Annotated in this window: 59 protein-coding genes, 1 tRNA gene and 1 pseudogene (2 of these 61 cut by a window edge); 30 read left to right on the top strand and 31 right to left on the bottom strand. The window is 66.5% G+C overall.

Translation table 11 applies throughout. From position 1 onward, the window contains the following. Positions 1-33, top strand: partial view of a TRAFs-binding domain-containing protein gene (locus AC07U1_RS22240; RefSeq protein ID WP_495177494.1) — the end only. The gene continues 1752 nt to the left of window position 1, outside the view; 33 of the gene's 1785 nt are visible here — the last part of the coding sequence; the start codon falls outside the window, past its left edge; its stop codon occupies positions 31-33. Here AC07U1_RS22240 and AC07U1_RS22235 read toward each other — a convergent pair. Beyond that, complete coding sequence (locus AC07U1_RS22235) at positions 30-1322, bottom strand: RsmB/NOP family class I SAM-dependent RNA methyltransferase (RefSeq protein WP_187142231.1); 1293 nt, start codon at positions 1320-1322, stop codon at positions 30-32. The two genes, AC07U1_RS22240 and AC07U1_RS22235, sit on opposite strands and share 4 nt — an antisense overlap. A gap of 64 nt (positions 1323-1386) precedes the next feature. Between AC07U1_RS22235 and AC07U1_RS22230 the strand changes: the two genes are divergently transcribed. After that, positions 1387-1596 (top strand): DUF1674 domain-containing protein, encoded by a 210-nt coding sequence (locus AC07U1_RS22230; RefSeq protein ID WP_187142232.1) that lies wholly within the window; start codon positions 1387-1389, stop codon positions 1594-1596. Positions 1597-1613: 17 nt separating this feature from the next. Here AC07U1_RS22230 and AC07U1_RS22225 read toward each other — a convergent pair whose 3' ends face one another. The 3 genes from AC07U1_RS22225 to AC07U1_RS22215 form a co-directional block, all read right to left on the bottom strand. After that, positions 1614-2156: a cytochrome b gene (locus AC07U1_RS22225; RefSeq protein ID WP_187142233.1), complete on the bottom strand. Its 543-nt coding sequence runs from the start codon at positions 2154-2156 to the stop codon at positions 1614-1616. A gap of 13 nt (positions 2157-2169) precedes the next feature. Beyond that, positions 2170-2946, bottom strand: coding sequence for a SapC family protein (locus AC07U1_RS22220; RefSeq protein WP_495177495.1), 777 nt, complete (start codon positions 2944-2946; stop codon positions 2170-2172). A gap of 100 nt (positions 2947-3046) precedes the next feature. After that, positions 3047-4483, bottom strand: a complete 1437-nt coding sequence (locus AC07U1_RS22215; RefSeq protein WP_495197808.1) for an FAD-binding oxidoreductase — start codon at positions 4481-4483, stop codon at positions 3047-3049. Between the two features lie 207 nt (positions 4484-4690). On the opposite strand from AC07U1_RS22215, the gene AC07U1_RS22210 reads away from it, so the two are divergent. Together AC07U1_RS22210 and AC07U1_RS22205 are read left to right on the top strand one after the other, a co-directional pair. Further along, a complete protein-coding gene (locus tag AC07U1_RS22210; protein WP_495197807.1) occupies positions 4691-5191 on the top strand; it encodes a hypothetical protein in 501 nt (166 codons plus the stop codon). Between the two features lie 114 nt (positions 5192-5305). Further along, positions 5306-6712 carry a DEAD/DEAH box helicase gene (locus tag AC07U1_RS22205; protein ID WP_495177496.1) on the top strand — a complete coding sequence of 469 codons (1407 nt, stop codon included), beginning with the start codon at positions 5306-5308 and terminating at the stop codon, positions 6710-6712. 105 nt (positions 6713-6817) lie between these two features. On the opposite strand, the gene AC07U1_RS22200 is transcribed toward AC07U1_RS22205, so the two are convergent. After that, positions 6818-7834, bottom strand: coding sequence for an NADP-dependent oxidoreductase (locus AC07U1_RS22200; RefSeq protein WP_495178451.1), 1017 nt, complete (start codon positions 7832-7834; stop codon positions 6818-6820). An 87-nt stretch (positions 7835-7921) separates the two neighbouring features. On the opposite strand from AC07U1_RS22200, the gene AC07U1_RS22195 reads away from it, so the two are divergent. Continuing rightward, positions 7922-7997: transfer RNA gene (locus AC07U1_RS22195), tRNA-Ala, on the top strand. A 30-nt stretch (positions 7998-8027) separates the two neighbouring features. Here the strand turns inward: AC07U1_RS22195 and AC07U1_RS22190 are convergent. From AC07U1_RS22190 to AC07U1_RS22175, 4 genes are all read right to left on the bottom strand, one after another. Then, positions 8028-9191, bottom strand: coding sequence for an acyl-CoA dehydrogenase family protein (locus AC07U1_RS22190; protein WP_495178452.1), 1164 nt, complete (start codon positions 9189-9191; stop codon positions 8028-8030). 19 nt (positions 9192-9210) lie between these two features. After that, the gene (locus tag AC07U1_RS22185) at positions 9211-10260 is read right to left on the bottom strand and encodes an aspartyl/asparaginyl beta-hydroxylase domain-containing protein (RefSeq protein WP_495197806.1); all 1050 of its coding nucleotides are present in this window, start codon (positions 10258-10260) and stop codon (positions 9211-9213) included. A gap of 47 nt (positions 10261-10307) precedes the next feature. Continuing rightward, complete coding sequence (locus tag AC07U1_RS22180) at positions 10308-11204, bottom strand: DUF4349 domain-containing protein (RefSeq protein WP_495177498.1); 897 nt, start codon at positions 11202-11204, stop codon at positions 10308-10310. A gap of 76 nt (positions 11205-11280) precedes the next feature. After that, entirely contained in the window at positions 11281-13572 is a 2292-nt protein-coding gene (locus tag AC07U1_RS22175) for an ATP-dependent helicase (RefSeq protein ID WP_495178453.1), read from the bottom strand. A 314-nt stretch (positions 13573-13886) separates the two neighbouring features. On the opposite strand from AC07U1_RS22175, the gene AC07U1_RS22170 reads away from it, so the two are divergent. Together AC07U1_RS22170 and AC07U1_RS22165 are read left to right on the top strand one after the other, a co-directional pair. After that, positions 13887-14441, top strand: a complete 555-nt coding sequence (locus tag AC07U1_RS22170; RefSeq protein ID WP_495177499.1) for a septal ring lytic transglycosylase RlpA family protein — start codon at positions 13887-13889, stop codon at positions 14439-14441. 92 nt (positions 14442-14533) lie between these two features. Beyond that, complete coding sequence (locus AC07U1_RS22165; protein ID WP_187142471.1) at positions 14534-15799, top strand: MFS transporter; 1266 nt, start codon at positions 14534-14536, stop codon at positions 15797-15799. Positions 15800-15830: 31 nt separating this feature from the next. Here AC07U1_RS22165 and rsmD read toward each other — a convergent pair whose 3' ends face one another. Next, entirely contained in the window at positions 15831-16373 is a 543-nt protein-coding gene (rsmD, locus tag AC07U1_RS22160; RefSeq protein WP_187142472.1) for a 16S rRNA (guanine(966)-N(2))-methyltransferase RsmD, read from the bottom strand. Further along, the gene (locus tag AC07U1_RS22155; protein ID WP_492739738.1) at positions 16373-17245 is read right to left on the bottom strand and encodes a pseudouridine synthase; all 873 of its coding nucleotides are present in this window, start codon (positions 17243-17245) and stop codon (positions 16373-16375) included. Before AC07U1_RS22155 ends, rsmD begins: the two co-directional genes overlap by 1 nt. Before the next feature lie 154 nt (positions 17246-17399). On the opposite strand from AC07U1_RS22155, the gene AC07U1_RS22150 reads away from it, so the two are divergent. The 3 genes from AC07U1_RS22150 (at position 17400) to AC07U1_RS22140 (ending at position 20102) form a co-directional block, all read left to right on the top strand. After that, positions 17400-17840: a response regulator gene (locus AC07U1_RS22150; RefSeq protein ID WP_056351872.1), complete on the top strand. Its 441-nt coding sequence runs from the start codon at positions 17400-17402 to the stop codon at positions 17838-17840. A gap of 103 nt (positions 17841-17943) precedes the next feature. Further along, positions 17944-19356 carry an MFS transporter gene (locus AC07U1_RS22145; protein ID WP_082545253.1) on the top strand — a complete coding sequence of 471 codons (1413 nt, stop codon included), beginning with the start codon at positions 17944-17946 and terminating at the stop codon, positions 19354-19356. Between the two features lie 2 nt (positions 19357-19358). After that, the gene (locus AC07U1_RS22140; protein ID WP_187141447.1) at positions 19359-20102 is read left to right on the top strand and encodes a tetratricopeptide repeat protein; all 744 of its coding nucleotides are present in this window, start codon (positions 19359-19361) and stop codon (positions 20100-20102) included. 162 nt (positions 20103-20264) lie between these two features. Here the strand turns inward: AC07U1_RS22140 and AC07U1_RS22135 are convergent, their stop codons facing one another. The 9 genes and pseudogenes from AC07U1_RS22135 to purB form a co-directional block, all read right to left on the bottom strand. Next, the gene (locus tag AC07U1_RS22135) at positions 20265-21605 is read right to left on the bottom strand and encodes a bifunctional folylpolyglutamate synthase/dihydrofolate synthase (RefSeq protein ID WP_495177500.1); all 1341 of its coding nucleotides are present in this window, start codon (positions 21603-21605) and stop codon (positions 20265-20267) included. A 109-nt stretch (positions 21606-21714) separates the two neighbouring features. Further along, entirely contained in the window at positions 21715-22566 is an 852-nt protein-coding gene (gene accD, locus AC07U1_RS22130; protein WP_056351863.1) for an acetyl-CoA carboxylase, carboxyltransferase subunit beta, read from the bottom strand. Continuing rightward, entirely contained in the window at positions 22563-23354 is a 792-nt protein-coding gene (gene trpA / locus AC07U1_RS22125) for a tryptophan synthase subunit alpha (protein WP_495178454.1), read from the bottom strand. The genes accD and trpA overlap by 4 nt, the downstream gene beginning before the upstream one ends. Before the next feature lie 24 nt (positions 23355-23378). Then, positions 23379-23639 (bottom strand): annotated as a pseudogene (locus AC07U1_RS22120) (DUF2293 domain-containing protein); the annotation flags it as partial. A gap of 7 nt (positions 23640-23646) precedes the next feature. Beyond that, a complete protein-coding gene (trpB, locus tag AC07U1_RS22115) occupies positions 23647-24858 on the bottom strand; it encodes a tryptophan synthase subunit beta (RefSeq protein ID WP_187141444.1) in 1212 nt (403 codons plus the stop codon). Beyond that, positions 24855-25487: a phosphoribosylanthranilate isomerase gene (locus AC07U1_RS22110; protein WP_495177501.1), complete on the bottom strand. Its 633-nt coding sequence runs from the start codon at positions 25485-25487 to the stop codon at positions 24855-24857. The genes trpB and AC07U1_RS22110 overlap by 4 nt, the downstream gene beginning before the upstream one ends. Positions 25488-25602: 115 nt before the next feature. Further along, positions 25603-26277: an orotidine-5'-phosphate decarboxylase gene (gene pyrF / locus AC07U1_RS22105; RefSeq protein WP_495177502.1), complete on the bottom strand. Its 675-nt coding sequence runs from the start codon at positions 26275-26277 to the stop codon at positions 25603-25605. Then, the gene (locus AC07U1_RS22100) at positions 26274-26645 is read right to left on the bottom strand and encodes a lipopolysaccharide assembly protein LapA domain-containing protein (RefSeq protein ID WP_495177503.1); all 372 of its coding nucleotides are present in this window, start codon (positions 26643-26645) and stop codon (positions 26274-26276) included. Before AC07U1_RS22100 ends, pyrF begins: the two co-directional genes overlap by 4 nt. A gap of 234 nt (positions 26646-26879) precedes the next feature. Then, positions 26880-28193, bottom strand: a complete 1314-nt coding sequence (purB, locus tag AC07U1_RS22095) for an adenylosuccinate lyase (protein WP_495177504.1) — start codon at positions 28191-28193, stop codon at positions 26880-26882. Positions 28194-28388: 195 nt separating this feature from the next. On the opposite strand from purB, the gene AC07U1_RS22090 reads away from it, so the two are divergent. Beyond that, positions 28389-28922 (top strand): EF-hand domain-containing protein, encoded by a 534-nt coding sequence (locus AC07U1_RS22090; protein WP_495177505.1) that lies wholly within the window; start codon positions 28389-28391, stop codon positions 28920-28922. Between the two features lie 61 nt (positions 28923-28983). Here the strand turns inward: AC07U1_RS22090 and rnk are convergent, their stop codons facing one another. Together rnk and radC are read right to left on the bottom strand one after the other, a co-directional pair. Beyond that, complete coding sequence (rnk, locus tag AC07U1_RS22085; RefSeq protein ID WP_495177506.1) at positions 28984-29400, bottom strand: nucleoside diphosphate kinase regulator; 417 nt, start codon at positions 29398-29400, stop codon at positions 28984-28986. Between the two features lie 232 nt (positions 29401-29632). Further along, complete coding sequence (gene radC / locus AC07U1_RS22080; RefSeq protein WP_495177507.1) at positions 29633-30310, bottom strand: RadC family protein; 678 nt, start codon at positions 30308-30310, stop codon at positions 29633-29635. A gap of 156 nt (positions 30311-30466) precedes the next feature. On the opposite strand from radC, the gene AC07U1_RS22075 reads away from it, so the two are divergent. From AC07U1_RS22075 to AC07U1_RS22040, 8 genes are all read left to right on the top strand, one after another. Next, entirely contained in the window at positions 30467-33631 is a 3165-nt protein-coding gene (locus AC07U1_RS22075; protein WP_495177508.1) for an intermembrane phospholipid transport YdbH family protein, read from the top strand. Positions 33632-33717: 86 nt separating this feature from the next. Next, positions 33718-33843: a YnbE family lipoprotein gene (locus AC07U1_RS22070; protein ID WP_235535788.1), complete on the top strand. Its 126-nt coding sequence runs from the start codon at positions 33718-33720 to the stop codon at positions 33841-33843. 12 nt (positions 33844-33855) lie between these two features. Further along, entirely contained in the window at positions 33856-34254 is a 399-nt protein-coding gene (locus tag AC07U1_RS22065) for a YdbL family probable chaperone protein (protein ID WP_156377831.1), read from the top strand. A gap of 232 nt (positions 34255-34486) precedes the next feature. Beyond that, positions 34487-34816 carry an AtpZ/AtpI family protein gene (locus tag AC07U1_RS22060; RefSeq protein ID WP_056351833.1) on the top strand — a complete coding sequence of 110 codons (330 nt, stop codon included), beginning with the start codon at positions 34487-34489 and terminating at the stop codon, positions 34814-34816. A 61-nt stretch (positions 34817-34877) separates the two neighbouring features. Continuing rightward, positions 34878-35630: a F0F1 ATP synthase subunit A gene (locus AC07U1_RS22055; RefSeq protein ID WP_056351830.1), complete on the top strand. Its 753-nt coding sequence runs from the start codon at positions 34878-34880 to the stop codon at positions 35628-35630. A 44-nt stretch (positions 35631-35674) separates the two neighbouring features. Next, positions 35675-35905, top strand: a complete 231-nt coding sequence (locus AC07U1_RS22050) for a F0F1 ATP synthase subunit C (RefSeq protein ID WP_037515205.1) — start codon at positions 35675-35677, stop codon at positions 35903-35905. A gap of 71 nt (positions 35906-35976) precedes the next feature. Beyond that, the gene (locus AC07U1_RS22045; protein WP_056351828.1) at positions 35977-36474 is read left to right on the top strand and encodes a F0F1 ATP synthase subunit B family protein; all 498 of its coding nucleotides are present in this window, start codon (positions 35977-35979) and stop codon (positions 36472-36474) included. Beyond that, positions 36467-37012 carry a F0F1 ATP synthase subunit B family protein gene (locus tag AC07U1_RS22040; RefSeq protein WP_056351825.1) on the top strand — a complete coding sequence of 182 codons (546 nt, stop codon included), beginning with the start codon at positions 36467-36469 and terminating at the stop codon, positions 37010-37012. Before AC07U1_RS22045 ends, AC07U1_RS22040 begins: the two co-directional genes overlap by 8 nt. A gap of 64 nt (positions 37013-37076) precedes the next feature. Here AC07U1_RS22040 and AC07U1_RS22035 read toward each other — a convergent pair whose 3' ends face one another. Together AC07U1_RS22035 and AC07U1_RS22030 are read right to left on the bottom strand one after the other, a co-directional pair. Then, positions 37077-37721 (bottom strand): glutathione S-transferase family protein, encoded by a 645-nt coding sequence (locus AC07U1_RS22035; RefSeq protein WP_495177509.1) that lies wholly within the window; start codon positions 37719-37721, stop codon positions 37077-37079. Between the two features lie 11 nt (positions 37722-37732). Next, a complete protein-coding gene (locus AC07U1_RS22030; protein ID WP_495177510.1) occupies positions 37733-38452 on the bottom strand; it encodes an SDR family oxidoreductase in 720 nt (239 codons plus the stop codon). Between the two features lie 72 nt (positions 38453-38524). On the opposite strand from AC07U1_RS22030, the gene uvrC reads away from it, so the two are divergent. From uvrC to AC07U1_RS21990, 8 genes are all read left to right on the top strand, one after another. Next, positions 38525-40459 (top strand): excinuclease ABC subunit UvrC, encoded by a 1935-nt coding sequence (uvrC, locus tag AC07U1_RS22025; RefSeq protein WP_495177511.1) that lies wholly within the window; start codon positions 38525-38527, stop codon positions 40457-40459. A 13-nt stretch (positions 40460-40472) separates the two neighbouring features. Next, positions 40473-40865: a PaaI family thioesterase gene (locus AC07U1_RS22020; protein ID WP_495177512.1), complete on the top strand. Its 393-nt coding sequence runs from the start codon at positions 40473-40475 to the stop codon at positions 40863-40865. Further along, entirely contained in the window at positions 40853-41590 is a 738-nt protein-coding gene (recO, locus tag AC07U1_RS22015) for a DNA repair protein RecO (protein WP_187141433.1), read from the top strand. The genes AC07U1_RS22020 and recO overlap by 13 nt, the downstream gene beginning before the upstream one ends. A gap of 178 nt (positions 41591-41768) precedes the next feature. After that, complete coding sequence (leuB, locus tag AC07U1_RS22010; RefSeq protein ID WP_495177513.1) at positions 41769-42815, top strand: 3-isopropylmalate dehydrogenase; 1047 nt, start codon at positions 41769-41771, stop codon at positions 42813-42815. A 5-nt stretch (positions 42816-42820) separates the two neighbouring features. Continuing rightward, positions 42821-44026, top strand: coding sequence for a trans-sulfuration enzyme family protein (locus AC07U1_RS22005; protein ID WP_495177514.1), 1206 nt, complete (start codon positions 42821-42823; stop codon positions 44024-44026). A 20-nt stretch (positions 44027-44046) separates the two neighbouring features. Then, on the top strand, positions 44047-44448 hold the full coding sequence (apaG, locus tag AC07U1_RS22000; protein ID WP_495177515.1) for a Co2+/Mg2+ efflux facilitator ApaG/CorD: 402 nt from the start codon (positions 44047-44049) through the stop codon (positions 44446-44448). Continuing rightward, entirely contained in the window at positions 44445-45236 is a 792-nt protein-coding gene (locus tag AC07U1_RS21995) for a LysR family transcriptional regulator (protein ID WP_056351805.1), read from the top strand. The genes apaG and AC07U1_RS21995 overlap by 4 nt, the downstream gene beginning before the upstream one ends. Before the next feature lie 61 nt (positions 45237-45297). Then, on the top strand, positions 45298-45774 hold the full coding sequence (locus AC07U1_RS21990; protein WP_495177516.1) for a DUF417 family protein: 477 nt from the start codon (positions 45298-45300) through the stop codon (positions 45772-45774). Here AC07U1_RS21990 and AC07U1_RS21985 read toward each other — a convergent pair whose 3' ends face one another. The 4 genes from AC07U1_RS21985 to parE form a co-directional block, all read right to left on the bottom strand. Beyond that, positions 45775-47082 (bottom strand): serine hydrolase, encoded by a 1308-nt coding sequence (locus AC07U1_RS21985; RefSeq protein WP_495177517.1) that lies wholly within the window; start codon positions 47080-47082, stop codon positions 45775-45777. Next, positions 47079-47666, bottom strand: a complete 588-nt coding sequence (locus AC07U1_RS21980; RefSeq protein ID WP_495177518.1) for a hypothetical protein — start codon at positions 47664-47666, stop codon at positions 47079-47081. Before AC07U1_RS21980 ends, AC07U1_RS21985 begins: the two co-directional genes overlap by 4 nt. Next, complete coding sequence (locus tag AC07U1_RS21975; RefSeq protein WP_495177519.1) at positions 47663-48145, bottom strand: RNA polymerase sigma factor; 483 nt, start codon at positions 48143-48145, stop codon at positions 47663-47665. Before AC07U1_RS21975 ends, AC07U1_RS21980 begins: the two co-directional genes overlap by 4 nt. A gap of 122 nt (positions 48146-48267) precedes the next feature. Next, positions 48268-50247, bottom strand: coding sequence for a DNA topoisomerase IV subunit B (gene parE / locus AC07U1_RS21970; RefSeq protein WP_495177520.1), 1980 nt, complete (start codon positions 50245-50247; stop codon positions 48268-48270). Positions 50248-50415: 168 nt separating this feature from the next. Here parE and AC07U1_RS21965 point away from each other — a divergent pair, with 168 nt between their 5' ends. Then, positions 50416-51252 (top strand): outer membrane protein, encoded by an 837-nt coding sequence (locus AC07U1_RS21965; protein ID WP_056351783.1) that lies wholly within the window; start codon positions 50416-50418, stop codon positions 51250-51252. A 63-nt stretch (positions 51253-51315) separates the two neighbouring features. Here the strand turns inward: AC07U1_RS21965 and AC07U1_RS21960 are convergent, their stop codons facing one another. Continuing rightward, positions 51316-51717 carry a PaaI family thioesterase gene (locus AC07U1_RS21960; RefSeq protein WP_495177521.1) on the bottom strand — a complete coding sequence of 134 codons (402 nt, stop codon included), beginning with the start codon at positions 51715-51717 and terminating at the stop codon, positions 51316-51318. Between the two features lie 10 nt (positions 51718-51727). Continuing rightward, a complete protein-coding gene (locus tag AC07U1_RS21955; RefSeq protein WP_495177522.1) occupies positions 51728-52420 on the bottom strand; it encodes a GcrA family cell cycle regulator in 693 nt (230 codons plus the stop codon). 111 nt (positions 52421-52531) lie between these two features. Here AC07U1_RS21955 and AC07U1_RS21950 point away from each other — a divergent pair, with 111 nt between their 5' ends. Beyond that, positions 52532-53416 (top strand): ABC transporter permease, encoded by an 885-nt coding sequence (locus AC07U1_RS21950; protein ID WP_187141426.1) that lies wholly within the window; start codon positions 52532-52534, stop codon positions 53414-53416. A gap of 9 nt (positions 53417-53425) precedes the next feature. On the opposite strand, the gene hspQ is transcribed toward AC07U1_RS21950, so the two are convergent. Beyond that, positions 53426-53809: a heat shock protein HspQ gene (hspQ, locus tag AC07U1_RS21945; RefSeq protein ID WP_082545292.1), complete on the bottom strand. Its 384-nt coding sequence runs from the start codon at positions 53807-53809 to the stop codon at positions 53426-53428. Between the two features lie 180 nt (positions 53810-53989). On the opposite strand from hspQ, the gene AC07U1_RS21940 reads away from it, so the two are divergent. Then, positions 53990-54290 carry the 5' end (the start) of a Yip1 family protein gene (locus AC07U1_RS21940; RefSeq protein WP_187141425.1) on the top strand. 347 nt of this gene lie beyond the right edge of the window, so the window shows 301 of its 648 coding nt (coding positions 1-301); it begins with the start codon at positions 53990-53992; its stop codon lies beyond the right edge, outside the window.

Below are 54290 nucleotides of genomic sequence, written 5' to 3'. Positions count from 1 at the left end.
GCGCTGTACCGCCTGTCGCGCCGCGCGGCCTAGGGCGCCCGCAACCGCGCGATGAAGAAACCGTCAAGGCCGCCCGCTTCGGCCAGCATCCCGGGAAGGGTGCGGATGAAGCCCTGTTCGGTCGGGACGATTCCCGCGGGAAGTTCGTCGGCGCGTGCGGGGTCGATGGTCCAGTCCGGATGATCGGCCAGGAAGGCGGCGATCCGCTCCTCGCCCTCGGCGGGTTCGAGCGAGCAGGTGGCATAGACGAGCACCCCGCCCGGCTTCACCCACAACGCGGCACGGCCGAGCAGTTCGGCCTGCAATTCCGCCATTTCGGCAATCTGGCGCGGCTCGATGCGGTGGAGCACATCGGGGTGGCGGCGGAAGATGCCGGTCGCCGAACAGGGCGCGTCGAGCAGCACCGCGTCGGCGGCCTCGCCGGGTTGCCATTTGCGGATATCGCCCTGGACGACGGCGGCGTGAAGGCCGGTGCGGTCGAGATTCTCCTCGAGCCGCGCGAGGCGCTTGGCGCTCGAATCGACCGCGAGAACCGACCAGCTGGCGGCGGCGAGCTGCATCGTCTTGCCGCCCGGCGCGGCGCAGAGGTCGAGGACCGAGCGGCCTTCGCCGGCCCCGAGCAGGCGCGCGGGCAGGGTGGCGGCGAGATCCTGGACCCACCAGCCGCCTTCGCGAAAGCCAGGCAGGGTTTCGATCGCGTGGCCGCGGGGCAGGCGAAGGTGATGCGGGGCGAGCGACTGCGCGCCCTCCCAGCCGGCCGCGTCGGGTGCGGCGGCGAAGCTGAGGTCGACCGGCGGCGGAGCGCTCCATGCGGTTTCGGCGGCGGCGACGAAGGCGTCGCCCCATAAAGCGGCCCAGCGCTCGGCGGTGGCCGGCGGCAGGCTCGCGCTTTCGGGCAGCTGCCATTCCTCCTGCTGCGCGCGCGACAGGATCGCATGGACGAGGCGGCGCGGGCCACCGTCGACGAGCGGCAGCGCGGTCGACACGACGGCGTGCGGCGGGCTTTTCAGCACCAGCAACTGCGCCAGCGCGATCCGCAGCACGGCACGCGACTTGACGTCGTCGGGCAGCGGCTGGGCGGTCGCACCGTCGATGAGCATGTCGATGTCGCTCATCCACCGCAGCGCTTCGGAGACGATCGCCACGGCAAAGGCGCGGTCGGGCGGCGGCAGGCCCTGCGTCGCCGCATGCGCGGCGAGGTCGAGCGGGTCGCCGCGGCGCAGCACCGCGTCGATCAGGCGCAGCGCCGCCTTGCGCGTCGCGGTGCCCGGCGGGTCGGCCTGATGCGCGCCGCGGGGGCGGCGGGGACGACGGTCAGCCATGACGGCGGAATCCGGTACGGGGGCGGTTGGCGTGGGGCACGGAAACTCCTATAACATCGGCGTCATGACCGAAAACAGCCAAGCAGAGACCATCGGCGGCACGCCGCGCGCGGCCAAGCGCCCCGCGCATGTGAAAGCGCCCGAAGGCTGGACCAACGCCCCGGTTCCGGCGCCCGAACCGATCCTCGAGGAAAAGGCCGAGGACCAGCCCGGCGGCCGCAACCCCGTGCGCTATGGCGACTGGGAACTCAAGGGACTGGCGATCGATTTCTGACCCCGCCGACGCGGCGGTCAAAAGGGATTCATCCGCCCGATCAGCCCGGTGCGGTCGACGAACTGGTGCTTCAGCGCCGCGAGGACGTGGATCGCGGCGAGGGCGAGCATCGCGAGACCCAGCACTTCATGCCGTTCGTGCAGCGTGTCGGCGAGGCTTTTGCTGGGGCTGGCGATCGACGGCACGGTAAACAGGCCGAAGAAGTCGATCGGGCGGTCGGCGGCCGACATCCAGACCCATCCCGATAGCGGTAGCAGGATGAGCAGCGCGTAGAAAAGGAAATGGACGAGCTTGCTGACCGGCCGTTGCCAGGCGGGAGTCGCGGCGGGCAGCGGTGGCGGCTTGTGGCCGAGCCGCCAGAGGATACGCAGCACCGTCAAGCCGAGGATCGCGATGCCGAGCGCCTTGTGGATCAACATCGCCGTCCGATGCGTTTCGCGCGGCATATCCTCGGTCAGCATCGCGAGGCCGATATTGGCGATCACCGCGAGGCCGATCGCCCAATGAAGCCAGATGGCCACCTTCGTGTAGCGCGGGGCGCCGGTCGACATGGTGGCCATCGGGTTCAATTCCTCAGACGAGCGGGGCTTCCGAAATCAACGGCACCTTGCCGGCCTTGACCTGCTCGGCAAAGACTTCGCGCATCAGCTGCAGCGAAAAGAGGTGCGCGAAGATCAGGCCGAACATGCCGTTCTGCATCATCTTGCGCAGCACGTCGCCGCGCAGTTCGCGCAGCTTGTTCTCGTCGACCATCTGGAAGCCGCGGTAGATGAAGGGCTTGTCGCTGCCTTCGGGCTGGATGCTGACTTCGCCGTCCATCAGCAGGTCGGCCTTTTTCAGCTCGTCCACCATGACGCCGGTGCGCTGGCCGGCTTCTTCGAAATTCTTGCAGAATTCGAGCACCGCCTTGGTCGGATCGGTCGGTTCGGGGCCGTCGAACAGCGCATCGCCCTCTTCGAATTCGCCGACGGCGCCCGAAGTCGGGTCGAAGCACAGCGACAGCTCGTCGGTGTCGGGACGCAGCTTGGCGAGCAGGAACGGATAGCGGCGGACGTAGGCCGGGACATAGACCGGGTTGATCAGCTTGCCCTCGTCGTCGACGAAGGTGTTGACGCCCTCGTTGAGGCCCATCAGCGCGAGCGGCACGGGATTGTCGCCGGCCGAAAAGACGATCGGGTAGAAACGGCTCGCCGAGACGAATTCGTCCGCGGTCAGCGGCACCGCATGCTGGTTGATCAGGAATTCGGCCTTGTCGAGCGACCGTGCGTGGAAATTGGCGTGATCGACGCTCGAGAGCGGAACCAGATCCTTGTAGAAAAGCGGCAGATTGGCGGCGGGCGCAGTGGCCATGATGAAACTCCGAACTGAACACCCGCACCGGCGGGCGAAAAAATGCGATTGCGCGCCTTATTGGGCTGCGCGCCGCGACGCAAGGGGGACGGTGGCGGGCCTAGCCGATCAGTTTGCCCGGATTGAACAGGCCCGCGGGGTCGAGCCCCGCCTTGATCGCGCGTAGCGCCGCGAGCCGCGCCGGGCTGTCGAGCGCGGCGAACAGGTCGCGCTTCATCTGGCCGATGCCATGTTCGGCCGAAAGCGAGCCGCCGAGTTCGATGACATGGCTGTAGACGAGGCGGCTCGCGTCCTCGCCATGCGCGGCGATCCAGGCGCGGCCGTCGACCCCGGCGGGCGGCTGGACATGATGATGGACGTTGCCGTCGCCGAGATGGCCGAAGGACAGGGCGCGGGCGCCGGGGAAGGCGGCGGTCAGGCGCGCCGGATTGTCGGCGATGAAGCGCGGCATCAGGTCGACCGGCACGCTGACGTCGTGCTGGATCGCAGGCCCCTCGGCACGCTCGGCCTCCGAAATCGAATCGCGCAGCCGCCAGAAATCGTCGCTTTCGCGATCGTTCTTGGCGATCACGACATCGTCGATCAGCCCGGCCTGCAGCGCGATGGCGAGTTGGGTTTCGAGCCGCGACGACAGGTCGTCGGCCTTGTCGTCGGCGAGTTCGACCAGTGCATACCAAGGGCAGTCGCCGCCCAGCGGGTGGCGCGTCTGCGGGATGTGGCGCAGCACCGCGTCTAGGCAGCCGTGCGGGACGATCTCGAAGCCTTCGAGCGGGGCGCCGATCGCTGCGTCGAGCTGGCGCAGCAGGAGCAGCGCCTTGTCGGGACTTTCGAGGCCTATCCATGCGGTCGCGCGGTCCTGTGCGGCGGGGACGAGGCGCAGCGTCGCGGCGGTGACGATGCCCAGCGTCCCCTCCGCCCCGCACAGCAGGTGCCGCAGGTCATAGCCGCGATTGTCCTTCTTGAGCGGCGCCAGTCCGTCGAAGACTTGGCCGTCGGGCAGCACCGCCTCGACCCCCGCGACGAGGGCGCGCATCGTGCCGTGGCGCAGCACCTGGGTGCCGCCGGCGTTGGTCGATACCAGCCCGCCGATCGTCGCCGACCCCTTGCCGCCGAGGGTCAGCGGGAACCGGAAACCTTCCGCCAGCACGGCATTGTGGAAATTCTCGAGGATAACGCCGGCTTCGGCCACGGCGAGTCCCGCCGCGCGATCGATGGTACGGACGCGGTTCATGCGGCGCGTGCTGAGCAGCAATTGCGCGCCGCTGGCGTCGGGGGTCGCGCCGCCGACCATGCCGCTGTTGCCGCCCTGCGGGACGATGGCGACGTCCTGCGCGGCGCAAAGCCGGACGACGGCGGCGACTTCGGCGGTGGTGGCGGGGGAGAGCATCGCGGCGGCGCGGCCGTGATATTTGCCGCGCCAGTCGGTGAGCCAGGGCGCGAGGCTGTCGTCGTCGGTCGCGAAGCCCTTGGGGCCGAGCAGGGCGGCAAGCTGTGCCAGCAGGTCGGGCGTCGGGGGCCGCGTCATCGGCGCGGACATTCGCGGACGAGGTGACGGATCGTCAAAATGGGTCGACAACAGTTCATTTGCTGTTCAATCATGATCGCTATTGGGGAGGCCATGGACGAGTGAAGCCCGCGCGTCCAGCCAGCATCGGGTTCGGGAGCCAAGGGTGAACAACGGTTTTTGTCAGCGCGCCGAGGGGGCGCCCGACGCGCAGTGACGGCAGCGTTTGCCCTGTTCCTCGTGGCCGCGGCACCCGCGGCCGACACGGAGGCGCCGATAGCGCCGCCCGAGCCGATCGCCGCGATGGTGCCCATGCCCGAAAGCGCCGGCGCTCCGTGGTTCCAGGTTATCATCGAACAGCAGTTGATCATCCGCGTACCGGCGCAGCGATCGTCGCTCACCAATTTCGCGGCAAGCCCCGGCGAGCCGCAGCGCAAGCGCGAAGCGCCGCCGATCGTCTGGAAAGAGAAAAAGGCGCCGAAATGCGTCGCGATGCGGAACATCATCGGAATGCAGGCGGTTCAGCGCGACAGCATCGACCTGATCACGCGGCAGAGGCAGCGATTGCGCGCGCAGCTCAACCGCGGTTGCCGCGCGCTCGATTTCTATGCCGGTTTCTATATGAAGGGTAACGAGGACGGCCAGCTTTGCGAGGATCGCGACGAGATTCACGCACGAACCGGTGCCAAATGCGAAATCGACAAGTTCCGCCTGATGGTCGCGGTGCGCGACGACGATTGATCGGCGATTTTCGCCAGCTTTTCTTGACTTTCGGCTGGTAGTTCCGCAAGGGCGCCGCAGCGCGGGCTGGCGTGGGACGCCGTGCGACCTCAATTTTCCGGACATGATGACCCTATGAAATTTGCCGACCTCGGCCTTTCCGACGAAACCCTGCGCGCGATCACTGAATCGGGCTATGACGAACCGACGCCGATTCAGGCGGGTGCGATCCCCTCGGTGCTGATGATGCGCGACATGATCGGCATCGCCCAGACGGGCACCGGCAAGACCGCATCCTTCGTGCTGCCGATGATCGACATATTGGCGCATGGCCGCGCGCGGGCGCGCATGCCGCGCTCGCTGATCCTCGAACCGACGCGCGAACTCGCGGCGCAGGTCGCGGAAAACTTTGAAAAATACGGCAAATATCACAAGCTCTCGATGGCGTTGCTGATCGGCGGCGTGCAGATGGGCGATCAGGTCAAGGCGCTCGAAAAGGGCGTCGACGTGTTGATCGCGACCCCCGGCCGCCTGATGGACCTGTTCGAGCGCGGCAAGATATTGCTCACCGGTTGCAACCTGCTGGTGATCGACGAAGCCGATCGCATGCTCGACATGGGCTTTATCCCCGACATCGAGAATATCTGCACCAAGCTGCCGGCGAATCGGCAGACCCTGCTGTTCTCGGCGACGATGCCGCCGCCGATCAAGAAGCTGGCCGACAAATTCCTGTCGAATCCCAAGACGATCGAAGTCGCACGCCCGGCGAGCCGCAACGAGAATATCGAGCAGTTCGTCGTCAAGACCAGCGAGCGCGGCAAGCGCGACACGCTGCGCGACCTGCTCGAGTCGGAAGACATCAGCACCGCGATCATCTTTTGCAACCGCAAGACGACGGTGCGCGACCTGGCCAAGGCGCTGCAGCGCGACCGGTACAAGGCGGGCGAAATCCATGGCGACATGGACCAGTCGAGCCGCATCGCCGAACTCGACCGCTTCAAGGCCGGGACGATCAATATCCTGGTCGCGTCCGACGTCGCGGCGCGCGGACTCGATGTGAAGGGCGTGAGCCATGTCTTCAACTTCGACGCACCCTGGCACCCCGATGATTATGTCCACCGCATCGGCCGCACCGGCCGCGCGGGCGCGCAGGGCCGTGCCTTCACGCTGATCACGCCGTCGGATGACGAGGCGATCGACAATATCCAGAAGCTGACCGGCTATACGATCCCGGTCCATGGCGGCGGCGGCAAGGCCGAGGCTGCCAAGGCGTCGACGGACGAGCCGCGCGAAGAGCGCGAACCGCGCCGCGAACGATCCGCCCGCGGCGGTCGCGGCCGCGCCAAGCCCGCTGCCGAACCGAAACGCGCCGAAGCACCGCGTGCCGAAACCGTTGCCGAAAAGCCGGCGGCCAGACCCGCGAAGAAGGCCGACGATCGCAAGCCCGCACCGGCGAAGTCGCGCAATCAGGATGATGATGGCCCCGATGACGGCTGGAACGGCCCGATGCCGGACTTTTTGTCGTTCGGGTTCGGTAGCTGATCTGCTCGTCGCCCCCGCGAAGGCGGGGGCCGCTATCGGTTTACGCGGTGAGGTCGAGCAAGGCGGCCAGCGGTCCCCGCCTTCGCGGGGGCGACGGTATGGGTATCAAACCCGAACCAGCATCTTCCCCATATTCGCCCCCGCGAACAGCCCCAGAAACGCCTCGGGCGTCGCCTCCAGCCCCTCATGCACCGTCTCGCGCATCGTCACCGCGCCGCTGGCGATCAGCCCGCCCATGTCGGCGTAGAATTCCTCGACGCAGTCGAAGAACTGGTCGGTGTAGATAAAGCCTTCCATGCGGATGCGCGCCGGGATGGTGCGGATCAGATATTTCATCTCCTGCGCCTTGCCGTCGTTATAGACGTCGATCATGCCGCAGATCGCGAAGCGCGCAAAATCGCTGGCGGTCGCGAAGGCGGCGTCGAGATGTTCGCCGCCGACATTGTCGAAATAGACGTCGATCCCCGGCTTGCCGAGGGTTTCGAGCGCCGCGGCAAGTTGCGGCAGCACCGGGTCGGCCTTGTAGTCGATCACCGCATCGGCGCCGAGATCGAGGGCCCAGGCGCATTTATCGGCGCCGCCGGCCGAGCCGATCACCGTCATCTCGCGCGCTTTGGCGATCTGGACCACCGCCGATCCGACCGCGCCCGCCGCCGCCGAGACGAAGACGGTGTCGCCGGGTTTCGCCGCCGCGATGCGGAGCAGGCCGATCCAGGCGGTGCCACCGGTCAGCCCCATATTGTGGAGGAAGGTCTGCGGGGTCATCCCCGCCGCGAGCGCCGCCGCGGGCAGCTTGTTCGGCGACATGTCGAGGCCGATGACGCCGCCGTCGCGCCAGCCGCCCATGTGGAGGATCAGGTCGCCGGGGGCGAAGCCGCCCATATTGCTTTCGGTCACCTCGCCGATCGCGCCGCCGGTCATCGGCTGATCGATCTGAAAGCTGGCCGAATAGCTTTTCGCGTCGTTCATCCGGCCGCGCATATAGGGGTCGACCGACAGCCACAGATTCTTCACCCGCAGCTGGTCGGCCTGCAACGGCGCGTCGGGGAGGTCGCGGAGGGCGAAATTGTCCATCGTCGGCAAGCCCGTTGGCCTGCGGATCAGGTGCCACGCTCGCGCCATCATATCCCCCTCGATAAGTGTCCGTCGCCCAATCGTCAGAAAAGCCGTTGCCAGCCGTATTCGGTGCCGTTAAGACCCCGCCGTCGCGGGGCCGTAGCTCAGATGGGAGAGCGCTGCAATCGCACTGCAGAGGTCAGGGGTTCGATTCCCCTCGGCTCCACCAGCGACCCGATTCCCCCAACTTCCGAACCGCTTACCCCGCGAAGTCGCGAATCATGTTCTTCGCGATCACTAGCTGCTGAATCTGCGTGGTTCCTTCATAGATGCGGTAAATGCGGCAGTCGCGATAGAAGCGCTCGGCCAGATATTCCTTGAGATAGCCGGCGCCGCCGTGGATCTGGACGACGCGGTCGGCGACCCGGCCGCACATTTCGCTGGCGAACATCTTGGTCGCCGCAGCCTCGACGATGATCTTCTCGCCGCGGTCGGCGCGCGCGCAGGCGTCGGCGAGCATGCATTCGGCGGCGTAGATTTCGGCCTTGCTGTCGGCGAGCATCGCCTGGATCAGCTGGAAGTTCGCGATCGGCTCGCCGAACGCCTTGCGCTCCATCGCATATTGCAGGCCCGCATCGAGCATGCGCTTGGCATAGCCGACGCTGGCGGCGGCGACCGAAAGCCGGCCGTTGTCGAGGCTCTGCATCGCGGCGCGGAAACCGATGCCTTCTTCGCCGCCGAGCAGCGCATCGCCGTCAACCCGGACATTATCGAGGATGACGTCGGCGATCTGCGATCCCGCCTGGCCCATCTTGCCGTCGGGCTTGCCGATCGACACGCCGGGCGCCTCGCGCGGGACCATGAAGGCGCTGACATGCGCGTTCTTGGGCAAAGCCTCGGCGTTGGTGCGTGCCATCACCAGGATGACGTCGGCGAAGGGGGCGTTGGTGATGTAGCGCTTGGTGCCGTTGAGCACATAGCCGTTGCCGTCGCGCACTGCGCGGGTCTTCATCGCCGCGCTGTCCGACCCACTGTCGGGTTCGGTGAGGCCGAAGGCGGCGATGGTGCCGGTCGCGAGCTTCGGCAGCCAATGTTCCTTCTGCTGGTCGGTGCCGAAACCGGTCAGCGACTTGCACACCATGCCGATGTTGATCGACACGATCGAACGATAGGCGGGCGAGGCATAAGCGATCTCGCGGATGAAGCCGACATATTGGCTGACGTTCATGCCCGCCCCGCCATATTCGGGGGGCATGGTGATGCCGAACAGGCCCATGTCCTTCATCTCGGCGAGGATGTCGTCGGGAACGCGGCCCAGTTCCTCAAGCTGGTCTTCGGCGGGGATCAGCCGGTCGCGGACATAGCGCTGCAACTGTTCGATAAAGGCTTCGTAGATGTCGGCGTCCATTCCCGGGTTGGTCATCATATTTTCCTCATTTGGATTATTGTTCTGAATAGCTGTCGATCGCGGAGAAGATGCGCGTCAACTGGTCGCGCTCGTCGGTGTCGATGTCGGGGCGCCAGATTTCGAACAGCATCACGGTGCGGTCGCTGGTCCCGCGGTTCCATGCTTCATGTTCGAAACTGTCGTCGAAGATCGTCAATTCGCCTTCGCGCCATGCGCGCGTCTCGGCGCCGACGCGCAGACCGCAGCCGTCGGGGACGATCAGCGGCAGGTGGCAGATCAGGCGGGTGTTGAGCATGCCGTGGTGCGGCTGGATATGCGTGCCGGGTTTGAGCCGCGAGAAGAGCGCGAGTGGCGCGCGGCCCGGGATCACCGGTTGCGGCGCCTGCGCGAGCGCGGCGAGGGCCTCTGAGCAGAGCATGTCCATGCCCTCGGCGATTTTGCCGTCCTTCCAAAGCCAGGCGGCGCCCCAGTCGGGTTTATCGAGCAGCGGATTATTGGGGGGAGGCCGGTCGGGGCTGGCGGTGACATAGGGGCCGAAACGGTCGGCGGTACCCGCGATCAAGGCCTGCAGTTCGGCGCGGATCGCATTGGTTGCGGCCTCGACCGCGGGCACCCAGCCGAAATCGGCGCGGTCGAAAAAGGTGCGCTGCGCGAGGCCGGGGAAATAGAACATGCTCGGTTGCTGCAGGTAGAGCGGCTGGTCGCCGGCGAGCATGCGCAGCGCCTCGGCGACGCGCGGGGTCGCGCTCGCGGCGTCGATTCCCGCGCCGCGCAATTGGCCGAGCAGGTGATCGGCAAAGGCTTGTTCAGTCGCGGCGAGAAAGGTCTCGGCGCGCTGGAGGCCAGGGTGCAGAGCCGGCGGGACGCTGCGCGCCTGGGCGGCGGTGCCGAGCGCGAGGCGGTAAAAGCTGCCCGCGGCGCGCTCGTCGGACAGCCGGCGCTTGAGTTCGGCCATGGCGAGGATCGCGGCGATATTGGCGCGATCGGCGCGGATCGCGGCGTCGAGCGCGGCGCCTTCGCCCGCGTCGTCGCCGCGCCGGTGGGCCGCGCGCGCCTGCTCCAGCCATGTCCCCTCGCCGGTCATGGCGCTTGCCATAGCGCCGCGCGGCCCCTTTGCAAGAAGCGGTGGGCCTAGATCTCTGGCGGCGGCGGTGCTGAAGGCGCGGCGCGCTTGCCGACCAGCCACCTGCGGACCGCGACGACCGGCGGGGTGCGCCACAGCAGCAGCAGGCCGGCGAAGAACAGCGCCCAGGGCAGGATCGCGGCGCCGACGACGAGGACGAACGAGAGCAGGGTGCTGCCGCTGCGTACCAGCATATTCGCCGCGTCGCTGAACGGATTGCCATAACCGATGCCGGGCAGGCCGCCGGCGCCCTGATAGTCGAAGACCATCGGCGTCGTCGCGAGCTGGACCTCGCCGCCGCGCCGCGTTTCGCGCTCGCCGTCGAGTTGCTGGCGCAGCCCGGCGATCTGCTGCTGGAGTTCGGTGCGTTCGCGGTCGCCGAGTCCGCCCTGCTTGAGCCGCGCTTCGAGGCGCGCGATCTCGTCGGTGATGCCCGCGCTGCGGCGCTGCGAATCGCTGATCTGCGCGCCGACGTCCTCGCCGGTGATATTGGCCGCGGCGAGCACGCCCTCGGCCTTGGCAACGCTGGCGATCGCATCCTTGCCGAACTTGCGAGCGATGGCGGGGTCGAGCTTGAATTCCAGCCGGCCCTCGACCTCATTGTCGCGGATCAGCCGGTAATCCATGCCGGTGATCCGACAGCGCGCGACGCCGAGCGTTTCGCAGGCGGCGGCATGTTCCTCCTGCACCGCAGCGATGCGGTCGTCGTCGAGGCGGAAGGCGTAGCGATAGTGGAAGGCGACCCCGGGGGCGGCGGTGATCGCGACGTCGGGACCGCCGGCGGCATCGGCGGAGGCCATTTCGGTGGCGGCGGGCGCGCTGCTCGCCGCCGATTCCTCGGACGCTTTTTGGCCGCAGCCGACCAGCACGAGCGCCATCGCGCCCGCCAAGAGCTTGGTTTTCATGAGACTCTCCCAAAGATGCGACTCGTTGGCCGCACGATATGGAGTATCATAACTGATCTGGTTGACAATAGCCTTGTCAGGCCGCCTTGATGAAGCTGTCGAGCACCCTTTTGCTGCCCGCCTGTTCGAACTCGACCTCCAGCTTATTGCCGTCGATGTCGACGATGTCGCCATAGCCGAACTTCTCATGAAACACGCGCATGCCGATCGCCAGGTCGGCGCGCGGCTTGGCGCCAACCGACGCTGCGGGGCCGCGCTCGCTGGGCGCGGGGGCGCGGGTCACCGTCGTCGACCCTGCCACCGCGCGCTGCCAGGCGGGGCCGCGCGTCATCGTGCGCGAGGGGTTGCGCTCGGCGACATGCGCGAACGGATCGCCCTGCGCCGACCAGTTGGCGCGCCACAGGCTTTGGCCGCCGCCGAAGCTGTTTTCGCTGTCGACATGTTCGGGCGGAATTTCGGCGATGAAGCGGCTGGGGATGCTGCTCGTCCACTGGCCATAGATGCGGCGGTTCGCGGCATGATAGATGCTGGCGCGCACGCGGGCGCGGGTGATCGCGACATAGGCGAGGCGGCGCTCTTCCTCGAGGCTGGCGATGCCGCCCTCGTCCATCGAGCGCTGCGACGGAAACACGCCGTCTTCCCACCCCGCGAGGAAGACATGGTCGAACTCTAGCCCCTTGGCGGCGTGGATCGTCATGATCGTGACTGTCTCGGTCGTGTCGTCATTGTCGCGGTCCATGACGAGGCTGACATGTTCGAGGAACGCCTCGAGCGAGTCATATTCCTCCATAGCGCGGACGAGTTCGGAGAGGTTTTCGAGCCGGCCCGCGGCTTCGACGCTGCGGTCGGCCTGCAGCATCGCGGTATAGCCCGATTCGTCGAGGATCAGTTGGGTCAGCTCGGGGTGCGACAGGTCGTTCGCCTTGGTCCGCCAGCCGCGCATCTGCGCGACGAACGTGGCGAGCTGGCGTCGCGCCTGCGGGGTGAGTTCATCGGTTTCGGTGATCTGCGACGCCGCCTGCAGCAAGGGCGCGCGTTCGGCGCGGGCGAACTGGTGGATGCGCTGGATCGCCTTGTCGCCGAGGCCGCGTTTGGGGACATTGACGATGCGTTCGAAGGCGAGGTCGTCGGCGGGCGACTGGACGAGGCGCAGATAGGCGAGGGCATCGCGGATTTCGGCGCGTTCGTAAAAGCGGAAACCGCCGACGATGCGGTACGGCATGCCGATCGCGATGAAGCGGTCTTCGAACTCGCGGGTCTGAAACTGGGCGCGGACGAGGATCGCGGCGCGGTCGAGCGACACGCGGCGATGCTGGAGCGTTTCGAGTTCCTCGCCGACGCGGCGCGCCTCCTCGGGGCCGTCCCAGACGCCGACGACGCGGACCTTGTCGCCGGGTTCAAGCTCGGTCCACAACGTCTTGCCGAGCCGACCGCTGTTCTGCGCGATCAGCGCCGAGGCGGCGGCAAGAATCTGCGGGGTCGATCGATAATTTTGTTCGAGGCGGATGACGGTCGCGCCCGGGAAATCCTTGTCGAAGCGCAGGATATTCGCGACCTCGGCGCCGCGCCAGCTGTACACCGACTGGTCGTCGTCGCCGACCACGCAGATATTCTTGCGCGATTGCGCGAGCAGCCGCAGCCACAGATATTGGCTGGCGTTGGTGTCCTGATATTCGTCGACGAGGATATATTTGAAGCGTTGCTGATACTGCTCGAGCACGTCGCGGTGGGTTTTCAGGATCACCAGCATGTGGAGCAGCAGGTCGCCGAAATCGCAGGCGTTCAATGTCTTGAGCCGCGCCTGATAGAGCGCGTAAAAATGCTCGCCCTTGCCGTCGGCCCAGGCTTCCTTGTCGGCGGCGTCGAGGTCGGCGGGGACGAGCCCGCGGTTCTTCCATTTGTCGATCAGCCCCGCGAGCTGGCGCGCCGGCCAGCGCTTCTCGTCGAGCCCCTCGGCCTGGATCAACTGTTTGAGCACGCGCAGTTGGTCGTCGGTGTCGAGAATGGTGAAATTGCTCTGCAGTCCGACGAGTTCGGCGTGGCGGCGCAGCATCTTGGCCGCGATGCTGTGAAAGGTGCCGAGCCAGGGCATGCCCTCGACCGCGTCGCCGATCATCCGCCCGATCCGCTCGCGCATCTCGCGCGCCGCCTTGTTGGTGAAGGTCACCGCGAGGATTTCGGACGGCCAGGCGCGCCGCGTCGCGATGATATGCGCGAGGCGCGCGGTGAGTGCCGCGGTCTTGCCGGTGCCGGCACCCGCGAGCATCAACACCGGGCCTTCGGTGGTCAGCACCGCCTGGCGCTGCGGGCCGTTGAGACCGCGCAGATAGGGCGGGTCCGAGGGATCGGGGCGGGCGAGGTCGGGCATCGAGGCAGGGGTATCGTTCACGCGCGAACGATTAGGGAACAGCGCGCGCGCTGTCCAGCGGGGAGGGGTGGATGGATACAATGCCCTGCGCTTCCCCGCACATTCCGATCGTTTGCGGAACGACCGCTGACGACCAGCTTCTGCCTTACCCCGGCGAAGGCCGGGGTCCAGAGCGCAGCTAGCAAACGCCTGCTCTCCACAGCCCTGGGCCCCGGCCTTCGCCGGGGAACCGAAGTTGTAGCTAACGCCCGCTCTTCACCCCGATGCCGATCTCCCTCTTTATCCCGCCCGTCTTCACCTCTACCGTCACCCCGATGCGCGCCCGTTCCCTGATCCCCGCATCGGCGGCCCTGCTGCTCTCCGCCTGCGCCGGCGGCAATTTCCGCCCCGTCAGCGACACGCCGGTGCGGATCGGCCCGGCCTATGCGGTTCGCGGCACCACCTATGTGCCCGCCGCCGCGCCGGGTTATGACGCGGTCGGCTATGCGAGCTGGTACGGCAACGAATCGGGCAATCGCACCGCCAATGGCGAGCCATTCCGGCCCGGCTGGATCACCGCCGCGCACACCACGCTGCCGCTGCCGACCTATGTCGAGGTGACCGCGCTCGACAGCGGCCGCCGGATCATCGTGCGGGTCAACGATCGCGGACCCTTTGCGCAGGGCCGGATCATCGACCTGTCGCGCGGCGCCGCCGAGGAACTCGGCATCAAGGCGCAGGGCCATGCCGCGGTGCGCGTCCGCCGCGTCGAGCCGTCGGAAAAGGACCGTAAACGCCTGCGCGACGGCAAACCCGCTGCATCGCTGCCGCCTTTGTCGGGGCGGGAATTGCAAGGGTTGCGGGCGCGGATACCGGGGAAAGACCGATAGGCGCGGCGGCGTTGGAGCGCCATCGGGCTTGCGTGGTGCGGGCCAGTGCGTCCAAGGCGGATAAAACCATCAAGGGGAGGGGTTGTTCGCCCATGGATCTGGCACCCTATCGCAAGCATCGGCGCATCCTGACCGCGAGCCTCGTCGGCACCGCGGTCGAATTCTACGATTTCTACATCTATGGCACCGCCGCCGCCTTGGTGTTCGGGCCGCTGTTCTTTCCGTCCGAATCGCCGTCGGCGCAGCTGATGCTGAGCTTCATGAGCTTCGGCCTCGCCTTTTTTGCGCGGCCCGTCGGCGCGGTGGTGTTCGGTCATTATGGAGACCGGATCGGGCGCAAGTCGACGCTGGTGGCGTCGCTGATGCTGATGGGCATTTCGACGCTGCTGATCGCTTTCCTGCCGACCTATGCGATGGTCGGCTGGGTCGCGCCGCTGTTGCTCTGCATCCTGCGCTTCGGTCAGGGGTTCGGGCTCGGCGGCGAGTGGGGCGGGGCGGCGTTGCTCGCGGTCGAGAATGCGCCGCCGGGCTGGCGCGCGCGTTTCGGCATGGTGCCGCAATTGGGCGCGCCGGTGGGGTTCATCGCGGCGAATGGCCTGTTCCTGCTGCTCGGGCTGGGCATGAGCGATGCCGAGTTCGCTTCATGGGGATGGCGCATCCCCTTCCTGCTCTCGGCGATCCTCGTCGGGCTCGGGCTGTGGGTGCGGCTCAAGATCGGCGAGACCCCCGATTTCGCCGAGGCGCTCGAACAGGATCGGCCCGTCGGCGTCCCGATCGGCGAACTCCTGAATCGCCATCTGCTGCCGACCCTCGCGGGGACCTTTGCGGTCGTCGCCTGTTTCGCGATCTTCTATCTCTCGACCAGCTTCGCGCTCGCGCATGGGACGACGACGCTCGGTTATCCGAAGGAGCAGTTCCTGCTGATCCAGCTCGGCGCGATCCTGTTCATGGCGGTAGGGATTATCGTCGCCGGGTACTGGAGCGACGCGGCAAGCGCGCAGAAGGTGCTGACCTGGGGCTGCGGGGCGACGATCCTGATCGGCTTCCTGTTCGGGCCGGCGCTGGCGTCGGGATCGTGGTGGCTGATCTTCGCCGGGCTTGCGTCGGCGCTGTTCGTGATGGGGCTGGTCTATGGCCCGCTCGGCGCCTGGCTGACCGGGCTGTTCCCGGTCGAGGTGCGTTACACCGGCGCGTCGATGACCTTCAACGCTGGCGGAATCCTGGGTGGCGCCGCCGCACCCATCGTCGCGCAGGCGCTGGGCGACTGGCGCGGCACCGCGGCGGTCGGGCTGTATCTCGCGCTGGCCGGGGTGATCAGTTTCGGCGGGCTGGCGATGGTGCGCGGGCGCCCATCCTGAATCCTCCTCGCGGCTATGCCGCAGGGAGGACTTAGACGGAGCGGAGCAGCGTGAGCTTCGCTTTGCCAACCTTGCGTTCGGCATCGATCTCGAAGCCCGCGACCTCGATGGCCTCCTTCTCGCCGGTTTCGACCGAAACCCAGGTCTCGGGCGCGATCCAGCCGAGGCGGTTCAATTTGTCGAGCGCGACGCTGCCGGCGCCGGTGGCGTATGGGGCGTCGAGCAGCAGCAGGTCGTAGCTGCGTTTCGCCGGGCCGAGGCTGAGCACCGATCCGGCGCGCACATCCGCACGCGCGGCCGCGCCAAGCGCGGCGAGATTGCCCTTCAACGCATCGAGCGCGTCGCGGTCCTGCTCGGCGAACAGGCAATGCTCGGCGCCGCGCGACAGCGCCTCGATGCCGAGCGCGCCCGATCCCGCGAACAGGTCGGCGACATAAAGCCCTTCGAAGCTGCCGAGGCGGCTCGCGAGCATCGAGAACAGGGTCTCGCGGGTGCGGTCGGCGGTCGGCCGCGTGGCGTCGCCCTTGGGCGCGATCAGCTTGCGGCCGCGCCATTCTCCCGAAATCACACGCATCAGGGCTTGCCCGAACCGAGGTGGCGGCGGAATTTGAACAGATCGTCGCGCGGCACGACGTCGACGTCGCCCATGCCAAGCCCTTCGAGGCTGAACTCGCCGTAACGGGTGCGGATCAGGCGGCTGACTTGCAGCCCGAAATGTTCGAGCACCTTGCGCACTTCGCGATTCTTGCCCTCGGTCAGCGTCATTTCGACCCACTGGTTGCGCCCGGTGCGGCGTTCGAGGTTGGCGATGATCTTGCCATAGCGGACGCCCTCGATCTCGATCCCCATCGCCAGTTCCTCGAGCTGCGTCTGGCTGATCTCGCCAAAGGCGCGGGCGCGATAGGTGCGTTCGACCCCGCTGGCGGGCAGTTCGAGCTGGCGCTTGAACTCGCCGTCGTTGGTCAGCAGCAGCAGCCCCTCGGTGTTATAGTCGAGGCGGCCGACTGGCATGACGCGCGGTAGGCCCTTGGGCAGCAGATCATAGATCGTCTTGCGCCCCTTGGGATCGCGCGCCGCGGTGATGCAGCCCGCGGGCTTGTGAAAACGATAGAGGCGCGTCGACACCGGCTTGGCGACCGGATTGCCGTCGACGGTCAGCCCTTCGAGCGAGGTCAGCAGCGGCGCCGGGTGGACCACGATCTGGCCGTTGAGCGCGATGCGCCCTTCCTCGACCATACGTTCGACGTCGCGGCGCGACCCGACGCCGGCGCGGGCGAGCAGCTTGGCGATGCGCTGCGGGCCGTCCTCATGCTCGGGCTCGGCCTCCCTGGCTTTGCGCGGGGGCGCGGCGACGCGCGCGGCGCGGCGCCCGCGGGGGGCGTCGGGCTTGTCGTCGGCGGGGCGCGCGGTGCGCGGTCCCGATCGGGGAGGGCGGGGTGATTTCATGGGAACGGAAACGGCTTTCTTGTCGTTATTCGGGGCAAAGTGTTGCGCTGTGACCACGCTCATAGCCGGAAATGCACCGCTTCGTCGATGGTGCGCAAAAGCCGGCTTGCAGGAAGGGTATCAGCGCGTCATGTCGCCGATAAAGGGAGTCATCATGCTGTTCGCGCCCCGTCCGTCGTGCATCAAGCGGCTGCTGGTCATCGAGGATGACCCGCTGGTCGCGTTCGACAATGAGCGGACGCTGAAACACAGCGGTTACGACGTGATCGCCTCGGTCGATTCGGGGGAGGCGGCGGTGGCGCTGATGGCGGTCGAACAGATCGACGCGCTGGTGCTCGACCTCGGACTCGCGGGCGACATGACCGGGCGCGACGTCGCGCGGCTGGCGCGCGATCGCGGCATCGCGGTGCTGCTGGTGACCGGCCAATGCCCCGAGGATGCCGCCGACATCGCGCTCGCCTGCCTGAACAAGCCACACAGCGCGTCGGCGCTGGTCGCGGCGCTGCGGGCGCTCGAGGCGATGAGCTGCAAGAACGAGGCGCCGCCGCGCAAGGTGAGCGGGCTGACGACATATTGGCGGCCCGAGGCGGCGTAAGCCGAACGGTTCAGCGCTGGGCCTCCAAATAGGCGCTTCCAATTTGACCCCGAGGCTTTAGGCCCGTCTTCGAGGTTCCGCGTGGCGGGAAGGGGAGACGAGCTTGCAGCCTGAAACCGTGACGCCGCCGCGCCAGAGTTGGTCGGACAGTATCCGCCCCTATCTTCAGCGCGCGCCGCTGGCTGCCTTGCTTCTCGGCATTTCGTCGGGCTTTCCCTTTGCGATGATCGGGGCGACGCTGACCACGCGACTGGCGCAGGACGGGTTTCAGAAATCGTCCATCACCGCCTTTTCGCTCGCGTTCCTCGTCTATAATCTCAAGCCGCTATGGGCGTGGGTCGTCGATGCGGTGCGCCTTCCCGTCATCGGTCGTCTCGGTCAGCGCGTGTCGTGGCTGATCCTGACCGCAGCGCTGGTGATGCTCGCGGTGGGCAACCTTGCGCTGGTCGATCCAACCAACGTCGGTGGGTCGCCGGTGGGCCAATTCATGCAATTGTTCGGACTTGGCCACGAAGGCGAATTCGCCGCGCTGTTCGAAATGGCCGTCGGTGCCGTCCTCGTCGGCTTTGCCGGCGCGACGTTCGACGTCGTCATCGACGCCTATCGCATCGAGATTCTCAAGCCCGAACAGCTTGGCGTCGGGTCGGGCATGTCGCAATATGGCTGGCGGCTGGGGTCCGCAGGCGCGGGTGGGCTGGCGCTGTTTCTGGCGGCACGACAGGGGTGGGAAGCGGCTTATCTGGCCTGCGCGCTGTTCGCCCTGCCGGCCGTGATCGCCGCCTTCTGGGTCGGCGAGCCCGAGCGACACCGCGACGCGGTGACCCGCGAGGGGCGTCCCGGCATCGTCGCCGGCATCGTCGGCCCGTTCACCGAATTTTTCAGCCGCCATGGCGCGTGGCTGGTGCTGCTGTTCATCCTTCTTCACAAGATCGGCGACACGCTGGGCCAGCTGACGCTGCGCCTGCTGCTCGATGACCTGGGATTCAGCAACGACGAGATCGCCATCTATGACGTCGGTATCGGTTTCTGGGCCTATCTGATCGGCATTTTCATCGGCGGCATCCTCTATGCCCGGCTCGGCATGAAGAAGTCGGTGCTGATCAGCCTGATCCTGATGGCGGTGAGCAATTTCAGTTTCGCGCTGCTCGCGATGGCGGGGCACAGCAATTGGGGCCTCGCGGGCGCGATTGGCTTCGAGAATATCGCGAGCGGGATCGGCGGCGTTGTGGTCGTCGCCTATTTCTCGGCCCTGTGCGACCTCCGCTTCACCGCCGCGCATTATGCGCTGATCAGCTCGGCGGCGAGCGTCGTGGGGCGCTTCCTGACGGGTACGACCGCGGGTACGATGATGGAGGAGTTCGGCAATGTGAACTTCTACCTCTTCACCGTCGTCGCGGCGCTGCCAGGAATATTGCTGTTCTGGTGGATGATGCGCAGCGGGCTGGTCGACCTGTCGGTCGGCACAGCCGGCAAGGTGGATGTTGACCAAGAAGCCGCTCCCAAGCCGGTGGGCTGACCATGCTCTGGATCGGCGTCACCATCGCGCTGCAGGTCGCCTGCATCGTCCATGTCTTCCGCAACGGGCGGAACACGGCGTGGGTGATGGCGATCGCCTTCCTGCCGATGATCGGCATGCTCGCCTATTTCATCGTCGAGATCATGCCGAACCTGTCGCGCGACCGGCGGGTGCGGCAGGTGCAGGCGAATATCGCCGACAGCATCGATCCCGAACGCCGGGTGCGCGAGGCGCGCGACGCGGTAGCGTTCAGCGACACGATCGCCAACCGGCTGGAATATGGCGACGCGCTGATGATCCGCGAACGCTATGACGAGGCCTTGAAACAGTTTCGCGAGGCCGAGCGCATGTCGCCGCATACCGACCGCGCGATCGGGATGCGGATCGCCGAGGCGGCATATGACGCCGGTCTTGTCGCCGATGCGCTGGCGGCGCTCGACCGGCTGCCCGAAACCGGATCGCAATCGGAGCGCGACCGGCGCGATCTGCTGCGCGCGAAGGTCGCCGAACTCGACGGGCGGACCCGCGATGCGCTGGCGCTGTACCGGGCGATCGTCGACCGGGTACCAGGCGACGAGGTACGCTGCCGGATCGCGGCGCTGCTGATCGCCGATGGTGACAAGGCCGGCGCGCGGTCGGTGCTGAAAGAGGTCGAGATGCGGATGCAACGCACGCCGCCGGCAATGCTCAAGACCAACGCTGACATGTATGGCTGGGCGAAACGGATGCTCGCGGAGCTAGGGTAGCGCGGTTCCTGGGTGGAACGCGACGCTCCTTTTCCCGTCACCCCGGGCTTGACCCGGGGCCTGCCTTGTCTTTGATCCGGCGGCGAAAGAAGGAAGGCGGGTCCCGGGTCAAGCCGGGGATGACGATGAAATAGGCGTGTGCTCTCCACCCCAAACCGCCCCTCAAATCGGCACTTCACCATTGGCGCCCAGCACCACCCCCGCGAGGTACAGCGACCCGCACATCAGCACCTCGCCCGGCGGTCGGTGCGCCGCGATATGACACAGCGCCGCCACGACATCGGCGCAGGGCTGTGCGTCGATGATCCCCAGATCGCTCTGCACCCAATGACAGAGATCCTTGGGATCGTGATGCTCGTGTCCCGGGATCGGCACCGCCTGGAATGATGCGATGCGGTTGGCGAAGGGCCGCAGGAAGCCCGTCGCGTCCTTGTTGCTCAGCAGGCCGCAGACGATGTGGAGCGGCGCATGGTCCTCCAGCGCGCGCCCGAGCGCGTTGCCGGCGTCGGGATTGTGACCGCCGTCGAGCCAGACGGTCGTGCCGGCGGGTAGAAGGCGGGTGAGCGGGCCGTCGGCGAGCTTCTGCATCCGGCCCGGCCAGAAGGCGGTGGCGACGCCTTGCGCCACCGCGCCCTCGTCAGGGCGCGGATGCGGGGTGATGTTGAGCATCGCGATCGCGAGGCCTGCGTTGCGCTGCTGGTGTGCGCCGGCCATCCGCGTTTCGAGCAGGGCGGCGATCGAGCCGAATTTCGAGGTCCAGCGAAAGCCTTCGTCCTGTGTCTCGATGCTCCAGTCGCGCCCTTCGGAAAACAGCGAACCGCCAACGGCTTCGGCGCGATCCCCGATGATGCGCATAAGCGGTTCGGGATAAGCGAGCGTCGCGAGCGCCGCGCCGGGCTTGAAGATGCCGGCCTTTTCCCACGCGATGCGGACGGCGGGATCGCCGGGCGTGCCCGCCTCGGGCGCGAGCAGGAACGCCTCATGGTCGATGCCGAGCGAGGCGATGCCGCACACGGCTGGGGCGGGGATGATATTCGTCGCGTCGAGCCGCCCGCCGAGCCCGACCTCGATGATGCAGTCGTCGGCGGGGGCGCGCGCGAAGGCGAGGAAGGCGGCGGCTGTCGTGATCTCGAAGAAGCTCGCCCGCAGGTCGTGGGCGACGTCGAGCACCTCTTCGAGCAGCGACGCGAGAGCAGCATCGTCGATCAGCGTTCCCGCGATCCGGATGCGCTCGTTGAAGCGCACGAGATGCGGGCTGGTGTAGCTGTGCACGCGGCGTCCCTGCGCTTCGAGGATCGCGCGGAGATAGGCGCAGGTTGACCCTTTGCCGTTGGTGCCCGCGACATGGAAGGTTCGCGGGAGGCTATTCTGCGGATTGCCGAGGCGTGCGCAAATCTCGGCGATGCGTTCGAGGCCGAGGATGTCGCGCCCCGGCGACAGCGCGGTGAGGCGGTCGAGCTGGGCCTGGACGGCGGGATCGGCGCTGTGCGCGTGGTCGGGCATGATCGTTGCTCTAAATCACTTCGTCATTGCGAGCGAAGCGAGGCAATCCAGGGCGGTTTATGCGACACTGGATTGCTTCGCTTCGCTCGCAATGACGATGTTGTGGTCGTCAGGCCGCCTTCTCGGGCGCCAGATAGCCGATCAGGCGGCCCAGCGTTGCGGGCAATTCCTTGCGGTGCACGACCATGTCGATCATCCCGTGATCGAGCAGATATTCAGCGCGCTGGAACCCCTCGGGCAATTTCTCGCGGATCGTATTCTCGATCACGCGCTGCCCCGCGAAGCCGATCAGCGCCTTGGGTTCGCTGATCTGGACATCGCCGAGCATCGCATAGCTCGCGGTGACCCCGCCGGTCGTCGGGTCGGTCAGCAGCACGATATAGGGCAGCCCCGCCCGGCGCAGCCGCGCCAGTGCGACGGTCGCGCGCGGCATCTGCATCAGCGACAGCGTGCCTTCCTGCATCCGCGCGCCGCCCGCGGCGGTGATCGCGATATAGGGCGCACCGCGCCGCATCGATTCCTCGACCCCGGCGACAAAGGCTTCGCCCACCGCGACCCCCATCGATCCGCCCATGAAGGCGAAATCCTGGACGCCGACGACCGCGGGATGCCCGCCGATGCGGCCAAAAGCGTTCTGATAGGCGTCGCGGTCGCCGGTCGAGGCGCGCGCGGCCTTGATGCGATCGACATATTTCTTGGTGTCGCGGAACTTCAGCGGGTCCTCGGGCGCCGGCGGCGCGGCGAGGATTTCGTGAAGGCCGCCGTCGAACAATTGCAGGAACCGCTCGCTGGCGCCGATGCGGTCGTGATGGTCGCAGCGCGGGCAGACGTTGAGATTGTCGGCCCATTCCTTGACGAACACCATCTGCTGGCACTCGCGGCATTTGTGCCAAAGATTGTCGGCGGTATCGCGCTTTGCGGCGAAGGGCAGGGCGTTGCGGACGCGTTCGAGCCAGCTCATGCGGCGATCTCCTTGGCGCTATGAATAGCATCGGCGAGGGTGCGGGTGAAGGCCTCGACATAAGGCGCGGCGGCGTCGCCATGCTCGGCAATGATGTCGATGAACGCCGAACCGACGACGACGCCGTCGGCGACCTTGGCGATTTGCGCAGCCTGGTCGGGGGTGCGGACGCCGAAGCCGACCGCGACGGGCAGGTCGGTGGCGGCTTTCAGGCGCGCGACCGCTTCGTCGATGCTCGCCTGCGCGGCCTGTTGCTGGCCGGTGATGCCGGCGACGCTGACATAATAGAGGAAACCGCCCGCGCCATCGAGGACGGCGGGCAGGCGCGCGGGGTCGGTGGTCGGCGTCGCGAGGCGGATCAGGTCGACCCCGGCGGCGCGGAGCGCGGGGCCGAGTTCGGGGTCTTCCTCCGACGGGATGTCGACGCAGATGATCCCGTCAACCCCGGCCTTGGTGCATTCGGCGGCGAACCAGTCGGCGCCGCGCACGGTCATCGGATTGGCATAGCCCATCAGGACGAGCGGGGTGTCGGGATGGCGCGCGCGGAAAGCCGTCGCCATCGCGAAAATATCGGCGGTGGTCGTGCCTTTCGCGAGGCTGCGCAAATTCGCCGCCTGGATCGCGGGGCCGTCTGCCATCGGATCGGTGAACGGCATGCCGAGTTCGATCACATCGGCCCCGCCCGCGACGAGTGCGTCAAGGTTGGCCGAGGTATCGCCATCGCCTGCGGTGATGAAGGCGACGAGGGCGGGATGGGGCTTGGCGAAGGTGGCGGCGAAGCGGCTCATTACAACATTGGTCCAATCATGAAAGATATCGTCAACTTCCCCTTTGACCACCATGCGGGCTTCGCCCCGTGATAGCCGGTATTTTCGCATCAGGCCTTCATAGTCCGTGAGATGATGCCGAATATAATTATGTGCAACAATACGGACCGCCTTCTTCGGCGAGATTTCGGCGGTCCAGTCTTCCGCAGCAACCCGACTATGGATGGACGTGCGATGCTCGTCGGGACAGCCGGCGAGGTGCTTCACAAGCGCGCGTCTGATTGTCGATTCCCGAAAACGGACCATCAGCCCCTCAAAGTTTCACCCCCAGCGCGTCGGCGACGGTGAAGATATCCTTGTCGCCGCGGCCCGAGCAATTGACGATGATGATCTTGTCCTTGCCCAGCGTCGGCGCAATACGTTCGGCGGCGGCGATGGCGTGGGCGCTTTCGAGCGCGGGGATGATGCCTTCGAGCTTGGTCAGCTTCTGGAAGCTCGCCAGCGCCTCGGCATCGGTCACGGGTTCGTAGCGGACGCGGCCGATGTCGTGGAGCCAGCTATGCTCGGGGCCGATGCCCGGATAATCGAGCCCCGCCGAGATGCTGTGCGCCTCGGTGATCTGGCCGTCTTCGTCCTGGAGCAGATAGGTCTTGTTGCCGTGCAGGATGCCCGGCCGCCCGCCGGCAAGGCTCGCGGCATGCTTGCCGTCCAGCCCTTCGCCCGCCGCTTCGACGCCGACGATCTCGACGCCGTCGTCATCCAGAAACGGATGGAACAGCCCGATCGCGTTCGATCCGCCGCCGACGGGGGCGATCAGCATGTCGGGCAGGCGGCCCTCGGCCTCCAATATCTGCGCCCGCGCTTCGTCGCCGATCACCGACTGGAAATCGCGGACGAGTTCGGGATAAGGGTGCGGGCCGGCGACGGTGCCGATGATGTAGAAGGTGTCGTGGACGTTCGCGACCCAATGGCGCAGGGCCTCGTTCATCGCGTCCTTGAGCGTCTTGGCGCCACTCTCGACCGCGACCACCTCTGCGCCGAGCAGCTTCATGCGGAAAACATTGGGCTGCTGCCGTGCGACGTCGACCGCGCCCATGAAAATCGTGCAGGGCAGGCCGAACAGCGCCGCGACGGTTGCGGTCGCGACGCCATGCTGGCCCGCGCCGGTCTCGGCGATGATCTTTTGCTTGCCCATCCTTTTCGCGAGCAGGATCTGGCCGATGCAATTGTTGATCTTGTGCGCGCCGGTGTGGTTGAGGTCCTCGCGCTTGAGGTAAATCTTCGCCCCGCCGAGGTGATCGGTCAGGCGCTGCGCGAGCCACAAGGGGCTGGGGCGGCCGACATAATTTTTCAGCAGGTCGTCGAATTCGGCCTTGAACGCCGGGTCGGCCTGCGCGGCGCGATATTCGCGCTCGAGGTCGAGGATCAGCGGCATCAGCGTTTCGGCGACGTAGCGCCCGCCGAACTGGCCGAAATGGCCGCGCTCGTCGGGGCCGGTGCGAAGACTGTTGGGTGCGTGTGTCATCGGCCCGCCGCTTTAAGGAAAGCCGCGATCTTGTCCACATCCTTGACGCCCGGCGCGCTCTCGACACCCGACGAGACGTCGACGAGCGGCGCGTTGGTCGCGGCGATCGCTTCGGCGACGTTGGCGGGCGTGAGGCCGCCGGCAATGCCCCAGTCGATGCTGTGCCGATGCCCGACGAGCAGCGACCAATCGAAGCGCGTGCCGGTCCCGCCCGGCATCGCCTGCGCGGGGGCATCGAAGAGCAGCCGGTCGACGACGCCCTCATATCGCAGCGAGCGCGTCAGCGTCCCGGCATCCTTCAGCCCGACCGCCTTCCACGCCTCGGTCTTGGTGTTCGTCTTGACCGCGTTGATCCACTCGGGGGTCTCGTTGCCGTGGAACTGGAGGATGTCAGGCCGCACCGCGCTCCATGCGGCGCCGGTGAGTTGCGGCCCCGCGTTGACGAGCAGGAGTGCGACCTTGACGCCGCCCGCGGCGGCCTGCTTGCGCAACTCGGCCGCGGTGTCGAGATCGACGTAGCGCGGGCTGGGTTCGTAATGATTGAGACCGATGTGCGTGGCGCCGTGACGGATGGCGGCCTCGACCTCTTGGGACGTCTTGAGGCCGCAGATTTTGACGAGTGTAGGCATGGCTACCGGATGATCCAATGTCCGTTCGTGTCGAGCGAAGTCGAGACACGTCTGGCGCTGTGTTGGCGTGTCTCGACTTCGCTCGACACGAACGGGAAAGGGAGTGCGTGCAGGCCTAAAGCGTTGCCTCGATCTCGCGCGCTGCCAGGTCGGGGTCGGGCGACTGGCTGATCGGGCGGCCGACCACCAGGATCGACGCGCCGTCGGCCATCGCCTGCGCCGGGGTGACGATCCGCTTCTGGTCGCCGGCGCTGCCATTCGCGGGGCGGACGCCGGGGACGACGAAATAGCCGCCTGGCCAGGTGTTGCGCGCGATCTTCACTTCCTGACCCGAACAGACGATGCCGTCGAGGCCCGATTCGCGCGCGAGTTTGGTCAGGCGGACGACCTGCTCGTGCGGGGTGCCGCCGACGCCGATGTCGTCGAGATCGGGGGCGTCGAGGCTGGTCAGCACGGTGACCGCGACGACCTTGGTGTTCGTTCCGGCGGACGCCTTCGCCTCTTCGAGCATCGCGCGGCCGCCCGCGGCGTGGACGGTGATGATCGCGGGTTCGAGCGGGCGCAGCGCCTGAATCGCCTTGGCGACGGTGTTGGGGATGTCGTGGAGCTTGAGATCGAGGAAGATCGGCAGGCCGATCTTGGCCATTTCATGCACGCCATGATGGCCGTTGGCGCAGAAGAATTCGAGCCCGAGTTTCAGCCCGCCGACATGGTGCCGCACCTTCTGCGCTAGCGTCTGCGCGACGTCGAGGTGGGTGGTGTCGATCGCGAGATAGAGCGGCGAGGTCATGGCTTGTCCGTAGGAAAGAGGTCTGTCGGGGTGGCGGTCGGGGGAACGTCGCTCACCGGCGTCGCGGCGAGCGACGGCGGCGCCGCCGCCGCGGGGGCATCTGCGGGGCGGTTCGCCATCGCGCGCAGGTCGGAGAGCTGGCGCTCGCTATGGTCGAGGCGGCGTTTGAGCGACCAGCGCGCGGCGCGCAGCGCGATCCATAGCGGGACGCTGCCGATCAGAAACGAGACGAGGATCAGCACCGGCAGTTTGGTGTCGAGCACCTGACCCGGCCAGATGGTCACCGTGACGGGAATCCAGTTCGCCATCGAGAAGATCACCAGTACGGCGGTGAGCAACACCCAGATGATCGTCCGGACAATTCCCATGCGGCGGCTCCTGTTTCTTGGCGACGTGACGGAAGCCTAGGCGAGTTTGACGCGGGTTTCCAGAGGGGGGCGTGCCTTTGATCCTCCCTGCCGCGAAGCGGTGGGGAGGGGAACCGTTCGCGAAGCGAGTGGTGAGGGGCCGAAAGCTTGCGCGGCGCCTGACGGCGTCGGCCCCTCCGTCAGCCCCGCGGGCTGCCACCTCCCCATCGTTACGCGACAGGGAGGATTGAGCCATTACTCCCCGAACACCCGCGCGAAGATCGTGTCGACATGCTTGAGGTGGTAACCGAGGTCGAACAGCGCGGTCAGTTCGTCGGCTGACAGTTTCGCGATGACGTCGGTGTCGGCCTTGAGCAGGTCGAGCAGTGACAGCGCGCCGTCGCTTTCCCACACCTTCATCGCGTTGCGCTGAACAAGGACATAGCTTTCCTCGCGGCTCGCCCCCGCCTGCGTCAACGCGAGCAACACGCGCTGCGAATGGACAAGGCCGCCCATGCGGTCGAGATTCTTCTGCATCCGTTCGGGATAGACGAGCAATTTGTCGACCACGCCGGTCAGGCGGCCCAATGCGAAGTCGAGGGTGATCGTCGCGTCGGGACCGATGAAGCGCTCGACCGACGAATGGCTGATGTCGCGTTCGTGCCACAGCGCGACATTTTCGAGCGCGGGCACAACCGCGCTGCGCACCATGCGCGCGAGGCCGGTGAGGTTTTCGGTGAGGATCGGGTTGCGCTTGTGCGGCATCGCCGACGAGCCCTTCTGGCCCGGCGAGAAATATTCCTCGGCTTCCAGCACTTCGGTGCGCTGGAGGTGGCGAACCTCGACCGCGAGCCGCTCGATCGATCCAGCGATGACGCCCAGTGTGGCGAAGAACATCGCGTGGCGGTCGCGCGGGATGACCTGGGTCGAGACGGGTTCGACCGACAAGCCGAGCTTGGCTGCGACATGTTCCTCGACGCGCGGGTCGATGTTGGCGAAGGTGCCGACGGCGCCCGAAATGGCGCAGGTCGCGATGTCGGCGCGCGCCGCGATCAGGCGGGTCTTGCAGCGGTCGAATTCGGCATAGGCCTGCGCGAGCTTGAGCCCGAAGGTGACGGGCTCTGCGTGGATGCCATGGCTGCGACCGATCGTCGGGGTCATTTTATGTTCGCGGGCGCGGCGTTCGATCGCCGCAAGCAAGGCGTCGAGATCGGCGAGCAACAGGTCGGCGGCCTGGCTGAGCTGGACCGCGAGACAGGTGTCGAGCACGTCGCTCGACGTCATGCCCTGGTGCATGAAGCGCGCCTGGTCGCCGACATTTTCGGCGACCCATGTCAGGAAGGCGATGACGTCATGCTTGGTGACCGCCTCGATCGCATCGATCGCGGGCACGTCGATGACGGGATTCGTCGCCCACCAGTCCCACAGCGCTTTGGCGGCATCCTGGGGTACGACACCCAATTCGGCGAGCGCGTCGGTGGCGTGCGCCTCGATCTCGAACCAGATGCGGAACCGGTTTTCGGCCGACCAGATGGCGGTCATTTCGGGCCGGGCGTAACGCGGAACCATGGTTTTTCCTTCCTTTAGGATCAATTTATCGCGGAATCGGCGCGGAATCGCGACAGGGCGCGCCCTAGCAGGGACGGGCCGCCCCGCCAATCGCCACCGAAATGCAACTTACGCTTTTGGCGCGCGGTTGACCCTATGCCCCTTCAGGACAGCGGCGCGCAAGGCGAAGCGTCGCACCACAACAGGAGAAATATCATGTTGAAAACCATGCTTTTGATTGGCGCCGCCGCGATCAGTTTCCCCGCGCTGGCGCAGGATCAGCCCGCCGATCCGACCGCACCGCCGGCCCAGACCGACAGCGCGCCGCCGGCAAGCCAGCCGTCGGAACCCGCGACCGAGGCGACGCAGCCCGCACCGGCTCCCGAAGCCGCACAGCCGGCGCCGGCCCCCGATGCTTCGACCCCGCCGGCGGCCGAACCCGCTCCTCCGGCTGGCAAAGCGACCACCGCGCAGGCCGCGCCGAGCGGCAGCGCCGCAACCCCGGCTCAGGTCGCCCAGATCGTCGATAAGGAGTTCCCCACTTATGACGCCGATTCGAGCGCCGAGCTCAGCGAAGTCGAATTCGCCGGCTGGATGAAAAAGCTGCGTGCCGCAAGCGAGCCGACGGTCGATGTCGAATCGGCCGAGGTCCAGATCTGGATCGGTCAGGCCTGGGGTGCTGCCGATGCCGACAAGAACGGCACCGTCAGCAAGGAAGAACTGACCGCGTTCCTGTCGCGCGGCGCGTAAGCGCCCCTGACTGGGTGGTGAAGCCGTCGGAGCGATCCGGCGGCTTCATCGCGTCCGGCCTTCACTCGGACGGCTGTTTCACCGCGATGATCGTCAACCGATGTTCCTGTCCGCCGCGGTCGGGCCACATGATCGACTGGCCGGTACGCAGGCCGATGAGTCCCGCCCCGACCGGCGTCAGGATCGACACGCGTCCCGCCGCGATGTCAGCAAAGGCGGGGTAGACGAGTTCGACGGTGCGCTGGGTCCCGGTCTTTTCATCGGTGAAGGTCACCTCGGACCCCATGGTCACGACATTGGCGGCAATCTTGTCGCGGCTGCAGATCGACGCACGGTCGATCTCGCCGAGCAGCAGTTCGTAGATGCGGTTGAGTTCGTGTTGCTTGTGCAAGGCGAGTTCAGTGAGACGGTCGGCCTCGACGTCGATCATGTGGATCGCCGGGCGCGTGGTCCGGGCTTTGGCTTTGGTTTGGGTCATGGTGCGGACTTTCCGGATAAGGGCAGGCGCACGCAATCGTTCGCGCACGCGATCAAATTTGGTCGGAAATTTGCCCCGGGCTCGGGGCGAACGCGCCGGAACCCGGGGCTAGATGCCCGCGAGAAGTTGACCCCCGTGGAAACGGAAGCGGAGAAGGCCGCGTCGAATCTGCATAAGGGGATGATGTCCTGTGTGGCGGGGGAAGTCAAATCGCGGGTCTTGAGTCGGGATCCTAGAGCAATCCCATCGCGCGCATGCTGCGATAATCGGACCCGCCGATGATGATATGGTCGTGGAGGGTGATGCTCAGCTTCGCCGCCGCTGCCGCGATATCGCGGGTGATGGCAATATCCTGGCGGCTCGGTTCGGGGCTGCCGCTGGGATGGTTGTGGACGAGGATGATCGCCGCGGCGCCAAGCTCGAGCGCGCGCTTGACGACTTCGCGGGTGTAGATGGCGGACTGGTCGATTGATCCTTCGCTGACCAGTTCGTCGCGAATCAGGATGTTGCGCGTGTTGAGATAGAGGACGCGGACGCGTTCGATATCGAGCGGACCCATGTCGGCACGCAGATAGTCGAGCAGGGCATCCCAGCTGGACAATAGCGGCCGTTCGGCGAATTCGCCCCTTAGCATGCGCAGGCCGGTTGCCTGGACGACCTTGAGCGCCGCGATGGCGCCGTCGCCGAGGCCGTCGACACGGCGCAGCGCATCGGGGTCGGCGGCGATCAGCTGTGCCAGCGAGCCGAATTCGCGGAGCAGCGCCTTGGCGAGCGGCTTGGTGTCGCGGCGCGGGATGGCGAGGGCGAGCAGATATTCGACGAGTTCGTAATCGGCGAGCGCCTCGCCGCCGGTATCGAGCAGTCGGGCGCGCAGCCGCGCGCGATGTCCCGTATGATCGGCGTCCCCCATGGATCCGGAATAGCAGCTTGTGGGGCGCACTCAACGGCCATAAGGTTTGTCGCATATGGCAACGTCCTGTCTTTTGCAGCCAATTGCGCCATTTCGGCGTTATCTTTCAGCAAAGGGCGGACCCGCCGGGGCGCATGAGGATCGAATAAAGGCGCCATGACCGACTCCGTCGAAACCGCCAGAATGGTCAGGCAGCGTCGCCGCATCAAGAAGCGCTGGCTGACCGGCGCGGCGCTCGCGGTGCTTGTCGGCGGGCTGTGGCTGGCGCGCGAGCCGATCGCCGACCGCTTCGTGCGCGAACAGCTCGATTCGCTGGGCGTACCCGCGACTTACGACATCGAAGAGATCGGTTTTCGTACCGAGCGCATTTCCAATGTCGTCATCGGCGACCCCAAACGCCCCGACCTGACCGCGAAGGTCGTCGAAATCTCGCTCGGTTACGGTTGGAGCGGGCCTTATGTTTCGACGATCACCGCCGACGGCGTGCGGCTGTATGGGCGGTTCGCGGACGGGCGGCTGTCGCTGGGAGCGCTCGACAAGTTCCGCGATCCGACGAGCACCGATCCCTTTGCGCTGCCTGACCTGTCGGCGGTGCTGACCGACGCGCGGGCGCGGGTCGAGACGCCGTGGGGCAATGTCGGCGCGACGCTGAACGGGCGCGGACATCTGCAGCGCGATTTTTCGGGGACGCTCGCGCTGGTGGCCCCGACGATCGATGCGGCCGGATGCCGGGGGGATGCGATCAGTTTTTACGGCCCCTTGACGGTGCGTGACCTGAAACCGCGTCTGAAAGGACCGCTGCGCGGGCGCGAAGTGCGCTGCGCCGAGGAAAGCGTCATCGCGCGCGCGCCGCAGGTCGCGCTCGACGTGACGCTGGGCGCCGACATGCTGAGTTGGGAGGGCAAGGCCGATGCGGCGCTGGTATCGCTTATCGCGGGTCCGGCGCGTGCCGAACGGGTGGCGCTGCTCGCCGGGTTCAAGGGCAATGCCGACCGAACCGCGCTGACCCTCGACGGCGAGGCGCAGCGGTTGAGCGGACCCGAATTCGCCGCGAGCCGCGTCGACATCGACGCGACCGGCGAGGTCGGCAAAGCGGCACCCAAGCTTAAGGGCAGCATCGGCTTCGCGCGCGCTTCGGCCAGCGCCGGGCTGCGCCAGCGCATCGCCGCGAGTGCGAATGGACTGGCCGGCAGTCCGGTCGGACCGCTGGGCTCCAAGGCCAGCGGGGCACTGGCGCGGATGCTGGGCGACATCGGCGGCAAGGCCGATTTTGCGCTGGCGGGCGAGGGCAAGACCGCACGTATCGAACTGATCGGGCTCGATCTGGTCGGCGAAAGCGGCGCGCGGCTGACGGGAGGCGCCGACAGCCGGATCGGCTATCTGTTCGCGGCCGCCGCGCCAGCTTTCGTCGTGCAGGGCCAATGGGCGTTCGGCGGTGGCGGACTGCCCGAAGGCACACTCGATCTCGACCGCCGCGCCGACGGCACGCTGTCCGGCCTGGCGCGGATTGAGCCCTATGTCGCCGAGGGTTCGCGGCTGGCGCTGGCGCCGGTGCGCTTCTCTGGCGGGGCAGGCGGGATGATGCGCTTTGCAACGGTGGCCGAACTCACCGGCCCGCTCGCGGGCGGACGCGTGGAGCGATTGCGCGTGCCGATCGACGGGGTGCTGGCGCCGACCGGGGCGCTGGCGCTGAGCGGTGGTTGCACGCGGATCGCCGCCGACCGCATCGACGTCAGCGGCTTCCGGCTCGCCGGGCCGGCGGTCGACTTGTGCAGCCGCGCGGGGCAGCCTCTGCTCGCGGCGGGTCCCGACGGGCTGCGCGGACAGATCCGCATGCCGCGGCTGGCGCTGCGCGGGACGAGCGGGACCTCGCCCTTCTCGCTGGCGTCGGGGGCGGGCGAGTTCGACCTGGCGACGATGCGCTGGTCGCTGGCGGGCGCCGACGTCCGTCTGGGCGAAGGCGACGGCGTCACCCGGTTCAGCGCCGAACGGATCACCGGCGCGTCGACGCCGAAGGGGCTCGCGGGCGACCTCGTCGGCGCGGCCGGCAAGATCGGCGCGGTGCCGCTCGACATGAGCGAGATTGGCGGGCGCTGGACCTGGGCCGGCGGCGTGCTTGGGCTCGACGGGTCGATCGTCGTGACCGACGCGCTGCCCGAACCGGACGCGCGCTTCTTCCCGCTGCTCAGTACCAACGCCGCGCTACGCTTCGCCGATGGCCGGATCGACGCGACCGCGGGCTTCGCCGAACGGCGGAGCGGCGCGCATGTGCTCGACACCGTGATTCGGCACGAACTCGGCAGTGGAACCGGATTTGCCGATCTGAAGGTTCCCGAATTGCGCTTTGGCGACACTTTTCAGCCGGACCAACTCACCCGTCTTGCGCTGGGCGTCGTCGCCAATGTGCAGGGATCGGTGGTCGGCGATGGCAGGATCGACTGGTCGCCCGCCGGGGTGACGAGCCGCGGCACCTTTGCGACCGCGAACAGCAATCTCGCCGCCGCCTTTGGTCCGGTCACCGGCGCGACGACGACGCTGACCTTCGACGACCTGATCGGTCTCCATTCCGCGCCGAACCAGAAGGTCCGGCTCGCCGAGCTCAATCCGGGAATTCCGGTGAAGGACGGCGAGATCGAATATCAGTTGCTCGGCGACAATCGGGTGCGGATTCAAGGCGGCAGCTGGCCCTTTGCCGGCGGCACGCTCGAGCTGCATCCGACGACGCTCAATTTCAACGCCGACCAGCCGCGACGGCTGACCTTCGATCTCGTCGGGGTCGATGCCGCGATCTTCCTCCAGAATTTCGGGTTTGAAAATATCAACGCGACGGGCAAGTTCGACGGCACCCTGCCGGTCGAGTTCGACGGACTCGGCGGACGGATCGTCGGCGGCCGCATCGACGCGCGCGATGGCGGCGGAACGCTGGCCTATGTCGGCGAGCTGACCAACCACGACCTTGGCGTGATGGCCAATTTTGCCTTCGGCGCGCTGCGCAGCCTCAAATATGACGACCTCACCATCATCCTCAACGGCGACCTCGACGGCGAGATGGTCACCGACATCCGCTTCGGCGGCATCGGGCAGGGCGAAGGCGCGACGCAGAACTTCATCACGCGCCAGGTCGCCAAGCTGCCCCTCGTCTTCAACATCAAGATTCAGGCGCCGTTCCGCCAGTTGATCACATCGGCCAAGGGCTTTTATGATCCGACCGTCTATATCGAACAGAATCTGCCGGCGCTGATGCAGGCGCAGGAAGACGCCAAAGCCGCCGCCGCGAAAAATTCGACCGTTCAGCCTCCAGCAAGCGAGCCCGTGCAATGAAGAGAACAAGAAGTGAAGCGAGGAGGCGGGCCGGGATCGGTCGGTGTCTTGCGGTAACGATCGGCGCGGCGGCTCTCACCGGCTGCGTGCAGATCGAAACCCCCGACAAGCCGATCGAGATCAACCTGAATATCAACATCAAGCAGGAAATCGTGTACCGGCTTGATGGAGATGCCAAAAAGCTGATCGAACAGAATAGCTCGATATTCTGACAGGGAAAAAATATGATGACGAAGATTTGGAAACCCACCGGAATTGCGATGGCCGCCCTGGCCGCGACCGCCGCCGTGGCGCTGATGGTGCCCGCGGCGATGGCGCAGCGCGACCCCGCTTATGAGGCCGCCCGTTCGGCAGGGCAGGTCGGCGAGCAACCCGACGGCTATCTCGGCTATGCCTCGACCCCGACCCCGGCGGTCCGCGCGATCGTCGACGACATCAATATCAAGCGCAAGGCCGCCTACACCAGCGGGGCCCCGGCAGGCAGCACGGTCGAACAGTTCGCCTTCGTCACCGGTTGCAATTTGATCGCCAAGACCAAGCCGGGCGAGAAATATATGGCGCCCGACAAGAGCTGGAAGACCCGCGACGCCGGCGCACCGGTCCGCGATTCGCGCTGCCCCTGATTTTTCGGAACGACAAGGGCGCCTGCGGGCGTCACATGCCGCCGCGCCCCTAAACGCGGCGGCATTTTTGTGCGCCCGCCCGGCGCCATTTTTGTGCAGTTGCGCACAAGCATTGACTTAATGGGGCGTCATTCCTAAACGGACCGCGCCTTAGGGGTCCCCCGATTTTTCGGGCCTTTTTTCGCAGGCGGAACCGGAGCTTTCCGGCGCTGTTTCAGGAGGATGGCGGGAAATGACGGGGAACGGCAGCGATCCGGAACCAGCTTCGGAGGATTCGCGCCTGGTCTCGCTCGAAGAGCGATTGGACCGGGCCGAAGCCGCAGAAGCAAAACGGAACGCGGTGAACGCCGGACCGGAGACCGATGCCAATTACAAGCTCGGTAACCGCGTATTGGCGGAATTGCTGGGCGGCATCGGTGGCGGCGCGTTGGTCGGTTGGACGATCGATCATTTTGCCGGCACTGCGCCCTGGGGTCTGTTGGTGGTGCTGTTCCTCGGAGTGGCGGTCGCCTTCAGGAACATATTTCGAATTGCCAATATTCGGCCGACAAAGCCGGATTGAAGCTGGTTTGACTGGGATTTAGGCGAGGTATCGCGTGGCGGATCAAGGTAAAGTGGACCCGATGCACCAGTTCGAGGTGCAGAAGATGTTCGACATGTTCCATGTCGGGGGTCACGAGGTCGCTTTCACGACGAGTGCGATGTGGATGATCGTCGCCGGCCTGCTTTTGTGGGTGTTCATGATCGGCGGCATGAAGCGTCAGCTCGTCCCCGGTCGCTGGCAGGTCGCGGTCGAGGGTTTTACCGGCTTCATCTCCAGCATGATGAACGCGAATATCGGCCCCGAAGGCCGCAAATATACGCCCTATGTCTTCTCGCTCTTCATGTTTATCCTGATGCTCAACCTCATCGGCCTCGCGCCGCTCGGGCTGTTCGGCGTCCATCCCTTCACCGTGACGAGCCATTTCACGATCACCGGTTTCCTCGCGATCCTCAGCTTCGCGATCGTGCTGATCGTCGGTTTCTGGCGCCACGGCCTGCATTTCTTCTCGCTCTTCGTCCCGCACGGCACGCCCTGGTGGCTGCTGTGGCTGATCCCGGTGATCGAACTCGTGTCGTTCATGGTCCGCCCGTTCAGCCTCGCGCTGCGACTGTTCGTCGCGATGACCGCCGGTCACGTGCTGATGAAGGTGTTCGCTTCGTTCATCATCGATGGTCTGGCCGCGAGTCCGGCGATCGGCATCGGCGTCGGCATCCCCAGCATGGCGCTGATGGTCGGCATCAGCGGGCTCGAGCTGCTGGTCGCGGGTATCCAGGCCTATGTTTTCGCGTTGCTCACGTCGCTCTATCTGAACGACGCGATCAACCTGCACTGATTTTTCAACCGTTTAACTAACGTTTTTCCCAAGGAGTTTATACAATGGACGTTCAAGCAGCTTCGCTCATCGGTGCCGGTCTGGCCGCCATCGGCGCCGGTATGGCCGCCATCGGTGTGGGCAATGTGTTCGGCAGCTTCCTCGAAAGCGCGCTTCGCAATCCGGCAGCTGCCGACGGCCAGCAGGGCCGCCTGTTCATCGGCTTCGCGGCTGCCGAACTTCTCGGCCTGCTGTCGTTCCTGATCGCGATCCTGCTGTACCTCAAGGCAGCCTGATTTCGTCGGCGGAGCGGGCGTTTCGGCGCCCGCCCCGCGACCGCTTTCCTCTTTGTTCGTTGAGATAGTCCATGCCTCAGATCAGCCAATTCGCTGAAAACTGGTATGCCGCATCGCAGATTTTCTGGGTGCTGCTGACCTTCGGCTTCGTTTTCCTTGTCATCGGCCGCGGCATGCTGCCGAAGATCGAGGCGACGGTGGATGCGCGCGACCGCAAGGTCGCCGACGATCTCGCGGCGGCAAAGGCGGCGCATGCCGCCGCCGACAACCTCGAGGAAAGCTATCGCCAGCAAAGCGACGCCAGCCGTGCCGCGGCGCAAAAGGCGGTGGCCGACGCCAAGGACAAGGCCGCGAAGGACGCCGAAAAGCGTCTCGCCAAGGTCGATGCCGAACTGGCGGACAAGCTGGGTGCGGCCGAAGCCGATATTTCGGCGGCGCGCACCTCGGCGATGGCCGAGATCGAATCGGTCGCGGCCGAGGCGGCGACCGACCTGGTCGCCAAGCTGTCGGGCGTGAAGATCGGCGCGGCGGATGCCAAGTCGGCGGTGAAGGCGGTGCTCCATGGCTAATCTTGCTCTGATCCTGTCCGAAGCCGCGGGCGAGACGCACGTCGAACCGGCGTCGTTCGGTTTCATCGACGCGACCGTCTGGGTCTCGATCGCGATGGCGATCTTCATCGCCATCCTGCTTTGGAAAAAGGTGCCGGCGCTGGTCGCGGGCATGCTCGACAACAAGATTGCCGAGATTTCGAAGCAGCTGAAGGAAGCCGAACAGCTCCGCCTCGACGCCGAATCGCTGAAGGCCGAATATGAAGCGAAGCTCGGCGATGCGGCGAAGGAAGCCGACCAGATGCGCATCCGCGCCGAAGCCGAGGCCGAAACGCTGGTGACCAAGGCCAAGGCCGACGCCACCGCGCTGATCGCGCGCCGCAAGCAGATGGCCGAAGACCGCATCGCGGCGGCCGAAGCCGGTGCGCTCGCCGAGGTTCGTGCGGCCACGGCCAAGGCCGCGACCGACGCCGCGGCGAAGCTGATCGCCGACAAGCATGACGCCGGGGCCGACAAGGCACTGGTCGATCAGGCGATCGCGGGCGTCGCCAAGGGCTGAGCCCAGGCGACAGTGCCGACAACAAGGCGCCCGCGGATTTCCGCGGGCGTTTTGCTTTGGGGTGCTAGGGGATGGTGAGCCCCGCGACCCATGCCTTGGTGGCGGGACAGGCGTCCATCGCGCGCGCGTAGCTTTCGCGCGCCGTGGTGCGGGCGATGTAAGCGCGTTCGGTGTCGCCGAGGACGTAGCCGATCGTGCGCTGGGCGAACTGCAGCGCGTAGGTCAGCGAGATGTCGGCGGCGGTGAAGCGGTCACCCGCGATGTAAGGCGTCTTCGCCAATTGGCGGCTGACGAGGCCGAGGCGGCTTTCGAAGATGTCGCGCGCCCATTTTGTCGTCCAGTTCGTCTGCTCGGCCTCGGGGGCGAGGATGATGGTGGCGACGATCGCGTTGATCGGCCCGGCAAGCCCGGCCTCGCCCATGTGCAGGAACTGCAGATAGGTTGCGAAGTCGGCGTCGGTCGGCGCGGGTGCGAGCGGGCTCGGGCCGTGCCGCGCGAGCAGATATTCGAGGATCGCGATCGATTCGACGAGCACCGTGTCGCCGTCGACGATCGCCGGGATGAAGCCGGCGGGGTTCACGGCGAGGAATTCGGTGTCCTTCTCCAAGCCGTTAAGCAGATCGACGGGGCGCATGCGATAGGGCAGCCCCAGTTCCTCGAGCAGCCAGGCGACGCGGAAGCCGCGGCCTTCGCCATAGAGGGTGATCATCGCGACTTCCTTCAGAACCGGATCATGATCCGCCGGGCGAGGGCGGGGGAGATGCTGTGGAGGGTCTGCAACAGCTTCACCATGCCGGCGTTGACCTCGCGCTTGTTCGACCGGATGCCGGCGACGATTTCGGCGGCGCAGTCATGCGCGCTCATCTTCTTGCCGCTGCGGCCCGCGGTCATATTGGTCTCGACCACCGGCGGCAGCGCCTCGATGACATGGACGTTGCTGTCCTTGAGCAGGTGGCGGATCGCCTGCGTATAGCTGCGCAGCCCGGCCTTGGTGGCGCAATAGATCGATCCGCCGGCGCGCGGCGCGATGGCGAGGCCCGAGGTGACGTTGACGATCGCGGCCTCGGGCTGGGCGCGCAGCACCGGCAGCAGCCGGGTGCAGAGCGCGATCGGCGCGTCGAGATTGGTGCGGATGCAGTGCGCGGCGCTGTCGAGTGTCGTCGCATCGTCGAGCGCATAATCGCTGCCGACCCCGGCGTTGTTGACGAGGATCGCGAGCGGCTTGCCCGCGACGCCGTCGACCACCGCATCAACGCCCGCTGCGGTCGACAGGTCACCGGCGATGGTGCCGAAGCCGAGCGCGACCATGGCCTGCAATTTGTCGGGCGACCGGCCCGTGACGATGACGTCGGCGCCCGATCCCTGCAACTGCAGCGCGATCTCGCGCCCGATGCCGTCGCTGCCGCCGGTTACCAGCGCGAGTTTACCTCTAACGTCCATCCGACCCCTCCGATGACTGATTTACCTGTCACACTATGGCGGGTCGCATCGTCCTCGCCTACATGCAAAATCATGGCCCGCCCGAACGCTCCCGACCGATTCAACGAAGAGAAGGCGACCTATGTGATGCGCGGCGGCGATGGGGAGGGCGACCAGCCCGACCTCGAGCGCGGCGCCGAGGCGATCCGCAACGTTGTGAAGAAGCTGCCGACGCGGCCCGGGGTGTATCGCATGCTCGATGTGCGCGGCGATGTGCTTTACGTCGGCAAGGCACGCGCGCTGAAGAACCGGGTGACCAATTATACGCAGGTCGCGCGGCTGCCGCAGCGGTTGCAGCGCATGGTGTCGCAGACGCGCGCGATGGAGATCGTCACGACGACGAGCGAGGCCGAGGCGCTGTTGCTCGAGGCGCAGCTGATCAAGCGTTACCGCCCGCCGTACAATGTGCTGCTGCGCGACGACAAAAGCTTTCCCTTCATCCTGTTGCGCATGGATCACAAATTCCCGCGGGTGCAGAAGCATCGCGGCGCGCGGCGCGCCAAGGGGCGCTATTACGGCCCGTTCGCCAGCGCGGGGTCGGTGAACCAGACGCTCAACGCATTGCAGAAGACGTTCCTGCTGCGCAGTTGCACCGACAGCTTTTTCTCCAACCGCTCGCGGCCGTGTCTGCTGTACCAGATCAAGCGGTGCAGCGCGCCGTGCGTCGGTCGTATCTCGACCGAGGATTATGCGCAGCTCGTCGGCGACGCGCAGGATTTCCTCGAAGGGCGGTCGATCGCGGTCCAGAAAAGGCTCGGCGATGCGATGACGCAGGCCGCCGAGGCGATGGATTTCGAGACCGCGGCGATCGTGCGCGACCGGCTGAAGGCGCTGACCTTCATCCAGGGCAGCCAGTCGGTCCATGCCGACGGGCTGGGCGACGCCGACGTCTTTGCGCTCGCGGCGAAGGGCGGGCAGCTCTGCATCGCGGGCTTTTTCATCCGCGGCGGGCAGAATTGGGGGCATCGCAGCTTTTTCCCGGCGCATGTGTCGGGGGTTCCCGAAGCCGAGGTGATGGCGAGCTTCCTGATGCAATTTTACGAAGGCGTGCCGCCGCCGAAGCTGATCCTCGTCGACCGCGAGCCTGAGGAATGCGTGTTGGTCGCCGAGGCGCTGGGCGAACTCGCCGAACGCAAGATCGAGATCAGCGTGCCGCAGCGCGGGAACCGGCGGCGGTTGCTGGAGCAGGCGGTGCGCAACGCGGGCGAGGAACTCGACCGGCGGCTCGCCGAGAGCAGTTCGCAGGCGAAGTTGGGGCGCGAGCTGGCCGATCTGTTCGACCTCGACAATCCGCCGCAGCGGATCGAAATCTACGACAACAGCCATATCCAGGGCACCAATGCGCTGGGCGCGATGGTCGTCGCGGGTCCCGAGGGCTGGATCAAGGGCGCCTATCGCAAGTTCAACATCAAGCGTGCCGAGACCCAGCCGGGCGACGATTTCGCGATGATGGCGGAGGTGTTCCAGCGCCGCTTCGCGCGCGCGATCGAGGAAGACCCCGAGCGAACCAAGGGCGAATGGCCCGACCTGGTGCTGATCGACGGCGGCAAGGGGCAGGTATCGGCGGCGGGCGCGGTGCTCGCCGAGCTGGGAATCGACGACCTGACGTATATCGGTGTGGCGAAAGGGCCCGACCGCAATGCCGGACGCGAGACTTTCTATCATCCCGACGGGCGCGAATTCACGTTGCCGCCGAACAATGCGGTGCTGTTCTATATCCAGCGGTTGCGCGACGAGGCGCACCGCTTCGCGATCGGCGCGCATCGGGCGAAGCGGGCGAAAGCGATGGGAAGCTCGCCGCTCGACGAGGTGCCGGGGATCGGTCCGGCGCGCAAGAAGGCGCTGCTGATGCATTTCGGCACCGCGCGCGCGGTGCGCGGCGCGAGCCTCGAGGATTTGCAGAAAGCGCCGGGCGTGAGCGCGGCGGTGGCGCAGGCGGTGCATGATTTCTACCACGCGGGACGGTGAGGAGAGCGGGACGATGGATTTTGGCGCGATGATGCCGCTGGCGGGAACGCTCGGGGTGACGATCCACGAAGGGACTAAGGAGCGCGTCGCGGGCAAGCTGCCGGTGCGGGCGGAGATCTGCACCGCTGGGAACATTGTCCATGGTGGCGCGATCATGGCGTTCGCCGATTGCCTTGGCGCGGTCGGCGCTTTCCTGACGCTGCCCGAGGGCGCCGCGGGCACGACGACGATCGAGAGCAAGACCAATTTCCTCGGTGGCGGGCCGGTCGGGTCGGTGCTGGTCGGCGAAGCGATCCCGGTGAAGGTCGGCAAGCGCGTGTCGGTGTGGCAGACGCGCATTCGGACCGAGGAAGGCGCCGATGTCGCGCTGGTGACGCAGACGCAGCTGGTGCTTTGGCCAGCCTGAGCGCCGAAGCCATCGTTTGCGCGGTACGCGCGCATGGCGAGCATGGCGCGATATTGCGCGCGCTGACGCGCGAGGCGGGGCTGGTCGCGGGCTATGTGCGCGGCGGGCGGTCGCGGCGGCTGCGCCCGATATTGATGCCGGGCAATCTGGTCGCGCTCGAACTGCGGGCGCGGACCGAGGAGCAGTTGGCGGGGGCGACGGCCGAATTGCTGGCGAGCCGAGCCCCGTTGCTGGCCGAGCCGCTGCCGTCGGCGGCGATCGACTGGGTGACGAGCCTGACCGCCGCGATCCTGCCCGAGAGCCAGCCTTACCCGGCGCTTTTCGATGCGCTGTCGGGGTTGCTCGATGCGATCGGGGTGGCGCCTTCGGCGCGGCTATGGGCGGCGGCGCTGGCGCGGTATGAGCTGTTGCTGCTCGCCGAGCTGGGGTTCGGGCTCGATCTCGACGAATGCGTGGTGACGGGGTCACGGAATGGTCTGGCATTTGTCAGTCCGAAGTCGGGCGGCGCGGTGTGTGTCGAGGCGGCGGTCGGGTATGAGGAGCGGTTGCTTCGCCTTCCGGCGTTCCTGCGGGGCGCAGGCGCGGTCGAGGCGATGGGCGATGTGCTAGACGGGCTGGCGATCACCGGGCATTTCCTCGACCGCGATCTGCTGGAGGGGCGCAACCGCGAACTGCTCGGCGTACGCGCGCGGCTGATCGACCGGCTCGGCAGGGCGGTTGCGTAGCCCATTCGCCATGCCGGGCTTGACCCGGCACCCGCTTTTTTCTTCCTCAAGACAAGGCAGGCCCCGGAACAAGTCCGGGGTGACGAACAAGAAGGCCCGGCGGTGCTCCGCCAACGCGACGGTTGCGTCGCGCGCGCTCGCTGCCTAAGCGGCTCGCGAGACACGAAAGGGCGACGCATTGAATATCCTGCTGCTGGCTGGCGACGGTATCGGTCCGGAAATCATGGCGGAGGCCGAGAAGGTGCTCTCCGCGCTCGCGCTTCCGGTGACGCTCGACCGCGCGCTCGTCGGCGGTGCCGCTTATGAGGCAACCGGCCACCCGCTGCCGCCCGAGACGTTGGCCAAGGCGAAGGCGGCTGATGCACTCCTGTTTGGGGCGGTCGGCGATCCGCGCTTCGACAGTGTCGAACGCCATCTGCGGCCCGAACAGGCGATTTTGGGGCTGCGCTCCGAACTCGGGCTGTTCGCCAATCTGCGGCCCGCGAAGCTGTTCGCGGGGCTGGAAGACAGTTCGGCGCTGCGTCCCGAGGTCGCCTCGGCGATCGACCTGCTGATCGTGCGCGAGCTCAACGGCGACGTCTATTTCGGCGAGAAGGGCACCCGCACCACCGCCAGCGGCGAGCGTGAAGGCTATGACATCATGTCGTACAGCGAGAGCGAAGTGCGGCGCATCGCGCATGTCGCGTTCCGCGCGGCGCAGGGACGCCAGAAGCGGCTCTGCTCGGTCGACAAGGCCAATGTGCTGGAGACGTCGCAGCTGTGGCGCGATGTCGTGATCGAGGTGGCGGCGGAATACCCCGACGTGACACTGAGCCATATGTATGTCGACAATGCCGCGATGCAGCTGGTGCGCAATCCCGGGCAGTTTGACGTCGTCGTGACCGGTAATCTGTTCGGCGACATCCTGTCGGACCAGGCGTCGATGTGTGTGGGGTCGATCGGCCTGCTCGCCTCGGCCTCGCTGAGCGAGGGCAAGCAGGGGTTGTACGAGCCGATCCACGGCAGCGCGCCCGATATCGCGGGCAAGGGCGTGGCCAACCCGCTGGCCATGATATTGTCGCTTGCGATGCTGCTGCGCCATTCGGGCGGCGACGAGACGAGCGCGGCGCAGATCGAGGCGGCGGTGGGACAAGTGCTGGCGGACGGATGCCGCGGCGCCGACCTGGGCGGTACGATGAGCACGGCGGCGCTGGGTGATGCGGTCGTGGCGGTTTTGAACGGATAAGGCAGATGAAAAAGACAACGGGTTTCGATCGCGGTACGACGCGCAACTGGCATCCCGCGACGCAGGCGGTGCGCGGCGGCACCTGGCGCAGCGAGCATGGCGAGACGTCGGAGGCGCTGTTCCTGACCTCGGGCTACACCTACGACAGCGCCGAGGAAGTGGCGGCGCGCTTTGCCGGCGAAGCGCAGGGCATGACCTATTCGCGGTTGCAGAACCCGACGGTGGCGATGCTCGAGGAGCGGATCGCGCTGATGGAAGGCGCCGAGGCGTGCCGGACGCAGGCGACCGGCATGGCGGCGATGACCACGGCACTGCTGTGCCAATTGTCGGCGGGCGACCATATCGTCGCGGCGAAGGCGGCGTTCGGGTCGTGCCGCTGGCTGGTCGACCATCTCTGCCCGCGCTTCGGCATCGAGACGACGGTGATCGACGGGCGCGACAATGACGCGTGGGAAAAGGCGATCAAGCCGAACACCAAGGTCTTTTTCTTCGAGACGCCCGCCAATCCGACGATGGACATCGTCGACATGAAGCATGTCTGCGCCGTCGCGAAAGCGCATGGGATCACCAGCGTCGTCGACAATGCGTTCGCGACCGCGGTGCTGCAGCGCCCGATGGATTTCGGCGCCGATGTTGTCGCCTATTCGGCGACCAAGCTGATGGAAGGGCAGGGCCGCGTGCTCGCCGGCGCGGTGTGCGGGACCGAGAAGTTCATCAACGAGGTGCTGCTGCCGTTCCAGCGCAACACCGGGCCGAACCTGTCGCCGTTCAACGCCTGGGTGGTGCTGAAGGGTCTCGAAACGCTCGACCTGCGCGCGCGGCGCCAGTCCGAAAATGCGCTCGCGGTCGGCAAGGCGATCGAAAAACGGGTGACCAGGATGTTGCACCCCGGACTGGCGAGCCATCCGCAGCATAATCTGGCGATGAGCCAGATGGACGCGTGCGGGCCGATCTTCTCGTTCGTCCTCGAAGGCCGCGAACAGGCGATGGGATTTCTCAACGCGCTGGAACTGGTCGATATTTCGAACAATATCGGCGATTCGCGCAGCCTGTGCTGCCACCCCGCCTCGACCACCCATTATGGCGTCAGCGCCGAGGCGCGTGCCGATATGGGGGTGGTCGAGGGCATGTTGCGGATCAATATCGGGCTGGAGGATCCGCGCGACCTGATCGCCGATCTGGACCAGGCATTGACCAAGGTCGGGCTTTAGGCGATTTTGACGGCGTGACGATGATCGACTCCTTCTTTCCCTATGCGGAAACGACCGGCGCGGTGACGGTGCGGGTGGCGGTCAGCTATCTGCCCGAACAGTCGCACCCGTCGCTGGGGCGCTGGTTCTGGGCCTATCATGTCCGCATCGAAAACCATGGGGACACCGCCGTGCAATTGATCAACCGCCATTGGCGCATCGTCGACGGGCGCGGACAGGTCAGCGAGGTCGAGGGCGAAGGCGTGGTCGGCGAGCAGCCGATCATCCAGCCGGGCGGTGCGTTCGACTATGTTTCGGGATGCCCGTTGCCGACCCCCGAGGGATCGATGATCGGCAGTTACGACATGGAGGGCGCCGACGGCGGACATTTGCTGATCGCGATCCCCCAATTCGCCCTGAAGATGCCTGCGACCGCCCCATGAAACGCACCCATTTGCCGCTCAACGCGCTGCGCGTGTTCGATGCAGCGGCCCGCCACCTGAGCTTCACCCGCGCCGCCGACGAGCTGGCGGTGACCCCCGCCGCGGTCGGGCAGCAGATTCGCGCGCTCGAGGATATGCTGGGCGTGGTGCTGTTCCGCCGCACGCCCAAGGGGCTGGAACTGACCGGCGAGGCCGATGCCGGGCTCGACGCGCTGCGCCAGGGGTTCCTGCAGTTCGAGGAATCGGTGCGCGCGATGCAGGCGGGGCAATCGTCGCAGTCGCTGACGATCGCCGCGCCGCGCGACCTGACCGCCAAATGGCTGGCGCCGCGCCTCGCGCGTTACAGCCAGCAGGCGCCCGATGTGCGCTTCACCCTGGTGTCGGCGGACGGCGGGATCGATTTTACCGAAGCGAACCTCGATCTCGCGATCTTCTGGAGCGACGGCACCGGCGATCATGAGGGCGTCGCGCTGGCCGAGGCGATGATGGTGACCGTCGCGGGTCCGGGCAGCGCGAGCGACACGCGGATCGCCTGGCCGGGTTGCCCGGTCGACGACGGCGAACCCGCGCTGCGGCTGGGCGATGCGGGGCTGGCGATCGACGCCGCCGCCAACGGGCTGGGACAGGCCAATGTCCCCGCGATGCTCGCCGAGGCCGATATCGCCTCGGGCCGGGTGCGGCTGGTGCGCGAGGCCTTTGCCGTGAAGCGCGGTTACTGGCTGGTCGCGCCGACGCCGCAGTGGCGGCAGGCGAAGGTCAAGGCGCTGGTCGCGGCGCTGACCGCTTGATGTAACCTGCGGCGAATCTTTCCCGAACCCGTTGGCAATCGAGACCAACAGGGGAATATCAATGTGGAAATTTGCGGACCGGTTGCCTCCGGTAACCTTCGGCCTTGCGACGCTGCGCTGGTCGCTGGTGCTGATCTTTGCGCTCTTTGGAATAGCGAAATTCGCCGCCTATGAGGCCGAGGGTGTCGCGCAGATCGCCATGGGCTATCCGCTGTTCGCCTGGATGTACCCGTTGATCGGGGGGCAGGGTGCGAGCAATGTCATCGGCGTGATCGAACTGGCCGCGGGCGCGCTAATCGCGCTTGGAGCCTGGTCGCACCGCGCCGGGCTGGTCGGGGCCTTGATGGGTGTCTGCACCTTCCTGATCACGCTCAGCTTTGCCCTCGGCGCTCCTTTGTGGGAGCCGGGCTACGGTTTTCCGTTCATGGGGGCGTTCGCGCAATTTCTGTTCAAGGACGCGGTGCTGCTCGCCGGGTGCGTGACTCTGGCGCTGCATGCCGGGCACGCGTTGCGGGAGCAGGCCGGAGCGGTCGTCTGATTATCTGGCGGCGAGCGCGAGCAGCCGGGTGACTAGCCCGGCGATCGTTTCGGTCGAGACCGCCGCGTCGGGGTTGTTCCAGCTCATCGTGACGACGACCCATTTGCCGTCGGCCTCGCGCTGGCCGAGCAGGCTCATCGACAGCACGCCAAGCTCGGAGCCGCCCTTGTAGCCGAGATAGGACCAGCCCTTCGCCGCGCCGGGGCCGACGCCGTTGTTGATCGCCATCGCTGCCATCGTCGTATCCGACTGGCGCGCGCGCAGGTCGATGAAGGCGCGGGCGATGTCGGTGGGGCTGGCGAACCATTCGAGGCTGTCGATGAAGCGCGGGCCGCCGCTGAAGCTGACGCCATCGACGTGGGACAGGGTCAGCCGGTCCTTGTTCGTTTCGATGAGTTTGCGCTGCGCCTTGTCGTCGGCGGCGACGAAGGCGGCGCGTTCGGCGGCGAAATTGTCGCCCTTGAGCGCGAAGGCCTCGACCGTGGTCAGGAAGGGGATGTTGCGCGACGGGTCGCTGTGGCCGGTGCCGCGCATCCGCGCCTCGATCTTCTCGCGGCCGAGCAGGTGGATCAGCGTGTCGGTGGCGCCATTGTCGCTGACCGAGATCATCCAGTTGGCAAGCGTCTGGAGCGTCACCGGGGTGTCTTTCGGCCAGTTGCCGGTCGCGCTCGACGAAAAGCTGAAGTGCGACAGCGGCACGACGTCGGACCATTTGCGCTGGCCGGCGGCGACCTGGGCCGCCAGTTCGTCGAGAATGTAGAGCTTGAAGGTCGAGCCGATCGCGAATTGCCGGTCGGGCTGCGTGGCGGCGATGGGCCTGATCGTCGCGCCGTCGAGTTCGGCGACGAGGAAGCCGGTGGCGCCGGGGAGCGCGGCGATCTCGCTTGTTACACGGTCGAAACTGTCGCCCGCCATGGTGAAGCCGGTGATCCGCAGCCCGGTGACGCGGGCGCCCTCGCCGGCGCCGACTTCGAGCGCGATCGTGCCGACGCCCTTTTCGAAGCGGAGCATCACCGTTCCGGCGCGGCCATTGGCCGACGTGGCGCTGTCGACGGCCACCGGGGCGCCATATTGGGCGATCAGGCTGGCGGTGATCGCCTGGAACTGCGCCTCGGGCACCGCGGTCTGGAAGGACGGGTCGAAATAGTCGATATAGGCGATGCGCCCCGCGAGCAGGTCGACGAGCTGCGCAGCGTGCTTGTCGAAGGCCGTGGCGGCGGCAGCAGCCGTTTCGGGCGGCTGGGCATAAGACACCGCCGACGGGACGATCAGCGTCGCAGCGAGCAGGGCGGTCAGCATGGGCTTCATTCGGAGTCTCCTGGCGTGGCCGTGCGGTCGATCCGGTCGATCCGGGCGCGGAGCATGGCGGCGGCGCGGTGGTTGAGCAACCAGATGCCGGCAAAAAGCAGCAGCGGAAGCACGAGGAACAGCGTCAGGCCGAGCGCATCGGTCCGGCCGAGCAATATCGCCTCGCCTGCCATGAAGGTCAGCAGGCCGGGAAGCAGCGGCGCGAGATACCAAAGGCCAACCCGCGCGAGTATATGTTCCTCGCGGACCAGCCGGGCGCGGTAGAAGGCCCGAACGTCGGCTGCCTCGGCGTCCGGATCAGGGCGCGAGGTGCGGCGCGCCAGTTGCCAGACGACGACCAGCACGCCGGCGATGACCAGCAGGCTGCCGATCTTGAGCAGCGCGCCGGGCAGGATGACGGCGTAGAGCGAGAAGCCCGCGAGCACGATCGCAGCGGCGATATATTCGCGGCGGTTGCGGCGCTGGACGATATCGCCGAACCGCGCCGCGCGGCGCTTGATCTCGTCGAGCGGCAGCGGGGCGAGGACGGCGTCGCCGCCCTGCCAAAGCCCGTGCAGGCGGGCGTCGTCGGAAAAATCGGTCATACGGCACCTCCTGGCGCGAAGCGGCGCGTGAGCATGGCTTTGAAGCGGTGGATCTTGGTCGTCACGGAGTCGGGCGAAACGCCGGTCACCTCGCCAATCTCGGCGCTTGCTATCCCCTCGAGATAGAGCAGCAATATCTGGCGGTCGGGCGGGTCGAGGCGGTCGATGATCGACAGGATCAGCGCCATCGCCCGGTCGCTTTCCGTCGCGTCGAAAGGGGAGGGGGCGTCGGTCGCGAGGTCGACATCCTCGATGCTTGTCCAGCCGCGGGCGTTGCGGCGGCGATGCGCGAGCATGTGCGAGGTCGCACGGTTGTGCGCGACGCGCCAGACCCAGGTGCTCAGCGAACAGCGCCCGTCGAAATTGGCGAAGCTTCGCCACAGTGCGACCTGCATATCCTGTTCGAGATCGCGGCGCAGGTCGGGGTCGGCTTCATAGCCGCGCGCCATGCGGGCGAGCGCCGGGCCGAAGCGCGCCATCGCATCCGTAAAGAGCCTGTCCCGTCCGGATTGGTCCACGCCGATCTCCCGTCTTTCGTGTCGCATGGTCTTTTAGTCGGCCGCGACGGAAATTTCTGACGGGAGGGGTGAAATTTATTTCGTCAGGCGTCGATCGCCGCATCGTCGAGGGTCGCGGCATTGGCCTGGATGAACTGGAAGCGGTGCTCGGGATGCTTGCCCATCAGCCGGTCGACGAGGTCTTTGACCAGATGGCGTTCCTCATATTCCTGCGGCAGCGTGACGCGCAGCATCGAGCGGGTCGCGGGATCCATCGTCGTTTCTTTCAACTGGTTGGGGTTCATTTCTCCCAAGCCCTTGAAGCGGCCGACGTCGACCTTCTTGCCCTTGAACTGCGTTGCTTCGAGTTCGGCGCGGTGCGCGTCGTCGCGGGCATAGGCGGTCACATTGCCCGCGGTCAGGCGATAGAGCGGCGGCTGCGCCAGATAGACATGGCCGTTGCGCACGATGTCGGGCATTTCCTGAAAGAAGAAGGTCATCAGCAAGGTCGCGATATGCGCGCCGTCGACGTCGGCGTCGGTCATGATGACGATCTTTTCGTAGCGCAGCCGGTCGGAATCGCAGTCCTTGCGCATCCCGCAGCCGAGCGCGAGCGCAAGGTCGGCGATTTCGGTGTTGGCGCGGATCTTGTCGTTGCTGGCGCTCGCGACATTGAGGATCTTGCCGCGGATCGGCAGGATCGCCTGCGTCTTGCGGTTGCGCGCCTGTTTGGCGCTGCCGCCCGCGCTGTCGCCCTCGACGATGAACAATTCGGTGCCTTCGGGACCGTCATTGGCGCAGTCGGTAAGCTTGCCCGGCAGGCGGAGCTTGCGGCCGCTGGTCGCGGTCTTGCGTTTCACTTCGCGCTCGGCCTTGCGCTTCAGGCGCTCGTCCATGCGTTCGAGGATGAGGCCCAGCAGCGCGCGGCCCCGGTCCATATTGTCCGACAGGAAATGGTCGAAATGGTCGCGCACCGCATTTTCGGTGAGGCGCGCCGCTTCGGGACTCGACAGCCGGTCCTTGGTCTGGCTCTGGAACTGCGGATCGCGGATGAAGACCGAGAGCATCATCTCGCCGCCATTGAAGACGTCCTCGGCGGTGATCTGCGCCGCCTTCTTCTGCCCGATCAACTCGCCGAAACCGCGGAGCCCCTTGGTCAGCGCCGAGCGCAGCCCGGCTTCGTGGGTGCCGCCGGCGGGGGTCGGGATGGTGTTGCAATACCAGCTGTACGACCCGTCGGACCACAAAGGCCAGGCAATCGCCCATTCGGCGCGGCCCTGATCGCCCGGAAAGTCCTGGCGGCCGATGAAAGGCTCGGCGGTCGCGCATTCGCGGGTACCGATCTGTTCCTTCAGATGGTCGGCGAGGCCACCGGGGAACTGGAACACCGCTTCGGCGGGGGTGTCGTCGCCGATCAGTTCGGGGGCGCATTTCCAGCGGATTTCCACCCCGGCAAACAGATAGGCTTTCGAGCGCGCCATGCGATAGAGGCGCTGCGGCTTGAAACGCCCGTGGTCGCCGAAGATTTCAGGATCGGGGATGAACGATACGCTGGTGCCGCGCCGGTTGGGGGTGGGGCCGAGTTCTTCGAGTCCGCCCTGCGGGGTGCCGCGCGAAAAACGCTGGCGGTACAGCAATTTGTTGCGCGCGACTTCGATGGTCGTGTCGACCGACAGCGCGTTGACGACGCTGACCCCGACGCCGTGCAGGCCGCCGGACGTGGCATAGGCCTTGCCCTCGAACTTGCCGCCCGAGTGGAGCATGGTCATGATGACCTCGAGCGCCGACTTGCCGGGGAATTTGGGGTGCGGATCGACGGGCATGCCGCGGCCGTTGTCGACCACGGTCAGGCGATTGCCCGCGTCGAGCGTGACTTCGATGCGGTTGGCATGACCGGCGACCGCCTCGTCCATGCTGTTGTCGATCACTTCGGCGGCGAGGTGGTGGAGCGCGCGTTCGTCGGTGCCGCCAATGTACATGCCGGGGCGGCGGCGCACGGGTTCGAGCCCTTCGAGCACCTCGATCTGCGAGGCGTTGTAGCTGTCGGTGGCGGGCGCGTTGCCGTCGAACAAATCGTGACTCATGGCCCTGCTATAGGAGGGCGCGAAGGGCGCTGGCAAGGGCGGTTGTCGCGCCGTTCGGCCATCGCCCGACGCACTCGCTTCGTCCGATTTTCGGCAGCATGAGGAACTTCGGGGGGAAGGGGAAGGTTTCTCCGTCGACGCAAAGTCATTCAAAAAGCGGAGCAAAAAATGAAAACCCTCTCTCTCCTCGCCGCCACGGCGGCCGTGGCCGCAATGGCGACCCCGGCGTTCGCGCAAAGCGGTCGCGACACTTCGCAGGATTTCAACGGTCCCTATGTCGGCGTCACCGGCGGTTATACCGTTCAGCCGAACGATGGTCGCGAAACCTTCGTCTTCGACACCAACCAGGACGGCACCTATGGCGAAAACGTCAATACGTCGGGCGGCGCCAACGCCTTTTCGCCCGGATTCTGCGGCGGCTCGCCGACCGGCACGGCAAATGGCAATTGCCGGAACGACAAGGACGGTTTCGAATATTTCGGCAAGCTTGGTTATGACCGGCGCATGGGCAATATCGTGATCGGTGCGGTCCTCGAAGGTGGACGCAGCGAAGCCAAGGACAGCGTGTCGGGCTTCTCGACGACCCCCGCTGCCTATCGCTTCTCGCGCTCGGCCGACTACCAAGCCAATGCGCGGCTGCGTGCCGGCTATACCCCCGGCGGCGGCGTGCTGTTCTATGCGACCGGCGGCGGCGCCTATGCCAAGCTCGACAATCGCTTTTCGACGACGAACAGCGTGAACAGCTTCGCCGACAACGGCCGCACCAACGGCTGGGGTTATGTCGCGGGCGGCGGTGCCGAGGCGATGCTGACCAAGAATGTCTCGCTCGGCCTCGAATATCTCTACACCGACATCCAGGACGATGATTTTGTCGTCAATGTCGGGCCGGGAACCGCGGCGGCGACCAATCCGTTCCTGCAGAACGGTCCGGGTACCGACATCAAGCGCAGCGACGACCATTTCCGGACGCATAGCGTGCGTGCGAGTTTGAACTTCCGCTTCTAAACGGTTGGTACCCGCGGAAGATTTAAAGGAAGGCGCCGGACCTGCGACAGGTTCGGCGCCTTTTTACGATCGGGCGCCAGGCGCCGGAAAAATCGCGAAGCTGCCGTTGGCGCTGCTGACCAGGCGCTCGTCCTGGTAGAGGCGCGCTTCGATGTTGGCGATGCGCTTGCCGCGGTGCAGCACCGCAGCCTCGCAGGTCAGCCTGCCTTCGCCGACCCGAACATGATAGTTGAACTTGATCTCGAGCGTCGCACACCAATGATCGTCGGGCAGGAGGCTGGTCAGCGCTCCGCCCATCGCCGAATCCGCGAGACTATAGGCGACGCCGCCGTGCGCCGCGCGTTGCGGGCTGAAATGCTGCTTTGCATTGATGTCGATCGCCATCGTGCAGCGCCCGTCGCCGCGCTCGATCATCTTCATGCCGAGCGCGCGCGCGAAATCGAAATCCTGCTCGAACGGCCTCAACGGACGCCCCTCAACGGACCCGGGGGCCTCCGAACGGCGGCGGCGGCGGCGGGCGGCGCGTGCCGCGCGGCAACTGCGCCTGATAGGCGCGGCCGCAATGCTCGACGCAATAGGGGAAGCCCGGGTTCACGGCGACGCCGCAGAAATGGAAGTCGGGTTCGCCCGGGTGCCCCATCGGCCAGCGGCAGATGCGGTCGTTGAGGTCGAGCAACGTGGTCTTGCCGGCGATCTCGGGGCTCGGCTTGGCGGGCACCAGACGGCGCGGCGGCGCGGGCGGAATCGGCGCCTGCTGGTCGCCGGGACCCTGGCGGATGAAGCCGCCGGGGCCAATCGAGACGATACGCGGTGCGTCGGGCTTGCGCGGTGCGGCGTCGACGCCGCTTTCGTCATCCGACTCCGTTTGGGCGGCGGGCTGCGGTTCGGGGCGCACGGGCGCGACCGGGCGCACGGGGGCCGGCGCCGCGGCGCGCGGCGCGGGCGGCGGTGCCGCAGGTTTGGGAGCCACCGGTGCGGCGACCTTTGCCGGCTTCGCCTTTTCGGTCGCCTTCACCGGCGAGGGGCGCGATTTCAGGCCCAGGCGATGCGCCTTGCCGATCACCGCGTTGCGGCTGACGCCGCCGAGTTCGTCGGCGATCTGGCTGGCGGTCAGCCCCTTTTCCCACATGTTGCGCAGGCTCTCGATGCGCTCGTCGGTCCAAGACATTCTTCAAATCCTTATCATTCCGCCGTGCGGGCGGTCCGGCGGTCCCCTGCGGAACGCGGCCGTCGTTGCCCAGCTTGCGGGAAAGTCGGGGAGGCGATAGGCGAGAACGCCATGAACGACCAGCCCCAAATTTCGCGCCCCGACTCGGGCACCATGTCGGGAGAATTCGCCGCGACCCCGCGCTTTGCGGAGCCGGGCGTCCCGCATATCCGGACGCTCAACGTGCCCGGCATGCAGGCCCTATATGTCAAAGAGGTGCGGCGCTTTTTCAAGGTGCAGCTGCAAACAATCTGGGCGCCGGCGATCACCACGCTTCTTTTTCTGGTGATATTCACCGTCGCGCTGGGCGGGGCGGGGCGCACCGTCATCGGCGTGCCCTTCGCCGATTTCGTCGCGCCGGGGCTGATCATGATGGCGATGCTGCAGAACAGCTTTGCCAATAGCTCCTTTTCTCTGCTCGTCGGCAAGATCCAGGGGACGATCGTCGACTATCTGATGCCGCCGCTCGCCGTCGGCGAATTGATCATCGCGCTGATCGGCGCGGCGGTGACGCGGGCGATCCTGGTCGGATGCGCGCTGTGGCTCGCGATGCTGCTGTGGCCGAACGTCCATGTCGTGCCCGACCATTTGTGGGCGGTCGCGGTGTTCGGCGTACTGGGGGCTTCGATGCTCGGTTTCCTCGGCCTGATCACTTCGGTTTGGGCCGAGAAGTTCGACCACGCCGCCGCGGTGACCAATTTTGTCGTCACCCCGCTCGCGCTGCTCTCGGGCACCTTCTATGCGATCGACCGGCTGGCGCCGGCCTTCCAGTCCGTGGCGCACGCGAACCCGGTCTATTATGCGATCATGGGGTTCCGCTACGGGTTCATCGGCACCGTCGATTCGACGATCACGAACCCGGTGCTGACCGCGATCCTCGTGCTCGTCGGGGTCAATGTCGCGCTGGGCGTGGTGACCTATCGCCTGCTGGCGTCGGGCTGGAAGCTGAAGGCGTAACCGCCTACCTCAGTGGCGGTGGATCGCGCGGAGGCGATAGCCGCCCTGGTCGAGCCATTCGAACATCGCGTCGATCTGCGGATGGTCGACCGGACCATGCTCGCCGTCGGCGACGAGATTCTGCTGGCTGACATAGGCGATATAGGACGAATCCTCGTTTTCGGCGAGCAGGTGGTAGAAGGGCTGCTCCTTCGCCGGGCGCATGCCCTCGGGAATCGCGTCATACCATTCGTCGCTGTTCGAAAAGACGGGGTCGATGTCGAAGACGACGCCGCGGAAATCGAACAGGCGGTGACGGACGATATCGCCCGGCGCGAAGCGCGCGCGCTCGATCAGCGGGGCGACGACGGCCTTCGGGGCGCTGGCAGGGAATTCCATGGGAGATTCGGACATCATCGCCTCTATCTATGGCTATTCCCTCTTGTTTCAAGCCCGTTACACTTGGTCTGCCGAATCCCGGCTGTGACGACCGTTACAGAGGCGTCGGCAAGTTGAGCTACTGTGCTCCCGGGACGCGTACCCGGACCCGCTCGGGTTTCGGGGCCGTCCCTGGCAACCAGGGAAAGGCATAGCATGAACGAAACACCTTTTGGCGAACCCATCCCCCCCGGCACGCCGGCCGCGGGAATCGTCCAGCGTGCCAAGGACATCATCCTGAAGCCGAGCGAGACCTGGGCCGCGATCGACACCGAGCCGGCGACCACCCAGTCGATCTATATGCCCTATGTGCTGGTCCTCGCTGCGATCGGTCCGGTCGCGCAGTTCATCGGCGGACAGGTGTTCGGCATCGGCATTTTGGGCATGACCTTTCGCCCGCCGCTCGTCGGCGCGCTGGTGTCGTCCATCCTGTCCTATGGCATGACGCTCGCGACCA

This window comes from Sphingopyxis sp. GW821-FHT02C12 (assembly GCF_059421785.1).
Note: the sequence above shows the minus strand (reverse complement) of the source record. Positions and strands in the feature narration are given on the sequence as shown.

Coding starts and splice junctions, on each gene's coding strand:
- AC07U1_RS22135 (WP_495177500.1), bottom strand. CDS start 21,605: ATGCCCGACCACGCGCACAGCGCCGATCCCGCCGTCCAGGCCCAGCTC.
- trpB (WP_187141444.1), bottom strand. CDS start 24,858: ATGACACACGCACCCAACAGTCTTCGCACCGGCCCCGACGAGCGCGGC.
- AC07U1_RS21975 (WP_495177519.1), bottom strand. CDS start 48,145: ATGGCGCGCTTCGGCCCGGCGCTCGCCCGCATGGCGCGCGGCTATGAA.
- AC07U1_RS22055 (WP_056351830.1), top strand. CDS start 34,878: ATGCACCAGTTCGAGGTGCAGAAGATGTTCGACATGTTCCATGTCGGG.
- AC07U1_RS22220 (WP_495177495.1), bottom strand. CDS start 2,946: ATGGCCACTGCGCCCGCCGCCAATCTGCCGCTTTTCTACAAGGATCTG.
- AC07U1_RS21985 (WP_495177517.1), bottom strand. CDS start 47,082: ATGAAGCCCATGCTGACCGCCCTGCTCGCTGCGACGCTGATCGTCCCG.
- AC07U1_RS22100 (WP_495177503.1), bottom strand. CDS start 26,645: ATGGGAATTGTCCGGACGATCATCTGGGTGTTGCTCACCGCCGTACTG.
- AC07U1_RS22180 (WP_495177498.1), bottom strand. CDS start 11,204: ATGAAAACCAAGCTCTTGGCGGGCGCGATGGCGCTCGTGCTGGTCGGC.
- AC07U1_RS22140 (WP_187141447.1), top strand. CDS start 19,359: ATGCTCTGGATCGGCGTCACCATCGCGCTGCAGGTCGCCTGCATCGTC.
- accD (WP_056351863.1), bottom strand. CDS start 22,566: ATGAGCTGGCTCGAACGCGTCCGCAACGCCCTGCCCTTCGCCGCAAAG.
- pyrF (WP_495177502.1), bottom strand. CDS start 26,277: ATGACCTCGCCGCTCTATCTCGCGATCGACACCACCCACCTCGACGTC.
- AC07U1_RS22005 (WP_495177514.1), top strand. CDS start 42,821: ATGAAAAAGACAACGGGTTTCGATCGCGGTACGACGCGCAACTGGCAT.
- AC07U1_RS22045 (WP_056351828.1), top strand. CDS start 35,977: ATGCCTCAGATCAGCCAATTCGCTGAAAACTGGTATGCCGCATCGCAG.
- AC07U1_RS22155 (WP_492739738.1), bottom strand. CDS start 17,245: ATGAAATCACCCCGCCCTCCCCGATCGGGACCGCGCACCGCGCGCCCC.
- purB (WP_495177504.1), bottom strand. CDS start 28,193: ATGGTTCCGCGTTACGCCCGGCCCGAAATGACCGCCATCTGGTCGGCC.
- parE (WP_495177520.1), bottom strand. CDS start 50,247: ATGAGTCACGATTTGTTCGACGGCAACGCGCCCGCCACCGACAGCTAC.
- hspQ (WP_082545292.1), bottom strand. CDS start 53,809: ATGTCCGAATCTCCCATGGAATTCCCTGCCAGCGCCCCGAAGGCCGTC.
- AC07U1_RS22235 (WP_187142231.1), bottom strand. CDS start 1,322: ATGGCTGACCGTCGTCCCCGCCGCCCCCGCGGCGCGCATCAGGCCGAC.
- AC07U1_RS22110 (WP_495177501.1), bottom strand. CDS start 25,487: ATGCCTACACTCGTCAAAATCTGCGGCCTCAAGACGTCCCAAGAGGTC.
- apaG (WP_495177515.1), top strand. CDS start 44,047: ATGATCGACTCCTTCTTTCCCTATGCGGAAACGACCGGCGCGGTGACG.
- AC07U1_RS22090 (WP_495177505.1), top strand. CDS start 28,389: ATGTTGAAAACCATGCTTTTGATTGGCGCCGCCGCGATCAGTTTCCCC.
- AC07U1_RS22200 (WP_495178451.1), bottom strand. CDS start 7,834: ATGGCGCGAGCGTGGCACCTGATCCGCAGGCCAACGGGCTTGCCGACG.
- AC07U1_RS22075 (WP_495177508.1), top strand. CDS start 30,467: ATGACCGACTCCGTCGAAACCGCCAGAATGGTCAGGCAGCGTCGCCGC.
- AC07U1_RS22035 (WP_495177509.1), bottom strand. CDS start 37,721: ATGATCACCCTCTATGGCGAAGGCCGCGGCTTCCGCGTCGCCTGGCTG.
- AC07U1_RS21980 (WP_495177518.1), bottom strand. CDS start 47,666: ATGACCGATTTTTCCGACGACGCCCGCCTGCACGGGCTTTGGCAGGGC.
- AC07U1_RS21965 (WP_056351783.1), top strand. CDS start 50,416: ATGAAAACCCTCTCTCTCCTCGCCGCCACGGCGGCCGTGGCCGCAATG.
- trpA (WP_495178454.1), bottom strand. CDS start 23,354: ATGAGCCGCTTCGCCGCCACCTTCGCCAAGCCCCATCCCGCCCTCGTC.
- AC07U1_RS22040 (WP_056351825.1), top strand. CDS start 36,467: ATGGCTAATCTTGCTCTGATCCTGTCCGAAGCCGCGGGCGAGACGCAC.
- rsmD (WP_187142472.1), bottom strand. CDS start 16,373: ATGCGTGTGATTTCGGGAGAATGGCGCGGCCGCAAGCTGATCGCGCCC.
- AC07U1_RS22175 (WP_495178453.1), bottom strand. CDS start 13,572: ATGCCCGACCTCGCCCGCCCCGATCCCTCGGACCCGCCCTATCTGCGC.
- AC07U1_RS21955 (WP_495177522.1), bottom strand. CDS start 52,420: ATGTCTTGGACCGACGAGCGCATCGAGAGCCTGCGCAACATGTGGGAA.
- AC07U1_RS22190 (WP_495178452.1), bottom strand. CDS start 9,191: ATGACCAACCCGGGAATGGACGCCGACATCTACGAAGCCTTTATCGAA.
- AC07U1_RS21990 (WP_495177516.1), top strand. CDS start 45,298: ATGTGGAAATTTGCGGACCGGTTGCCTCCGGTAACCTTCGGCCTTGCG.
- AC07U1_RS22030 (WP_495177510.1), bottom strand. CDS start 38,452: ATGGACGTTAGAGGTAAACTCGCGCTGGTAACCGGCGGCAGCGACGGC.
- AC07U1_RS22230 (WP_187142232.1), top strand. CDS start 1,387: ATGACCGAAAACAGCCAAGCAGAGACCATCGGCGGCACGCCGCGCGCG.
- AC07U1_RS22020 (WP_495177512.1), top strand. CDS start 40,473: ATGGATTTTGGCGCGATGATGCCGCTGGCGGGAACGCTCGGGGTGACG.
- radC (WP_495177507.1), bottom strand. CDS start 30,310: ATGGGGGACGCCGATCATACGGGACATCGCGCGCGGCTGCGCGCCCGA.
- AC07U1_RS22165 (WP_187142471.1), top strand. CDS start 14,534: ATGGATCTGGCACCCTATCGCAAGCATCGGCGCATCCTGACCGCGAGC.
- AC07U1_RS22060 (WP_056351833.1), top strand. CDS start 34,487: ATGACGGGGAACGGCAGCGATCCGGAACCAGCTTCGGAGGATTCGCGC.
- AC07U1_RS22150 (WP_056351872.1), top strand. CDS start 17,400: ATGCTGTTCGCGCCCCGTCCGTCGTGCATCAAGCGGCTGCTGGTCATC.
- AC07U1_RS22185 (WP_495197806.1), bottom strand. CDS start 10,260: ATGACCGGCGAGGGGACATGGCTGGAGCAGGCGCGCGCGGCCCACCGG.
- AC07U1_RS22205 (WP_495177496.1), top strand. CDS start 5,306: ATGAAATTTGCCGACCTCGGCCTTTCCGACGAAACCCTGCGCGCGATC.
- AC07U1_RS22050 (WP_037515205.1), top strand. CDS start 35,675: ATGGACGTTCAAGCAGCTTCGCTCATCGGTGCCGGTCTGGCCGCCATC.
- AC07U1_RS22065 (WP_156377831.1), top strand. CDS start 33,856: ATGATGACGAAGATTTGGAAACCCACCGGAATTGCGATGGCCGCCCTG.
- uvrC (WP_495177511.1), top strand. CDS start 38,525: ATGGCCCGCCCGAACGCTCCCGACCGATTCAACGAAGAGAAGGCGACC.
- AC07U1_RS21995 (WP_056351805.1), top strand. CDS start 44,445: ATGAAACGCACCCATTTGCCGCTCAACGCGCTGCGCGTGTTCGATGCA.
- AC07U1_RS22215 (WP_495197808.1), bottom strand. CDS start 4,483: ATGTCCGCGCCGATGACGCGGCCCCCGACGCCCGACCTGCTGGCACAG.
- AC07U1_RS21950 (WP_187141426.1), top strand. CDS start 52,532: ATGAACGACCAGCCCCAAATTTCGCGCCCCGACTCGGGCACCATGTCG.
- AC07U1_RS22225 (WP_187142233.1), bottom strand. CDS start 2,156: ATGGCCACCATGTCGACCGGCGCCCCGCGCTACACGAAGGTGGCCATC.
- rnk (WP_495177506.1), bottom strand. CDS start 29,400: ATGACCCAAACCAAAGCCAAAGCCCGGACCACGCGCCCGGCGATCCAC.
- AC07U1_RS22170 (WP_495177499.1), top strand. CDS start 13,887: ATGCGCGCCCGTTCCCTGATCCCCGCATCGGCGGCCCTGCTGCTCTCC.